This is a genomic window from Chryseobacterium taklimakanense (assembly GCF_900187185.1).
Lineage (GTDB): Bacteria > Bacteroidota > Bacteroidia > Flavobacteriales > Weeksellaceae > Planobacterium > Planobacterium taklimakanense.
In genome coordinates this window covers 173015-230685 of the sequence record NZ_LT906465.1, presented here as the reverse complement: position 1 = coordinate 230685, position 57671 = coordinate 173015, and the positions used below count along the sequence as shown (strand labels likewise).

Below are 57671 nucleotides of genomic sequence, written 5' to 3'. Positions count from 1 at the left end.
CTGGAGGCAAATATGTAGCGCCACAGATGATTGAAAATATGGCTAAAGCTTCAAAATTTATTGAGCAGATTATGGTCGTTGGTGAAGGCGAGAAGATGCCGACAGCCCTTGTACAACCGGACTTTAATTTTGCTAAATCCTGGGCAGAGCGCAAAAATATAAAAATCGGTGACACCCCTGCTGAAATAGCAAAAAATCCTGAACTGAAAGCGAGAATTGAAAAAGATATCGATTATCTGAACACCAAACTTGGCGGCTGGGAACAGATCAAAAAAATTGAACTTACTCCGGAAGTCTGGAGCATCGAAGACGGTTTGCTTACGCCAACATTAAAGCTGAAGCGTAAAGCTATAAAAGAAAAATATATCGCCCTTTACAATAAGATGTACGGGGCATAATGCTTAAAAATCGCCGCAGTGAACTGCGGCTTTTTTTATAATTTAAAATGACACGTAACTTTAAGATGCATCCATCAGTAAAACAAAAGGAACGATAAAGCAGATTTCACGCAGAAAGTTAAGCGGCCTGATACAAGCAGATAAAAATCTAAATTACGAGGACATATTAACAGGAGAATTATTAAAAAATAGGGTATATAAAACTGTATGCAGATTCTGATGTATTGACAGGAAATAATTACCATAAAAAAAATTATACAAAAAAAAACCGCAGATCGCTCTGCGGTTTTTGTATGATTTGTGATTGATTAGAATTTAATCACATCTTTCATTTTTTCAGTTTCCTCGTTTACTAAATCGTCGTCAACAAGGATTTTACCGGAGTGCTCATCGATAATAATTTTCTTTCTCTGGGCAATTTCCATCTGCTTTTGCGGCGGAACCATGAAGAATGAACCTTTTGGCGCTCCTCTTTCCAAACCTACAACTGCAAGTCCGTTTGCAGAGTTTTCACGGATTCTTTGGTAAGATTTCAGAAGTCTTTCATCAATCTTTGCAGCAAATTCTTCTGATTTTGATACCAGATATTCTTCTTCTTTCTGGGTTTCTGCGATCAAACCATCCAATTCTTCCTTCTTGAATTTCAGGTGGCTTTGCAGGTCTTCGATTTTAGATTTCAGCTCCTCTAAAGTTTCGTTTTTCTGTCCGATCTTAGCGTTATGCTCCTTAATTCTCTTCTCGGCCAGCTGAATTTCAAGTTCCTGATACTCAATCTCTTTAGCCAAAGATTCAAATTCCTTATTGTTTCTTACGTTGTCTTGCTGTGCTTTATATTTTTCAATCAGCGAATTAGCGTGGTTGATCACCTCGTTTTTTATTCCGATCTCGGTATTTTGCTCTTTAACTTCAGTCTCGTATTTTTCGGCTCTTGTTTGCAGGCCTTCGATTTCTATTTCCAAATCTTCCACTTCAATCGGCAATTCACCTCTGGTGTTACGGATTTCATCTAATCTGGAGTCGATAATTTGAAGGTCGTAAAGCGCTCTTAATTTTTCTTCAACTGAAATTTCGGTGGTCTTTTTAGCCATATTTTTATAAAAAATAATTTACAGGGTTAGTATTTTCCTCTGTTTTTGAGATTGCAAATTTAGGAAATTTTTCCGACAAAATCTCAAATAATTGTTGAACCACAAACTGTTCGGATTCGTAATGCCCGATATCGCAAATGAGCATATTGCTTTCTGAGAGGAAAAAATCGTGGTACTTGATATCACCGGTAAGATAAGCATCACATTTTTTGGAAATGGCTGCCTTAATTCCGCCCGCGCCACTTCCGCCAAGTACGCCTACCCTTTTTACAGGTTTTCCGTTGAGTGGTGAATGCCTGATGACTTTCAAATTGAATTTTTCTTTAACCAGGGCCAAAAATTCAGGCTCATCCATTTCTTTTTCAAAATCACCGAACCTTCCAAGTCCTGAATACTGATTTTCATTGTTCAAACTGTAAATCTGGTAAGCCACTTCTTCGTACGGATGTGCAGCTTTCATCGCGTTGATGATGTTTCGCTGCTTGTATTTTTCAAAGATGAAGTAAAGCATTTCCTCTTCGGCATATTCCCGAATACATTCCTCACCCTGGAACAGATCCGACCCAGGCAACGGCCGAAAGGTTCCGCTTCCGGAAACTGTAAAACTGCATTCATCGTAAAAGCCCACATTTCCTGCACCAACTGCAAAGAGGGCTGTTTCTACTTTCTCGGAAAAGTCTTTTGGAACGTAGACTACCAACTGTTTCAGGTTGTCTTTTTTCGGCATCAGTATTTGCTGATTTTTCAGGCCAAGTTCTTCACATATTCTGTAATTCACACCAAAATAATCATTGTCAAAACTGGTGTGAACGGCATAAATCGCGATTTTGTTTTCAATAGCTTTCAGAACCGCCCTCTCCACATAATTTTTACCCGTCAAAGATTTTAACCCGGAAAAAATAATGGGATGGAAGCACACGATGAGATTATGATTTTTAGCAACAGCCTCATCAACGACGCTTTCCAGAGCATCATGACACACCAGAATTCCGGTGATGTCCCGATCCGGATTTCCGCAGAGTAACCCCACATTGTCAAAATCTTCTGCCTGGGGAATTTCAAACCGTTGTTCGAGTTCAAGAATTACCTCGTTTAACTTCATTTTATTATGTTTGTAGCGAAATTAGGAATAAATTTCTAAAATTCTGCCGAATGCAAGAACACCAAACTATAGAAAAGGAACACGACTATATTCCGGAGCGCAAAAAATGGAAACGCCAGCTCTTCCGAATCATTTACAGAGCGGATACGCCGCTGGGAAAACTCTTCGACATCTGCCTCCTGATCCTTATTTTCATCAGCACTTTTATTGTAATGCTGGAGAGCATACCTTCGCTGGACTTAAGGTTTCATAAATTTTTCATCGCACTTGAAATTCTGATTTCAGTTGTTTTCACTATTGAATATGCGCTGAGAATTATCACGATCCGCAATAAAAAAGACTATATTTTCAGTTTTTTTGGGATTATAGACCTGTTAGCGATCATTCCGTTTTACCTTAGTTTATTTTTTCCTTTTACCAAGTTTTTCCTCATCATCAGAATGCTGAGGATGCTGAGGATTTTCAGAATCCTGAATCTGATGGATTTTATGAATGACGGCTACCTGATCGTTCGGGCCTTGAAAAACTCTTCGCGGAAGATATATATATTCCTGCTGTTTTTGATCATTTTTTCTGTGATCGTAGGTTCAATAATGTACATGGTTGAAGGTCATAAGGAAGGTTTTGAAAGCATTCCGCAAAGTATTTACTGGGCTGTGGTTACGGTAACTACGGTCGGTTATGGCGACGTATCACCGTCTACGCCACTGGGAAAATTCTTTTCTATTATATTAATGCTTGCCGGTTACTCCATCATCGCTGTACCAACAGGAATTGTGACCGCAGAAATGAGAAACAAGCGACAAAATCTTGAAAAGGTCTGCAACAGGTGCGGTAACGATGATATTGATGATGATGCCAATTACTGCAAAATATGCGGCGAAAAAGTGGTTAATTTTAAAAAATAACCTCATCGAAAGATTGCTTCGCGGCCTGATAACCGATTGCAAAAATCTCCTCGAGCCGCTCGGCTTTTCTCTCAAAAGTTCCGTAGTGCGAAAGTTTCTTTGAGGTAATAAACCAGTCGCAATATGAAAATTTATGAAGTTCATTACGGAACGAGAGCAAATCATAAGAACGTGAAACAACGGCTTTAATCGAATTAAGGTTAGAAAGTTCGATATCCTGTGGTGGTGACACGAAAACGCCAATCATCTTATCACACTCCTGCTGAATGATGTCTGCCGGGAAATTATTCAGCACGCCGCCGTCGCTGTAAAGTTCTTTTCCAACAATATAAGGTGTGGTAACGCCTGGAATGGAGCAGGATGCGATGATGGCATCAATGACATTAAAATCTTTGTCGAAAATTTTCTGCGTGCCTGAAACCAGTTCAGTGGCTACGATGCGCACATCTTTTTTCAGATCGCCAATCGTCATATCTTCAAAAACAGGCTTCAGATAATTCCGGAAGATCTTCGACGAGACCAAACCCGGCTGATTGAAAGTAAAATGCCGCCAGTTGAAAAAATAAACCGATTTGAAAAAGCTCAGGATCTCCCCGGGAGATTTGCCGGCAGCGTAAAGACAGCCAACAATAGAACCGGCGCTGCAGCAGGCCAAAACATCGGCTTCAATACTTTTTTCTGCCAAAAATTTCAGAACTCCGGCGTGTGCAACACCTTTCGTTCCACCTCCTGAAAGTACCAGTCCTACTTTGCTTTTCTTCATTATTCAAATTTAATGCAAAGATTTTTATCTTAACAATTAAAAGGTATTTGCATCATAGGACATAAAAAAACCACAGCAAAATTCTGTGGTTTGGTTTGGCAACTTCAGTTTATTTCAATAAATATTCCTGAATAAAACGAATCGTTGCGGCTCTCTGAAAATCAATATTCTCTTTTTTACGGAAACCATGACCTTCATTTTTCGCTTCCAGATACCAGATCACATTGCCCTGTGCTTTCAGTTTCTCTTTCATCTGAACGGCTTCTGTAACCGGAACTCTGGGATCATTGGTACCCTGGATGATAAACATTGGTTTTTTAATTTTGTCCGTATTGTTCATTGGGGCAATTTTTGTGAAGAATTCACTCATCTTCGGATCACGTTCATCACCGTATTCGGCTCTTCTCAGATCGCGCCGGTATTCTTCGGTGTTTTTCAGGAACGTATTAAAATCAGAAATCCCTACAATATCCACTGATGCACGAATTTTATCAGCATACTCATAGGCGGTGGCAAGCGTCATAAATCCGCCGTAGCTTCCGCCGGTAATGAGAATTCTGTCTTTGTCGAGTTCCTGTTGTTTGGCAATCCAGTCCAGAAGTGCACCTATATCCTTCACAGAATTCATACGGTTAAATCCGTTGTCACTGGCAAGAAAGGATTTACCAAATCCTGAAGACCCTCTGACATTTGGGAAGATCAACGCTATTCCCATTTCATTCGTATAATAATTGTTTGCTCCTAAAAACGATGCCATAGACTGACCTTCTGGCCCACCGTGAATATTGATGATTACAGGACGTTTACCTGTAAATTTTTTAGAAGCCGGATAGTAGAATCCGGTGATTTTCTGATTATCAAAACTCGTCCACGAAATGAGGTTTGGTGAAGACATATCCTCTTTCTGCATTTCGCCAAGCTCACTTTCAGTCCACCTCGTAATTTTTTTTGAATTAAGGTTAAAATCGTAAACATCAAGTGAAGAATCGTCTGAACTTTTAGAGAAGAAAAGTCTTTTATTATTATTTGCGAATTCAGCAGAACTGATCAAACCATTTTCAAGTCCGGGAACTTTGCTGTAATTATTATTGTCCGTATCCAGAATATAAAGCTGGTTGATGCCCTCTTCATTGGTCACAAACGCAATTTTGCTTTTATCTTTAGAAAGGGTAAAGTTTTCAACATTCCATTTAATCGCAGAAGTGATATAATCTATCTTTTTAGACTTCAAATCCATGGTTGCCAAACGGATAAACTCGTTGTCACGGTCTGTAAGGAAATAGATCACATCTTTATTCTTACTGAATTTTGCTGCGGACTGAACTACAGATTTCTGATTTCTGTCGGTAATATTTGAAAGCTTTTGACTTTCGAGATCATATAAGTAAAGATGCGATTCATTAGCTGAAATATACTCCTGCACTATCAGATTTTTGTTATCATCCGAAACGTCAGTCAGCCCCCAACCGCCGCCTTTTACCTGAAGAATCATTTTTGAATTCTGAGGCTTATCAGGATTCATGAAATAAATATCACGGTCGCCGCCGTTTCTCTTTGTGGAAGAATAATAAAATCCTGAACCATCTACCAACCACCGCACACCACCGTTTTGTGAGCGCCCGCCATCAGTGAGCATCGTGGAAGTCATGGTTTTCAGATCCAGTTTAAAAAGTTGCCCAAATTCGTTTCCACCAATATCTTTGGAATAGATGAGGTAATGACCTTTTGTAGGTTCAAAACTGGCGCTGGAAACCGGTTCGTCGAAGAAAGTAATCTGTTTACGCGCTCCCAATGGATGGGCTACTTTATGAAGCTGATTTACCGAAGCAAACCTGGTCGAAATAATGATTGAATTATCTACGGGGTGTACTGCTGATAGAACCGCCGAGCGGCTTTCAGAATATTTTTTAAACCCTTCCGAAATGCTTTTGGGAATTGGTAAAATATTTTCTGTAATCAGGTTTTCATTAGGCACCATCAGGACCTCTTTTGTCTGTGCAGAGACAGTAATACCCAGCAAAAAGACTGATGCCAAAATAAAATTATTCTTCATATCAATTTTTTTTTGAAAGTTATGAATTAAATAACAAAAAACCACAGAAAATCTGTGGTCTTAAGATTGTATTTAGGTTTTTATTAAATATGAATCACCTCGCCGTAAGCCGCGGCAACAGCTTCCATAATCGCTTCAGAAACCGTTGGGTGCGGGTGTATTGATTTGATGATTTCGTGACCGGTTGTTTCCAGTTTTCTCGCCACTACAGCTTCCGCCACCATGTCGGTTACGCCTTCACCAATCATGTGGCAGCCTAACCATTCGCCATATTTGGCATCGAAAATTACTTTGATAAAACCATCGGTATTACCGTTTGCAGTTGCCTTTCCTGATGCTGAAAGCGGGAATTTACCAACTTTGATGTCGTAACCTTTTTCTTTTGCCTGCTTTTCTGTAAGGCCAACAGATGCGATCTCCGGATGACAGTAAGTACAGCCCGGGATATTTCCGTAATCGATTTTCTCTGTGTGGATTCCCTTGATCTTTTCTACGCAGGTAATTCCTTCAGCAGACGCAACGTGTGCCAATGCCTGTGTGGGAATGATATCGCCGATCGCATAATATCCGGGAACAGAAGTTTCATACCATTCATTTACCAAAACCCTTCCTTTATCTGTCTGGATACCCACTTCCTCAAGTCCGATGTTTTCAATATTTGCAGCGATTCCTACGGCTGAAAGAAGAATATCAGCTTCAAGAGTAACTTCACCTCCTGCAGTTTTCACTTTTGCCTTTACGCCTTCGCCACTGGTATCTACGCTTTCTACAGAAGAATTCGTCATGATTTCGATTCCTGATTTTTTCAGGGATTTTTCAAGGTGTTTTGATATTTCCTCGTCTTCAACAGGAACGATATTTGGCATAAATTCTACAATGGTTACCTTAGTTCCCATCGTATTGTAAAAATCTGCGAACTCTACACCGATCGCACCTGAACCCACTACAATCATCGATTTCGGCTGTTCAGGAAGTGAAAGCGCCTGTCTGTAACCGATCACTTTTTTCCCGTCCTGCGGAAGGTTTGGAAGTTCTCTTGAACGTGCTCCTGTTGCGATAATAATGTGATTTGCAGAGTATTCTGTAGATTTTCCTTCAGCATCCTTCACATCTATTTTCTTTCCCGGTTTTACCTTTGCAGTTCCCATGATCACATCAATCTTGTTTTTCTTCATCAGAAACTGGATTCCGCCACTCATTTTGGAAGCGACTCCTCTACTTCTCTGGATCACTTTTGAAAAATCAAAACCCGGGTTTTCCACTTTGTTCAAACCGTAATCTTCCGCGTGGTTCAGATAATTGAAAACATGAGCAGATTTAAGCAATGCTTTTGTAGGAATACAACCCCAGTTCAAACAGATTCCGCCAAGATTTTCTTTCTCGACAACAGCCGTTTTAAAACCCAGCTGTGCAGCTCTGATTGCGGTAACGTAACCTCCGGGACCACTCCCGACAACAATGATATCGTAGTTCATTTTCTATTTTATTTAAAGACAAAAATACGGAAAATATCTTATTGCCCTCCTTATAATTTTTCTTTTCATCAGGAATTCAAACTGTTGAAGCCGAAATCATAATTCAAGAATTGTTTCATATTTAAAAAAACTAAACTTGTAAAATGCTGAACTTAATAAATTTCTCAAATAAGTATTTTTTCACTGGTGCGTCATCATAAACCTGTACATTTTCATGAAATTTAAAAACCTGTTAACAAAACTTTCGAAAACTATTTTTAGTTTTGTTATAAAATTAAATAAGCCAGGATGAAATACACACTCGTAAACCGGAAAAAAAGCACTCTTGCAAAAAGCAATGAGGAGTTTGTAACATGGATGCGAAAAAGTGATCTTCAGAGCTTTGAAAACAACCATGATTTCATGGAAGCCTATTCCCACAGGAAATCAACATTTGAAAAAATAGAACTGAGATTCGCTACAGAAGATGAGTTTGTAGAAGATCTTCAGAAAAACGACATGCTTAAAATCGAAACACCCGAGCGAAAATGGGGCATCTTCTAAAAAAAATAAAAGCAGAAAATTTTTCTGCTTTATTTTTTTTAATATACCTCCTGAACCCTGATGGATGGGCAGTTTTTCTTCAGCCATTCCTGGTCGAAATCTGTGATTTCCTTACGTTCCCCTTTGTAGATGTAATATTCTGAAGGTAAACCCTGCCCGCCTACCTGCGGCATTTTGTTAATGATTTTTTCATCCGGGCAATCCTGTATTTTTACTGTTGCGCATGATGTTAGTAATACAGCCGTGGCCGACAACAAAAGTGTTTTCATATGTTTTAATTTGGTTTGAAAAAACTAAAAACAAAGAATAAGCCAAAAGGTAATTTCAAAAAAATGCCATAAACCCATATAGCAGAAGTTCAATTCATCCGTTGTGATGTTCAATGATCACAAAAACATGATCCTCAGTAAGGATTTATCCTACAGATTTAAGGAAAAAAAATAAAAGCAGATTTTCATCTGCTTTTGGAATTTATAATTTTGGAAATTTATTGGGATTGTTTTCGTGGAACATACCATAAACCCTCTCTAAAATATCGTCTGCGGATGGCTTGCTGAAGTAGTCGCCATCGCTCGCGTAAGCCGGTCGGTGATCTTCCGCAGCAATCGTTACGGGATCGGAATCGAGGTACCGGAAGCCTTTCTGTTTCTCCAAAATCTGCTGAAGAATAAATGCCGAGGTTCCGCCTTCCACATCCTCGTCGATCACGACAAGGCGGCTGGTTTTCTTTAAACTCCCGGCAATTTCTGAAGTTAAATCGAATGGAATCAATGACTGCACATCGATTACTTCTGCAGAAATTCCAAATTTTTCAAGTTCGTTTGCTGCTTCCATCACAATTCTCCAGGTTGAACCATAAGTTACCAGCGTTACATCAGAACCTTCTTTTGTCACTTCAATCTTACCAACCGGAACAGTGAATTCACCCAAATTATCAGGTTGTTTTTCTTTCAATCTGTAACCGTTAAGGCATTCCACGATCAGTGCAGGCTCGTCGCTCTGCAACATGGTGTTGTAGAATCCTGCTGCCTTCGTAAGGTTTCTTGGCACCAAAATATTGATACCTTTGGAAAGGTTGATGATACCAGCCATCGGGGATCCTGAATGCCAGATTCCCTCGAGCCTGTGGCCACGCGTTCTGATGATAAGAGGTGCTTTCTGGCCGCCTTTTGTACGATACTGCACCGTTGCCAAATCGTCGCTCATGCCTTGCAGACAGTAAAGAATATAGTCAAGATACTGGATCTCAGCAATTGGTCTTAGTCCTCGCATTGCCATACCAAGGCCCTGGCCAAGAATCGTCGCTTCACGGATTCCCGTATCGGCAACCCTCAGTTCTCCATATTTTTCCTGCATACCTTCAAGACCCTGGTTTACGTCACCGATATTTCCGGCATCTTCACCAAAAACTAAAGTTTCAGGATATTTTTCGAAGATTTTATCAAAGTTATTCCTTACAACTACCCTTCCGTCAACCTCCTGCGAGTTTTCAGAATATACAGGCTTTACCTCCTGCACATTAGTCGCTTTCCATTGAGACTGTGAATAAAGATGCGATGAATAATTGTCTTTTTCGGTTTTTAATAATTCGTTGTATTTATTGTGAAGTGCCGCTCTTTCCGCAGAATCAGTCCCTCGGGTTACCAACAGAACTTTTCTTGCCAAATGAAAAACATCGCGCTTCGCTACTGAAATCAGTTTATTGAATTTGGAAACTTCTTCGGCGACACCCGCATTCTGCTGCAGTTTTTCAACTAAGCTCAACACTTCGCTTTTCATCGCAAGAATTGGCGCCTGATAATTGTCCCACGCTTTTTTCTGACCCTCTTTCACAGTTTTTTTTGCTTCAGCCTCAATGGCATCCAGGTCTTCTGCGGTTGCTAAAATTTCCTCACGGCCTTCCAGTTCAACAGAATAATTTAAAATCCATTCCCTGAATTTTACCAAGCCGTCATGTTCTCCTTCCCAAGCCAGTCTTTGCTCGTCTTTATATCTTTCGTGCGACCCGGAAGTGGAGTGTCCCTGCGGCTGCGTCACTTCAATCACGTGAATAACCACAGGAATACTTTCTGTTCGGGCAAAATGTTCAGCCCGGGCATAAGCATCTAAAAGTGCCGGATAATCCCACGCTTTTACCTGGATGATTTCGCAACCCTGGTTTTCGCCCTCTTTACGTTGAAATCCGGAAAGCATTTCTGCGATATCTGCTTTTGCTCTCTGATTGTGCGTGGGTACAGAAATTCCGTAGCCGTCATCCCAAATTGAAACAATCATCGGAACCTGCAGGGCACAGGCTGCATTCAGAGTTTCCCAGAAATGGCCTTCAGCAGTGGAAGCATCGCCAATCGTTCCAAAAGCTATTTCATTTCCGTTATTTGAAAATTTTTCGGAACCTTCAAATTTTACAGTTTTGAAAACTTTGGAAGCCAGTGCCAAACCTAGTAATCTAGGCATTTGTCCGGCTGTAGGTGAAATATCGGAAGAAATATTTTTTATTTTGGTTAAATCTTTCCAGCTCCCGTCCTCGTTCAGGCTGCGTGTAGCGTAGTGCCCGTTCATTTGTCGTCCTGCAGATGCCGGCTCGCGCTCAATGCTCGTATCGGCGTAAAGCTGTGCAAAGAAACTTTCTACAGTAAGCGCGTCTGCAGCCATCGCAAAAGTCTGGTCGCGGTAATAGCCCGAACGCCAGTCCCCTTCCCTGAAAACCTTTGCCATAGCCAGTTGAGGAAGTTCCTTACCATCCCCGAATATCCCGAATTTGGCTTTCCCGGTGAGAACTTCCCTTCTTCCGAGGTATGACATTTCGCGGGAAATCCTTCCAAGCCTGTAATCTTCAAGCACTGAATTCTTAAAATCCTGAAAAGAAACCTGCTGCGTTTCGATATAAGTTGTCTGCATTATTTCATTAGATTTTCACAAAGATAACAATTTTGCTGAATTAATATTTTAAACCTAAATCATTGAAAATTCCGCAATAAACATTTTACAACCCGCATTTCCAGTTTATGCATTAATGATAAGATTTACAATCGGTTATGCGTTAAAGATCATGAAATTTTGAGAGTTACCATACAAAAAATTCTATAAGATTAAAAAAGAGAACCAAATCTAACCTGCTAATTAAAGCCTGGTGTTTAAGTTAATTTCGCCGACAGTTATTCTCTGGCGGTGAAAAAAGATATACCAGCCATCGCAGGCGGCATAAAAAATCTATGGTAATATAAATGAGGAATCTGCTAGAATTTCCGTTCAATCACGTAGTCCAGCATCAGATTAAGTGAAGTTTTTGCCTCCGATTCAGGGAATTCTGAAAGAATATCTTTGGCTTTTTGCTGAAAATCTTTCATAACTCCAACCGCATAGTCCAAACCGCCGGATTTTTTCACAAATTCGATCAGTTCCTTTACACGCTTCGGGTTATTATTATAGCGTTTTATGGTATTGAAGAAATATTTACGGTCGATTTCTTTTGCCGTTTTTAATGTATAAATTAAAGGCAAAGTCATTTTCTGTTCCTTGATGTCGATGCCGACAGGTTTTCCGATAAAATTGGAACTCAAATAATCGAACAAATCGTCTTTGATCTGAAATGCCATACCGGTGTATGTGCCAAAATCCTGCATTTTTTTTGCTAAATTCTCATCGGCGCCGTTTGAAAGCACTCCAATTTCACAACAGGCAGCAATCAGTGTCGCGGTCTTCTGGCGGATAATTTCATAGTAAACCTCTTCAGTAATGTCGAGTTTTCTGGCTTTCTCGAGCTGGAGCAGTTCGCCTTCGGACATTTCGCGTATCGTTCTGGAAATCACAGCCAATAAATCATAATCCTTATTATCTGTGGAAAGCAAAACTGATTTTGACAAAAGGTAATCACCAACCAAAACTGCTATTTTATTCTTCCAAAGCGCATTTATGGAAAAAAAATTCCTTCGTTTAAAACTTTCATCCACCACATCATCATGCACCAGTGTGGCCGTGTGAATGAGCTCGATCATTGACGCGCCGCGAAACGTTTTCTCATTCACCCCGCCAATCAGTTTCGCGCAGAGGAAGACAAACATCGGACGCATCTGTTTCCCCTTGGTGGTGACGATAAAACGGGTTACCTTATCCAATAGCGGCACATTACTCTGCATCGATTCATAAAACTTCTGCTCAAAAAGTTTCATTTCTGCTGCAATCGGCATTTTAATGTCTTCTACAATATTCGGCACAGAGTGATAATTGGTGTTGAATTAAACAGGATATGATTCTACAAATATAATCGATTTAAAGTAAAAGTAAAACCGTTTAAGGCGAGACCCAAGGCAGTTTATCCGTTGGTATAAAGTAGAATGATGGCTTTGCATTGAAAATCTTAAACTTAAATGCTTCACCGGAAATGTACATTCCGTCATCATTCACTGCAATTCCCTCGATTTGTCCAAGTTTTGAAGTTTGTCCAAGGTAATATTTCTGTGGTTTCTGCGTGAAAAATTTGCCGTCCTGGTCTTCTTTAAAAACCGTAAGAAAAACCTCCATTTTCCTGGTATAACCGATGATATACAGCTTATTTTTAAAATAAGAAGCATCGGTGGCAAGGTAACCAAGATTATAAGCCTCCAGTTTTTCAGCGTTCTGGATTTCCTCAGACGACGTTGAGCTCAAACGGTAATGCGCAGTTTGATACGACTGCCATTCTTTTGTAAAAATATGAAGTTTGCCGTCTTTATAGATAAGGCTTTCTGCATCCCAATTGTTGTTGTGCGGCTTCCCTATAAATTCTTTCTGTTCCGGGTACTGAAAGCTTATGATTTCAGCAGTTGCGGGATAAGTTGGAGAAGAATGCGGAATTTTATAAATTTTCAAATCTTTCCTGATGCCCCAGTTGTTTCCGAAATCACCAATGTAGAAATGGGTTTCATCAGAAGTAAGCGCTTCCCAGTCCGTATTCGTTAAACCTGTGTTGATTTTATTAATGATGCTTCCAGTGGATTTATCGAGTTCAAAAATTTCAGAAGTGTTGCCGCCGTCATTAAAGGAGTAGAGTTTTTCACCGGCGAATTTCAGGCCTGATGTTTCTTTCAGCCCGTCAGAAAGGGTGGCAACTTTATATTTTTTGATTTTCAGCCATTCATAATTCTGTTGGGCCGAAATATTTAAGACATATAAAAAAGACAGAAGGAAAAAGGTTTTCTTGGTCATAATTTTCTCTTTAAAAGCAACAGGCGGATTTTTATAAAATCAAAAAGCAAACCCGCCAATAAAAGTAAAGCTCCGCCCAGTAAACTTTTGATCCCAAAATTTTCAAACAGCGATCCGCCCACGATACCACCGGCAAAAAACATCCAAATAATTGTAAGACGCAGCTTTATGGATTTAAGGAGTTCTTGTTTCTGTTTGCGGCTTTTGTAAAAAAAGAGTTGCGAAAAATCAATACCCATGTCGGTAAAAAGTCCGGTAAGATGGGTAGTCCTTACGACAGAATTAGAAATTGTTGTAACCAGCGAATTTTGCAGACCCATTGCAAACAAAAGGCTGAAAGCTATAATATCCGGATTGGATTCTATAAAGACCTGTCCGCCCAAAGCGATGACGGCCAGGATCGCAGCTTCGAGTAAAACGGGAAAAATGTAGGTATAATTTTCACTGATCCGGGAAAAGGTTTCCACCATGATATTGGAGATAAAGGCACCCAGAAAAAAGAAAAAAACGTACAGCGCTACATGGAAAGCCGTTATATAATTCATCCGGAAAGCTTCGTCCACAAAAAAAGCAAAATGGCCCGTGACATTGGTGGTAAGTTTTGCCACCGAAAAAAATCCCACCACGTTTACCAAGCCTGCCACAAAGGAAAGCAGGGATGCGATTCCCAAATTGTGGTTGCTGGTCCTGGTTTTTCCTGTGTGCGCAAACATTTTAATCCGAAGTTTTATTGGCCAACTGTCCGCACGCTGCGTCGATATCTGCGCCCCTACTCCGGCGCACCATTACGGTGATTCCGGCTTTCGTGAGTTCCCGGACATACTTTTCTTCAGATTTAATACTTCGGTGGTCGAATTTGCCCTCCCCAATTGGATTGTACTGGATGAGATTAACTTTGCTGGGAACTTGCCGGCAATATTTAATTAACGCTTTAATGTGTTCATCATTGTCATTGATGCCGCCCCAGACACAATATTCGAATGTGATGACATTCCCGGTTTTCTGGTACCAATATTTCAGAGAATCCATAATTTCGTCCAAAGGAAACTTTTCCGAAAACGGCATAATCTCATTTCGGGTTTCTTCTATCGCGGAATGTAGTGATAAAGCCAGTTTCACCTTCAAATCCTCGTCCGCGAGCATTTTAATCATTTTCGGGATTCCCGATGTGGAAACGGTGATTCTTCGTGGCGACATTCCCAAACCTTCCGGCTTGGTGATTTTTCTGATTGCCTCTACCACGTTTTTATAGTTCATCATCGGCTCGCCCATTCCCATAAAAACAATATTGGAGAGCGGCCTGTCGAAATACATTTTGCTTTGCCGGTCGATCAGCGCCACCTGATCTACAATTTCTGCCACTTCCAGATTCCGCATCCTTTTCAGCTTGGCGGTGGCGCAGAATTCGCAGTTTAGCGAACATCCTACCTGTGAGGAAACACACGCTGTAGTTCTGGTTTCTGTCGGAATTAAAACGGATTCTACCATAAGACCGTCGTGGAGTTTCACGCCGTTTTTTATGGTTCCGTCGGTGGATTTCTGAAGTTGGTCAACCGAAACCGGATTGATGCAGAATTCCTGTGAGATTTTATCTCTCAAATCTTTTGAAAGATTCGTCATTTCATCAATGGAATGCAGGTTCTTGCTCCACAACCAGTCGTAAACCTGTTTCGCGCGGAATGGTTTTTCACCCAAGGTTACAAAATAATCCTTAAGCTGATCCAGTGATAAAGTTCTGATGTCTTTCATAATCGATTTCACATCTCAGATAGCAGACATCAGAAAAATCTGATGTCTGGTATCTGAAATCTTGTATCTTACAGTATCAGCATCGCATCGCCGTAAGAGTAAAACTTGTATTTTTCTTTGATGGCTTCTTCGTAGGCACGCATCACGAAATCTTTGCCGGCAAATGCGGCGATCATCATGATCAGTGTTGATTTTGGCGTATGGAAATTGGTAATCATCGCATTGGCAACCCCGAAATCGTGTGGTGGATAGATGAATTTGTTCGTCCAGCCGTGATACGGGCCGATTTTCCTGTTTGAAGAGACTGATGTTTCCAGCGCTCTCATGGTGGTGGTACCAACTGCGCAGATTCTGCGGTTTTCTTCCACAGCTTTGTTGATGATGTCGGCATTTTTCTGGTCGATGATGGCTTCCTCAGATTCCATTTTATGTTTTGAAAGGTCTTCAACCTCTATCGGATTGAAAGTTCCCAAACCAACGTGGAGCGTCACCTCAGCGAAATCAATTCCTTTGATTTCAAGACGCTTCATCAGGTGTTTGGAGAAGTGTAAACCGGCAGTTGGCGCAGCTACAGCACCTTCGTGTTTTGCATAAATCGTTTGGTAACGTTCAGCATCTTCCGGTTCTACAGCCCTTTTGATATATTTTGGAAGCGGTGTTTCCCCCAATTCTTTCAGTTTTGCGCGGAATTCTTCATACGTTCCGTCGTATAAAAATCTCAAAGTTCTCCCTCTGGAAGTGGTGTTGTCAATAACCTCAGCCACTAAAGACTCATCTTCAGTAAAGAACAGTTTGTTGCCAATTCTGATCTTTCTTGCCGGATCTACCAGTACGTCCCAAACTCTGGTTTCGCGGTCAAGTTCGCGCAGCAGGAAAACCTCAATTTTTGCTCCGGTTTTTTCTTTATTTCCATAAAGTCTTGCAGGGAAAACCTTGGTATTGTTCATGATAAAAAGATCACCTTCATCGAAATAATCTACCACATCTTTGAACAGTTTATGCTCAATGGTTTCTGTTTTCCTGTCCAGCACCATCAATCTTGCTTCGTCTCTGTGCTCTGAAGGGTGTTCTGCCAGCAGTTCTTCGGGCAGGTCAAAATTGAAATCAGATGTTTTCATAAAATTTACGGATTTTATTAAAATTTTAAAGTCTGCAAAGATACGGCTATAAAAAGCGAAAGTCAAGGAAATAGGAGTATATTTCAAAATCATATCAGAAATAAAGCCCTGTACTCCATTAAGCACAATAAATCCAGAAACAGCAGTTATGCTGTAACATATGAAACCTTACAAAACCAAACTTAATTCGCTGATATTGCTGAAATATGATTACCGCGTCCTTTACCTATAAAAAAACCGTCTGAAATGCCTTCAGACGGTTATGATAAATACAATAAATACAAATCGTATTTTCACTCAAATTCTACTTCTTCAGCAGTAAATCACTGAAAATCCGGGGTTGATAAAAAATCTTGTCGCTTACAATGTTTCTTTCAGCCATTCAAAAAACTCCCTTTGCCAGACCAAACCATTGTGAGGGTGCAGCACCCAGTGGTTTTCATTCGGGAAATAAAGGAATTTAGATTTTAGGCCTTTCAGCTGTGCTGCCTGAAACGCTTCCTGCCCCTGTTCATACGGCACGCGGAAATCCAGACCGCCCTGGATGATCATGATCGGCTTATTCCAGTTATCAATATAAGTCATCGGATTAAATTCTGTGTAAGCCTTTGGTTTTGGTTGTTCGAAAGGACTTCCCAAATCCCAGTTTGCAAACCACAGTTCCTCTGTGGTCAGGGCCCAAGAGTTCATATCAAAAAGCCCGTCGTGTGCAATGAAAGTCTTGAAGCGGTTCTGGTGAATCCCGGCAAGCATAAACACGCTGTACCCGCCGTAGCTTGCGCCCACAGCACCCATTCTGTCACCATCCACATAATTCAAAGTTTTCGCGTAATCTGCAGCAGCAAGGTAATCCTGCATTACCTGCCCACCCCAGTCCTTCGAGATCTGTTCGTTCCATTTTGTTCCCCAGCCCGGCATACCGCGACGGTTTGGAGCCACTACGATATAGCCGTTTGCGGCCATGAGCCCAGGATTCCATCTTGTAGAGAAATATTGCGTCAACGCAGATTGCGGCCCGCCCTGGCAGTACAGCAAGGTAGGATATTTTTTATTGGAATCGAAGTTCGGCGGATATACGAACCACACGCCCATTTCTTTGCCGTCCGTGGTTTTCACCATTTTAAGTTCCGTTTTTGCGGGCTTAAGTTTCGCGTATGTTTCCCTGTTCACATCAGAAACCTGAGTCATTTGTCCGTCTTTCAGGTTTACAGAAAACAGGTCTGCATTGCGGTTCATATCGGTTCTGGTCACCAAAAGCGAATTTTTATTCTGCGCCACGATTTCATTCACATCAAAATTCCCTTTTGTTATCTGTGAAATTTTTGAGGTTTTTGGATCTAATGAGAAAAGCTGCTTAGTCCCTCTGAATGCTGTTGTAAAATAAATTTTCTTTGAATCCTGAGTCCAGAAGACATCGCCGGTCAGGCTTTCGTCCCAGTTTTTGGTCAGGTTGGTTTTGGCACCGGTTTTCCAGTTCATGATTATGATGTCGTTCTTATCTGCTTCATAACCGTCTCTGGCCATGCTTTGCCAGGAGAGGAAATTTCCGTCCGGTGAGAATTTCGGAGCAACATCATAACCCATCATCCCTTCGCTAAGGTTTTTTACCGTTCCTGATTTCAGATCATAAGCGAAAATATCGGTATTGGTAGATTTTGCATATTCCTTTCCACTTAAAGCTTTAGTTACATAAAGCAGTTTGGAAGAATCAGGGCTCCAGACGAAATCTTCTGCACCTCCAAAGGGGCGCTGCGGGGAATCCCAGGCTTTTCCTTCCAGCAAATCCTTGGCTTTGTCAACACTTTCCGATTTATTCACCACAAAAACGTGGTTGTATTTACCTTCATTGAAATAATCCCAATGCCTGTGATTAAGATCTGTATAAATTTGAGCGGTAGAATTCGGTGTGTCCTTATACTTTTCCCTGCCATAAACCGTTTCCACCTGAACCTGCTTGCTGAAGGCAACCTTCTGCCCATCTGGTGAAATGACGATATTATCCGCTTCACCAATTGTATAAAATTCAGACCAGGTTTTGCCGGCATCTTTAGAAAGGTAAATTATATCACCCTCCTGAGCATACAGCCCATTTTTATCCCACTGTATCAGGCTTTTTTTACCCAAATCCATTTTTGAAGCCTGCCCGTTTCCGATATTCAGAAAATAATTTTCAGATTTGCTCTTCTCGGTTTTCAGGTCGGTCTGGCTTACCTTGTAGATCAGCGACGACTGCTCTGGGGACACCACTGAAACACCGATTTTCTTCAGCGTCCACATTATTTCCGGCGTCATATATTCTTGTGCATTCATCAGGAAAGGTGCTGTGAGAGCAATTATGGTATGTTTAAGTTTCATTATGTTTTTAAATATTTTTTTTAAGTTTTTCTATTTCATTAATAAATTTCTGCGGTTCTTCCGGGGAAATCAAATAGGTCTTTCTCTCTGTCTGGATTTTCACTTTTTTTCTGATGTTGGTGACATACCACACGTCATTCCCGTTGAAATATCCAAAATGACCGAAAAGTCCGCCAATGCCAAAAGTCCTGTAATTGAAGGCTGTCTTTGTGATCAATTCCACATTTTTGATACTTTTTACAGGAACTTGAATATTTACAAAGGAGTTTTTTATCTTAAGGCTGCCCTGTTCCAAATCAATTTCAGGAACCATGAGATAAGCTGAGACAATGGCCCCGATCATTATGCAGACTGGCCAGAACACAAATTTTTCCCCACTCGTCACCAATGCAAAAATCACCACAGAAAAGAAAATGATGAAAACGATAGTCATCACTTTGGTGTAGGTATCCATTGATGCAGTTCTGAAATTCATCGGCGCACTTTTGTTTTTGAAGTTGTCGGTTTGTTTTTAATTTCTTTAAGATTAGTGTAAATCCATTCATCAATCTCGATGATGAAGCGGTTACGATTGAGGACCATCCTGCAAAGGAATATCACGCCTAAAAATACGGCACTTAAAAATAAAGACATCAATCCGAAGCTGGTTGCGATCTTCCAGCGCTGCTCTTCATTCAAAGCAAAATTCAACTGCTCGGAAACCCATCCCAAAAAGATTTTGTAATGCAGTAAACTTTCCAAAAAAAGCCCAGCCCCCAAAATCAAAAAAGCGACGAAAAGTATCCACGCCACCACATAGAGCGCCCCGACCAAAAAAGTATTGGCCGAGACGGAAGGCTGGCTGTCGATAATCGCCTGAAGCTCCCGCTTCTGCATTTAATTGTCCTTGCTGATGAAAACAGATTCAAAAACCGAAGTAACCAGCGAAAGCACGATGCTGAAAATAAGGGCCCACCAGAAACCGTCCACCGTCATTCCGTCCACAAAATAATCTGCAATCATAATCACAATGGCATTAATCACCAATGAAAAAAGCCCTAAAGTAATGATGGTTAAAGGCAAACCCAGCAACTTAAGAATTGGCTTCACAATCAGGTTCAGAAGCCCCAAAACCAATGCAAAGACGATGGTTGAGGAAAAACCGTCAAAGCTCACTCCGGACAATACGTAGGTCAGAAGGTAAGCAGCTACTGCTGTAATCAGCAATCTGATAATTAAATTCATAGTATAAATTTTACTCAAAAATAATGTATTATTTAAATTCCTGCAATGACTTAGTTCTGAATTGAACCCTGCACAGAAAATGATATCAAAAAAATGGAGCTGGTGAAACACCCGGCTCCATTCAACTGAACTAATCTCTTTTGTTGGACTGCTTACTTTACTGCCAGCAGATCTACCATTTCAAGTACAGGTTCCTTAGCCAGTAATTCAGAAGCATTGGCCATTAAAGCTTTTGCAATCTCGCCACTAAGGTGAGCCTGTCTTGCATCTTCGGTTTCAAAGGTATCGAATATGCCAAAAGTAGAAGGGCCGATTTGTAAGGCATACCATCTTACTGTTCCTGGCTCATCCTGGGCAAGCGGTAAGGCTGACTTTAGGAATTCCAGTACATCCTTTTCTTTGCCCGGTTTAGCTTCCACTCTTGCTAATACTGCAAACTTTTCCATAATTTTTAAATTTAAATGTTATTAAGAGTGATCTTCAACTCTTTATAACAAAAGTAAGTTTTCCGTAACAAAGGAAACTATAAAAACTGTTAAATAAAGTTAATGTTGGTCACCGCGAACATCAGCACAAATAAATATATATTTTTTACAATTCACCAACTATCTAAATTCAATAAAAGTCCATTGACCACCTATGATATCTTGGATTTTCTGTAGATTTGGATTATATTTGAAATGTCTTTTCAGGCAAGATGGCATGTATCGAAAGAACGTCTAAAAAATTTAAACGTCAGAGCAAATGTTAAAGACGACACCGCAGTAGACCTGCAAATAACAATTAATCAAAAAGATATTAAAGATAAACCGCCACCTGTTTTACTAAGGGGACAAGCATACTAAACAGGGTATTGCGGAGCTTCGTCCCAAGGGGTTCGACTCCCCGTGTGCATTGGTTGCATTTTGCGTTGGAAAACGCTTCATCCTATCACACTGAAAAAAGAGAAGGTGAAGAACAGAGCAGTATTGCTCAAACTGAAATTGAGTTTGCAAGACAAGGGATACCGTTTGGACAACTGGTTCAAACTCAACTTGGCTTCCCTCAACTTTTGGTGTTCTTCTCCTTTTTAATTCAACAAAACTGTAACAAAATAACAAATGGGAATATTCAAAAAAAGATATCAGGTAAAACCAAACACTGTTGGATTTCTTTACCGTGACAATAAGTTTGAGCAAAAACTGGCAGCCGGCTACTACGAAGTTTGGGATTTGAAAAACAGGACCGAACTGTTTCTTCTGCCTCAAACTTCAAAACTGCTCACCGTCGTGAACCAGGAAGTTTTAACAAAGGACAATGTCGCTCTGCGGTTTTCCTTCAATGTGATTTACAGAATCGTGGATGGACAGAAATTTCTTGACAAGTTTGCGCTTGACAGAGAGATGTATGCCATTATTCAGGAAGCTGAGCAGCGAATTTACAGTATCGTCCAAATCTATCTGAGAAACAGGATTGCAGAAATGGACAGTGAAACCGCGAACGAAAAAAGAAATGAACTTACGGACTTCAAGACCGGGGAAATGGAAAAAGAAGTGGCCGAATTCGGCATAACCATAGAACAGGCACAACTGCGCGACTTAACCTTTCCAAAATCAATCCAGGACTTGTTCGCTAAACATTTGGAAGCAAAAATAAGAGCAAAATCAGAACTTGAAAACGCCAGGACAGCAGTAGCAACAGCACGGACTTTGAAAAATGCTTCAGAACTCATGAAAGATGACGAAAACCTGAAATTCTTCCAAATTATGGAAACCATAACCAAAATTGCCGAGAAAGGAAAACATACTTTTATGATTGGGGACATTAACCAGCTGACAGGAAAATAGGCCGATAAAAAGAAGCCCAGCCATGATAACCAGCGCTTCTGTATATGAAAGCAGACCGTGAAACTATTTTTTTCTGAAGATATTGAAGAGACTTGTGGAAAGGTCTTTTTTTTGTAATACGATAGGCTCACGGTCCAATTTTTATTAACCTACATCAATTATTTACATTAAATTCTTATTTACCTTTGTTAGAAATTATCCCGTATATGACTTTCACGGAACAACTTCATTTGGGCTATCAGAACAGGAAATTCGATATCGACAAGAGGAAAACCGAAGATTTTATCGACCGCCTGTTTCGTTTTATCTTTTTTTTAGAATATCAGCGGTGCTCAGAAATTGAACTGATCGAGAAGCGGCTAAGTGACTTCAAAGCTGAATTCACCGAAATTTTAGCTACAGTGAAGACAGAAAATGAAAAAGTGGAAAGTGATGTCTTTTTTGAAAAATTCCCCGAGATTTACCGTGCACTGCAAAACGATGCGCAATATATCTTTGAAAACGATCCCGCTGCACAAAGTGTAGAAGAAGTGGTGTTTTCCTATCCGGGATTTTTTGCAATCGCCGTCTACCGGCTTTCCCACGAACTTTTTAAAAACAAAATTCCGCTCATTCCAAGAATCTGGACCGAATATGCCCACAGCAAAACCGGAATCGACATTCATCCCGGCGCAGTAATCGGCGAAAATTTCTTTATCGACCACGGTACCGGAATCGTCATTGGCGAAACCACCGTCATTGGCAGGAAAGTTAAAATTTATCAAGGCGTAACTTTAGGCGCACTTTCGGTTACGAAAGATTTGCAGGATCAGAAACGCCATCCCACCATCGAAGATCGTGTGGTGATTTACGCCAACGCGACCATTCTCGGCGGCGAAACCATCATTGGGGAAAATTCGCTCATCGGTGGAAATGTTTGGATCACCGAAAGTGTGGCACCAAATTCGGTGGTATTTCACAAAGGACAAGTCACGGTGAAGAACAAATTCCCGGGAAACGAACCCATTAATTTCATCATTTAACTCAAATATAATTTAAAATAAATACCTCATTTTATGAAAATTAATAATGTTTTAGAAGCCATTGGAAACACTCCACTCGTTAAGATCAATACTATTTTTGACAGCAATGTGGAAGTGTGGATGAAGCTTGAACGCCAAAATCCCGGCGGCAGCATCAAAGACAGAATAGCCCTCGCAATGATCGAAAAAGCTGAAAGAGAAGGCAAAATCGATAAAAACACCCTTATTGTAGAGCCCACTTCCGGAAACACCGGTGTTGGATTGGCAATGGTCTGCGCGGTGAAAGGCTATCAACTGGTTTTGGTAATGCCCGAAAGTATGAGTGTGGAACGCAGAAAACTCATGTCATCTTATGGTGCTAAATTTGTGCTGACGCCAAGAGAACTCGGAACTTCCGGAGCCGTGAAAAAAGCTTTGGAAATGGCAGAAACTCTCGATAACGTTTGGATTCCCCAACAGTTCGAAAACCCGTCAAACCCTGAAATTCACCAGAAAACTACTGCTCAGGAAATCCTCAACGATTTCCCGGAAGGTTTCGACTATCTGATCACGGGAGTGGGAACCGGTGGCCATATCACCGGTGTTACCCAAGTTTTGAAACAACAGTTCCCAAACCTGAAAAGCTTCGCAGTGGAACCAAAAGATTCACCGGTAATTTCCGGAGGCAGTCCCGGTCCGCACCCATTACAGGGAATTGGAGCGGGTTTTGTTCCGAAAGTTTTGAATACTGAAATTCTCGACGGAACCATTCAGGTGGAAAAAGAAGAAGCGTACGAATTCACCAAAAAACTGGCAAAACAGGAAGGAATTCTGGCGGGAATCTCGACCGGAGCTTCTTTGGCAGCGATCAACAAAAAACTTTCAGAAATTCCGGAAGGATCAAAAATTCTTACTTTCAATTACGATACGGGCGAAAGATACTGGTCTGTTGACGGACTTTTCGAGGAAAACGTTTTCGAATATTAAAGCAAAAAAATCCTGTTTCGGCAGGATTTTTTTTTAAATGATATCTAACCTTTCGGGCAAGTGTAAATCTTCGAGTTATCATCCGCATAAACAGCGATCTGAATTTCCGTCTTAAAGCATTGCTTTTTTACTGTTCTTTCTCGAAATAGAGCCTGTAATATTTCCCTTTCTCATCCTGTCCGGTTTCGATGAGTTTCCGGTCGCCGTGAACGTAGATATGGAAGTTTTTATCCAGTTTGATGACACTTTTGAAACCCCGGCTTTGCTTCTTCACCGCTGCCTCATTGATGGCAAAATCTTCGGCAATTGAAACCTGCATTTCCTGTTCATAATCGGATTTGAAGTTACTGAAACTCTCGATAACATTAGGATCTTCCAAAACTTCCCTGGTAAATTCATCATAATCAAAGGTTTCTTTTTCTTTGAAAAAACTGATGGATTTGTTCAGAAAATCGGCCTGGTCGGCTTTGGTGGTTTCAAATTCCTGGGGAAGTTGCTTGGTGATATATTCTTTGTACACCGTGAGCGTTTCCTGGGTTTGAAAATATTCGTCGTCGCGCTGTTTTACTTTCAAGAAATCCTCGAACCAGTAGTACATATCGCCGTTTTTGTTGTTATCCACCACCGAAACGGCATAACCCGTCTCTTTGCTGCTGTTGTAGATCAATGCGCCTTTATCCAGCTTTGAAAGCCCGATGCCGTAATCTTTTTCAATTTCAAAAGTTTCATTCTGAGGGAAAATTTTCAGGAAAGGATTTTTATTTTCGGTTTTGAAAATCCCTATAGAATCGATCCTGTTTCCGTCGGCATTTTCTTCCCCTTCGAAATAAACGATGAAGAGTTCGCCGCTTTGCACGCGCGGATTTTCGGTGATATCATACAGATGTTGCGCAATATTTTCCGCTTCGTAAACGAATTTGTTTTGGTCTTCAAAAATCTCGGAAACTGAGCTGTACACCGGATTATTAACCAAATAAGTGTCGCTGTAAAAACAAAACTGTTCCTCTGATTTGAAGGCTTTCAGGAAGAAATCTTCGAGCAGTTCTTTCATGTCTTCCTCCAGTTGCAATTCTTCCTGGGAAAGGATTAAAGATTCCTGATTGATTCTGTTTCCTACTTTATGAACGATAATTTTTGAGAGCATTTTTAAATTTTAAATAAAGTTGCAAAGATATTCTAAAAGGCAGCAGCGCGAAAGTTTCCATGGAAATTTCCACAGCAAACATTTCATTCAAAAAAATGGCAGATTTTAATGATAAAAACTTTGAAAATGCTGGTTACAAAAACTGATGAGCATCCATAAATTTACGGAAATGATCGGGGTACGCTTCGGAAATATTGATTCTTTGATTATTGATAATCAACTGATTACGTTCGATCTGTTCAATCTTATCCAAAGCGACGATGTAGGAACGATGTACCCGCATGAAATTGTTTTTGGGCAATTCTTCTTCGAGTTTTTTGAGCGTCATCAAAGTGAGAACCGGCTATTGTTCTTTGGTAAGATAAATCTTCACATAACCCTTCTGAAAATGGGAACTACTTTTAAATATTGGGACAATGCCTGATATGCCCACGATTATTATATAACCGTACATGATGGTACTGCCGACGCTTACGAACTGAGACCAGGAAATAAATCTCCCAAAATTCTGAATCTACTTTCAAAGATTTTTCTCACTTTGTTTTTCACAAAAAATCCTGCAACCAAATCGCCAACAAATCCCATCGGCAATTTGAAATTTACAATGTCCGTCATGAGAACTTTTCCATCTTGCAGTTCTTCAAAATGGTGTTCGTGGTGCCACATCGCATAAGGCCCGAAACGTTGTTCGTCGACAAAAAACTCGCCTTCTTTCAGGTGCGTAATTTCCGTTACCCAATTATTTTTAACCAAAGGAAAAACTCCTATTTTATAGGCAATGATTTGTCCCTGATAGGTATAATTTGGTGGATTATTGGTGATGGAAAACGCCATATCATCTGGGGTAATTTTGTCTAAATTTTGCGGCAAAGAGAAAAATGCCCATGCTTTTTCCAGGGGCATTGGCAAAACCTGTCTAGAAGTTAAGGTATAAATGCCGGATTGTTTAGTTATTTTTATGTCCATGACTGATTCTAATCGGTTGATCTAAATTCATTTTTTTCTTCAAAAATTCAAAAAGCAATACGCTGCTATAAAGCATCGAAAAACAATAGAAAGAATCTTCCAGTGGCATGGTTCCCACACGAATTCCCAGATTTTCCGCATTATCGTAATAAACTACGGGATTTGCCGAATAACTTCCCGTCAAAGCGCCATTTACAAAATAAAATGGCATGTAAATCAGGATAAAACTTAGATAAAAACGTCGGGCATATTTCCACTGACAGATGATTTGAGCCAACATGAGCAAGGCAAATAAACCGAAACTGCACAATGTGTACAATCGATCATAATTACCCAGCACAACTCCCAATGAAATAATTAGTAGCGCGATGCTGATGATCTGAGTAGTTATTTTACTTAACTGTAATCTTGGAAAGAAATATTCCAGTGAGTAATGGATAAAATTACTGGAATAAGGAATTAGAAGAAAGAACAGCCATTCCTCTACAGGCAATTTCAAAATTCTAAATCCTAATAAGTACTGATCGTTGAATCCCCAAATATCGGAATATGCAAAGAAGACGTCCCAAATAATAAAGAATAACCCAACGCTGATAATTGCCAGAAAATAGGGTTTCCAAAATCGCGCAAAATGCATCCACTTCTTTTCAAAACTAAAAAAAAACGGCACTGAAAATGTCGCGATATTCAAAAGAATGTAGTAATATTTCTCCATAATAATGGTTAGTTCACCGTTAATCATTAAGGTAAAAAGTCCAACAAAAAATTATTAATCAACTATTTACGCATTTTTCTGGCTTCAATAAAATATTTTTTGGGAACGTACAGCATTCCAAAACACTCGCCATCCTCTTTTCCTAAATGTTTGTGGTGAATTTTATGTCCTTTTCTCAACGCTCTGAAGTACCAATGGTCCACTTTATCAAACCATTTAAATCTTCGGTGTATCAGTACATCATGCACCAAAAAATAGCAAATTCCGTAGAGTAAAACTCCCGCTGCTAAAAACGCTAACCATGTAATCCCTTCCACAGTGCCGAGATAAAACAAAATCATACAAGGGATAGCAAAAACCACAAAGAAAAAATCGTTCTTCTCGAAAACGTGTGGATAGCCAGGTTGGTGATGATCTTCGTGAAAATACCAGCCGAGAAATCCATGCATGATGTATTTGTGCGTCAGCCATGTAATGCCTTCCATTGCTACAAAAGTAGCCACTGTTATTGCCAAATATAGTAGAATCATTTTTTTAAATATTTTTTAATGAAAATCTTCAAATCTTCGTCCGTTTCATTTTCATACTTTTTCAGGATAAATGACCGATCTTCTTTAATATTATCGGTATAATTCAGAAAAGCTGGTGCCTGTTCTTGGATCATCAGTCTGAACAATCTCAATTCCAAATTTTTCGAATCGCTATTAATTGCATGATTTAGGCTTTTTCTTCCTTCATTAAAATAGGATAATTTTTTAAAAGGATTGGCAGCGTGCTTGGCCATGAAAAATTGTCCGACACTGTAAAAACCCTGATAGATAGGCAATTTATTTTGTTTAAAAAGCGCCTCAGACTTTTCCATCAATTGTATTGCTGCAACTGAAGTTTTTTCACCTTTAATTAAATAACTTCTCAGCTCTTTAAGGTTTTGAGCAAAAATAATATGGCACATCAGCGTAAATATTATGACCAAAAATTTCATCGAATAAAATATAAATTCTTAGTTAAAAGCATCTCTCCCATCAGATAAATTTTCCTTGCGTTAGAAACACGGATTCTACTTTTCATAAGGTGTTCTGCCCGCTGTTTTTTGATCTTTTTGAATAGACTGAGGTAATACTTATACGCCATAAAAACTGCACTTCTGCTTGATAAAGGAAGCATCTTGATCCCGATTAGCGCCTTTTCAAAATCGCTCTTAATATTTAACTCTATTTCTGTTTTTTCTCTTTCTGAAAATTCCAGAAAATTCACATTGGGGAAATAGGTGCGATTCAAATCGTTGTAATCAGCGGAAATATCCCGAAGAAAATTGATTTTTTGAAAAGCTGCACCAAGATTTTGTGCATAAGGTCTCAATTTTTCGTAGTCCTCTTTCGTTTTCACAAAGACTTTTAAACACATTAATCCCACCACTTCTGCACTTCCATAAATGTAGAGATTATACAATTCATCATTTAAATCTTTAATCTCGCCTAAATCCATTTTCATGGAATATAGAAATGCATCTACCAAATCCTGTGGAATATTATTTTCTTTTTGAGTTCTGCAGAATGACTGAATCACAGGATTAAGTGAAATTCCGTTTTCTAAAGTTTCTCTGTAATTTCGTTCGAACTCATTAAGCAATTTCTGCTTATTATAGTCATGAAAGGTATCCACTATTTCATCAGCAAACCGTACGAAGCCATAAATATTATAAATATGCTGACGAATGTCCCGACTGAATAACGAAGAGGCCCAGTAAAAAGAAGTGCTGTACTGTTTGGTTACCAACTGAGAAGTACAATCTGAAATTTTATTGAATTTTTGAAAATTATTCATAATGATCTTCTTTATTAATTAAATTTTCCTTTGCTTAAAATGTATTCACTTACCACCTTTCCGGAAATTAATGCGGGCGGCACCCCAGGACCAGGAACGGTTAATTGGCCTGTATAAAAGAAATTATCTAATTTTTTATTTCTTATGGAGGGTCTAAGAACAGATGTTTGCATTAATGTATTTGCTAAACCATAAGCGTTTCCCCGACAAGAATTATAGCGATTTTTGAAATCTTGGGTTCCAAAACTTTTTTTGAATAAAATCTTCGGCCTCAGATCTTCCCCGGTTGAATCCTTAATCCTATCTAAGATTAAATTAAAGTAATACTCATGGATCTCTTCCGAATCTTCTAAATCCACTGCAGTCGGAATAAGGAAAAATCCAATTTCTTTACCTTCCGGACAAAGGGAGCTGTCGGTTTTGCTGGAAAAATTAGCGTAGAACAACGGAGCTTTCGGGAATGTCATCGTGTCGTAAATTTCCTCAGCGTGCTGTTCAAAATCGGTGTCAAAAAATAGATTATGATGTTCCAAACTTTCAACCTTCTTATCAAAAGCAGCATAATAAAGCAGCGAACTGGGCGCAAAAGTTTTCTTTTTCCAATATTCTTCGCTGTAGTTTCTGTTATTCTGCAGTAAATTTTCAGTGTGGGCATAATCCGCTCCCGATACAAAAACATCGGCAGCGAAGGTTTCATTTTCCGTAGAAACACTCACTACCTTACCATTTTCTGTCTGTATAGACTGCACCGCAGCATTGGTCTTGAAATCCACACCTAATTCCTTGGCCAGCTTCACCATCCCTAAAGCAACGGCATTAAAACCGCCTTTCGGATACCAGGTTCCCAAACCAAAGTCTGCATAATTCATAAAATTATAAAAGGCTGGTGTATCTTTGGGTTTAGCACCCAAAAACAGGGCGGGAAATTCCAAAATGCTTCTCAGCTTTGGATTTTTTATATTTTTTCGGATTTGCTGACTGATATTTTTTACGAAGAGACCTAGTCGCTTTGCTGTTTCCCACGATACCAATTCCGTTACTGAAAGCCCCGGCTGATAAACCAAATCCTTCATAGCGATATCATAATTCTCTTGCGATTCACTCATGAATTTTTTCAGATGCTTTCCAGAACCTTTTTCAATACTTTCAAAAGTTTGGATAATTTTTTCTGGTGTATCCTCTATATCAATGAAATCATTTTTACCAAAAACCACTCGGTATGCCGGAGAAAGTTTTTCAAGCGTATAATATTCCGCTACGCTTTTTCCAAAATCAGCAAAAAAACGTTCGAAAACATCAGGCATCCAATACCAACTCGGTCCCATATCGAACTTGAATCCATCAATCTCCATCATGGAAGCCCTTCCTCCCAGCTGTTCATTTTTTTCCAAAACGGTTACATGAAGTCCCGCTTTTCCGAGGTAGCACGCCGCAGATAATGATGAAAAACCGGACCCAATAATTATAGCTTTTTTCATGAGTAAAATAATTGTCCAAATATATACTTTTATTTTTATATTTGTAAAATATTTTACAAATATATAAATCACATATAAAATGAAAACACAAACAATCACAAAAGACAGCATTATCGAAGCTTATTCCGACTATATTTTGATTCATGGCGAGCGTCCAAAAAATATTTACCTATTTACTAAAGATTTAAACACCACAGAGCAAGAGTTTTATAAATAACATGGATAAGTCATCGGCGAAATCCAACATCTGGTTGTTAAGCCTTCCCGTTTAGAGAAAGACGGATTTGTAAACCTAGAAAACACACTGATGAATTACGGATTAGTTACGTATTTTGTACCGGAAAAAATTGCGAAATTGTCTTATGCAAAACCAAATTCAGAACCTCTATTTTTAATCTCTTAATCATGAATACCAATTTTTTTATCAATTTACTTTTAGAAGTTCAAGAATTTGAAAATTCCGGAAGCTCTAAAAACGATTCCACCATTGAGGATTTTCGTAATTTTTTAAATGACAAATTTTACAAAAGTCAAAGTCCACGCTTTATCTCGGAGAGTGAGCAAAAGAAGGTCAACGATTTAGAAAATGAAATTGCCAAGCAAGTGATCCTGTTGTCTCGTTTTACAAAACAGATGATTCGCAGAGGTCTGCAAGATTTTCCGGAATTATACAATGAAGAGTTCACCTACCTCTACAGAATTATGGACGAACCCTTGCTAACCAAAATGCAACTGGTAGAAAAGAACGCGCATGAAAAACAGACAGGAATTGAAATCATCAGAAGATTAGTAAAAAACAACCTTCTGGTGGAAATTTCGGACAGCAAAGATAAGCGGGTAACCCGATTGAAAATTTCCGAACTTGGCAAACAGTATTTTCATCAATCCGTTGAATCTGTAAGCATCACTTCCAGAGTTTTATCTGCAAAATTAGATAGTGATGAAAAGAATAATTTACTTAAAACATTAAGAAAATTAAACGAATTTCATTTTAATGTCTATCACCAATACAAAGATTCTGACATTACGGAAATTAATAATTTAATCTAAATCCCATCAACATTAAAAAAATTAAAATGAAAAAAATTTTAATCACGGGAGCTAGCGGAATGGTCGGGAAAAAATTGTATTCTGCGCTTAAGGAAAGAGGTTATATTGCACATTGCCTGGTGAGGAAAAAACAAAATATTTTCGAGCATGAATTCGTCTGGGATTATGAAAATCACTATTTGGAAGAAGGTGCTATGGAAGGTATTCACAGCATCATCCACTTGGCGGGCGCAACAATTGCGAAACGGTGGACTACGGCATACAAGAAGGAAATCATCAATTCTCGCGTGGATTCTGCCCTGTTTTTAGAGAAAAAGGTAAAAGAAAAAAATATTATACTACAGTCATTTATTTCGGCTTCAGGAATTAATTATTACGGTGACTGGAACGATGAAAAAGCTGCTACGGAAAATGATGAACCGCAAAAAAAAGATTTTCTTACGGAAGTTTGTGGCTTGTTGGAAGAATCCGCAAACCGGTTCGAAGCAATTTCGGAAAGAATTGTAAAACTTAGAATTTCTCCTGTAATTTCCGCCCATGGTGGATTTCTGGAACCTTTAAAAAAATTAACCAATCTTCATCTTGCTTCACCTGTTGGCAGCGGTAAGCAATATTTTCCGTGGATCCATGTGGACGATTTTACATTTCAGGGACTGATTTGGAGGGAAGAATTGAAAGGAGTGTCTACAATAAAAGGAAAAGAAAACTTTTTCCCTACATTGAAAAAATCAGAGAAACCTTGAGCAGCAGGTTTTCGGATTTCACCGATGTCTTTATTGTGGATTCCACGCCAATTGAAATCTGTAAAATAAGTCGGGCAAATCGTTCTGCAATCTGTTCCACGGATGAGATCAAACCTGCATATGGATATTGTGCCGCACAAAAATCCAGGTATTTTGGCTATAAACTTCATGTGGTTTGTGACAAAAATGGAATCTTCCACTCGTTTGATTTTTCCCCTGCAAACGTTCACGACGTGAACTATCTGCACGACATTAAGGAGAATTTTGAAAACTGTTTATTAATCGGTGACAGAGGGTACATCAGCAAAGAACTCCAACTGGATTTATTCAACTATTCCAAGATAAATCTTTCGGTTCCAATGCGTAAAAACCAGCATGATTTTGTGGAATTTTCCAAGACAAAATCAAAAATCAGAAAGAGGATTGAACTGCGAAGCAATCGTGAATACCATTGAAAAAAAATAAATCATGAACAAACCAATATTTCGCAACTGTGCGGACAGTTCTTAATAAATATTAACCTCGCAAAAACCTTTTAAGGTTTGGCAACAAGAATAGTATCAAAAATAACTTCTTTTACCATGATTCAATATCTAAATTTTTTCGTCTTCAAGAGAAGTTTGAATAAGTTAAAAATTAATTTGTGCTAAATGCACAACAGGTTTTTTATATAAAATGATATAAAAACCAGCCGAATTGGCTGGTTTTTATGTTAAACCCTGCAATGCTTGACCTAATGCCTTCGACGCTTTTTTCACTTCCTGAGTCCAATCATCAGCAGCATTGCCATCGGCACCGTCAGAGATATATTTGAGGCAGATAAAATCGATCTGTTCCTGCTCGGCGACTTTCGCAAGTGCAAAAGCTTCCATATCAATAACGTTGTATTCGGGGTTATTATGTTCCATTTCGAATTGGTCGCCGGAACCGCAGATCCCGTTCGGGAGATGGCTTGTTTTAATTCCATATTCCAAAAGAATTGGTTCATCAGAAAATGGCGTCTCAAATTTCTTAAAACCCAATGCTCTTACATCCATATCCCGCTGGATAAAACGGTTGCAGTTAACAATACTTCCTCTGTCAAAAACTGTACTTCCTGCGGTTCCCAAATTGATTATGAGATCTGGCTTAGATTTTTGAATGGCTTTTGATAGATGATAAGTCTCTTTAATTTTTCCTACACCAACAAACAATTTATTAAAACTATCAAATTCTTTTCCGGCTTCTGATTCCAGAGCAAAAACCAAAAGGATGTTGCTGTAAAGCTTTCCGTTAATTGTCATTTTAGGGCACAGGTTTTTTCAGAAAGAACAAAGTCAATGTCCGTGCGCCCTGTGCACCGTGTACCAAAACGGCGCTGATGTCCGCTGTTGCAGATGGCCCCATCACAAAACAGCCATAATGTGAGTGTGGAAAATCTACTCTTTTGTAGGCGGTATGCATATTTTCGGTCAAATCTTCAGGATCCAGCAAAACAGCGAGGTGTTGAGATAAATAACCTAATGAATTGGTAACCAGAGATTTTTCGGTGACCCAGACCATTCCCATCTCCGCCACACCAAACTCTGCACGGAAAATACCCAAATCCACATCATTCAGATCCGCGGGCTTTTGCACGTGTATATCTTTATTCCCTCTCCATTCAGGCGTTGCAGAGCAAGTGACCTTAGCATCAGGAAGCTTTTTTCGCATAATTTCCTGCGCTTCTTCTACCGATGCGACATCATAAAAATCGACGGCAGCAATTTTGGCGTTAATTTCAAAAACAGCTTTAAGATCTGTCCCTGGCTTTTTATAATCCGGGATGGCGGGATAATCCACTTTTTCGCGGTTAGCAAGATTGGTTCTTACCGAACTCAGTAATTCTTCTTTAGTCATTGTTTTTTCGGTTTTTTTTGTACCAGTCTCTGAAGGTTTCTTTTTTCACGTCAGGCAATTCACGGTCTTCTACCCAAGGATCCAACGTGCTGTTTTCCAATAGAGATTTTGGGAGAATATTCAGCATATTGTAAGTGGTCTTTTCCATCATTTTAAAAGCAGTTGCACTGCCCAGAAATCTGTCGGCAGCAGCAAATGCCAGCCTTCTGCCAAAAGGTGTTTTCTTTTTCTCCATCATCACTTTTCGCCACTCGATAATCTGGTCCAAAATATTAATATGAACGGGGCAGATCTCTGTACAGGAGCCGCAAAGCGATGAATGGAAAGGTAATTCTGAATAGGTGTCTTCATCAAAAGTAGGATCCAGAATAATCCCAATCGGGCCGGAATAAGTAGCACCATAAGACAATCCGCCACTCCTTCTGTACACCGGGCAGGTATTCATACAGGCGCCACAACGGATACATTTGAGAGAATACCAGAATTTGTCCATAGACAATCGTTTGCTCCTGCCATTATCTGTGAGTACAATGTGCATCTCAGATCCTTCTCTTGGGCCTGAAAAATGAGACGTATATTGTGTCGCCGGCGTTCCTAAAGCACTGCGGGAAAGTAGTCTGATAAAAACACCCAGATCTTCTACCTTCGGCAGGATCTTTTCTATACCAATACTTGCAATATGAAGTGGCGGAATGCTTGCGGTAAGATCGGCATTACCTTCATTAGTACAGACTACAAAAGTACCGGTTTCGGCAATGGCAAAATTGGCGCCTGTCATCCCGGCATCTGCCACCAAAAATTTGGGCCGGGCATTGTTCCTCATTGCTTCTGCGAGAGAATGCGGATCATCATCGTTGGGATCCGTACCAATTTTATCTGCAAATAGTTTGGCAATATCTTCTGTCGTTTTTTGGATGGCAGGCATTACAATATGACTTGGGCGCTCACCCGATAGTTGCTGGATTCGCTCACCCAGATCGGTCTCCAGGACATCAATTCCTCTTTCTTCAAGAAAAGGCGTCATCCCGCATTCTTCCTGCAGCATCGATTTGCTTTTGATGATGCGCTTTGCGCCGTGAGAATTCAGAATATTAAAAACAATAGCGTTGTGTTCATCGGCATCTTTTGCAAAATGAACTGTGATACCGTTTTCCTCTGCTTTTGTTGCAAACTGGTCTATGTAGTGATCCAAATGCGTCAGCGCATGTTCCTTAATTTGCGAAGCCAGATTTCTAAGCTCTTCCCATTCCGGGATCTCAGAGGATACTTTACCACGCTTGATAATTGTATTGTAAAGATTCTTGTCGTGTTGCGCCTCGTGAACATCATCCTGCTTGATGAACTTGCGGGCGTTATCTTCTACGTTTACTTTTCCCATTGTTTGTGATTTTTAGAATGGTCCGTTATTCAAAACCTGAGCAATATGTACAAATTTGAGGTCTGATTTTTCTCTTTTGGCAATGCCTTCCTGATGCATCAGGCAAGACATATCCGGCGAAACTACATATTCTACTTTATGCCTTGTGTAATCAGCAACTTTGTCCTGTCCCATCTTGGCACTCACCGCTTCATCGGTAACGCAGAACGTTCCGCCAAAGCCACAGCATTCTTGTGGCCTGTCAATCGTTTCTACTTTAACTCCTGACACCTTCTTTAACAGATCTTCGGTTTTATTAAAGTAAGGTTCCTGCCACTCAAAACGGGATGCAATGTGTAAGCCGCGGATAGAACTGCAGGAATTATGGATAGCCACCGTATGCTGGAAATCTGCCCAAGGGAATTCTTCTATCTTGAGAACATCGTGTAAAAACTCTACTAATTCTATAGTTTTGTGACGGATTTCTGTAACAGTTTCGGTTTGCGGAATTGCATCCATATGGAGCTTGACGTGCTTGACACAACTCCCTGCCGGCCCAACGATATAATCAAAATTCAAATCCTTAAAATTTTCACAAAACTGAGTTTCTGTCCTTATAGAATGTTTCTGATCGCCTTCGTTGGCCATAGGCTGCCCACAACAGGTCTGCTGCAGAGGTACTGTAACCTCTACTCCCAATCGCTCCAAAAGCTCAAGTGTTGCGATCCCAACTTTTGGGTAAATCAGATCTATATAACAGGGGATAAACAGTGCTACTTTCATTACAAAATTTTCTAGGAACTCTAAATTAGCACTATTTCTTCTTTTCCTGATCAGGCTTAGGATGAAAAAAGCCTATACGAGAGGTTATTTATATTGAGTAAAAATAATTTACCTGGCATGATTTGGAAACCAATCACCCATGAAGAAGAAACTGTGCATGACTTCTGAAAAAAATATAAATATGCCTATGAAAAAGTTTTATTTATTAAGTTCATTATGATATTCATTTTTAAGTGATTCAATTTTGTCTTTCAACTCTTTGCTGATTTTGTTCGGATAGTTTTTCAGTTTTTTGAGATTGAATGCAAGAACTATTGCAGAGATACCAGCAAAAATAAATGCCACAGCTGTTATAACAACCAGAGAAATACCGGCTAAGACAGGATTAAGGATTAGAATAACAGACCCGATAAGGCCAAGAAAACTGATCAGCGCCAGATTCCCCCACTGCAAAACGCCATAGCTTTTGAGATCAAAGGCAAAACCAATCCCCTGTACAGAACGGAACATTAATGAAAATCCAACAAAATAGGGCAAAGCAACAAATGCCACCTGCGGCTGAAAAAATAATATAATCCCTACAAAAAGATCTAGCAAAGCACCTACCAGATACCAGCCCCAATTGTCCAGATTATCCTTGTTTTGTATTGCAAACACAAGTTCCATAATCCCGAAAACCAAAAATGACGCACTGAAAAACAGTACCAGAGACAGGTAAGTGGCTTGTGGAATGCTAAACATATACAATCCCATAATCACCAGTAAAATACCTACAATTAAAGGTAAATACCAATGCTTAACTGTGTTTTTGATAGTTTTAAAAAATGTTGTTCCCATAATAATATGTTTTTGAAATTAGATTAAGTATTACCTGTTGTGCATTTAGGAATTAAAAAAGAAAAAAGATTGTCCATTTGATTAAAAAATCGTATATTAATTGATTACCAAGTTATTAAATACATGAATAATCTTATTCAAAACTACAAAATTATTTTAAAAGAATTGACAAACACCTGTAAATATATTACTACAAGTAAGTAAATTAGGCTTCCAAAAATGTCTGATTTGGAACTTGTGGCACTCAACCTCACCGCAGAATATATGTCTATTAACTCTGAACTACAGTTATTTAGATACATTTCAGGGACTGATTTGGAGGGAAGAATTGAAAGGAGTGTCTACAATAGAAGGAAAAGAAAACTTTTTCCCTACATTGAAAAAATCAGAGAAACCTTGAGCAGCAAGTTTTCGGATTTCACCGATGTCTTTATTGTGGATTCCACGCCAATTGAAATCTGTAAAATAAGTCGGGCAAATCGTTCTGCAATCTGTTCCACGGATGAGATCAAACCCGCATATGGATATTGTGCCGCACAAAAATCTAGGTATTTTGGCTATAAACTTCATGCGGTTTGTGACAAAAATGGAATCTTCCACTCGTTTGATTTTTCCCCTGCAAACGTTCACGACGTGAACTATCTGCACGACATTAAGGAGAATTTTGAAAACTGCTTATTAATCGGCGACAGAGGGTACATCAGCAAAGAACTCCAACTGGATTTATTCAACTATTCCAAGATAAATCTTTCGGTTCCAATGCGTAAAAACCAGCATAATTTTGTGGAATTTTCCAAGACAAAATCAAAAATCAGAAAGAGGATTGAACTGCGAAGCAATCGTGAATACCATTGAAAAAAAATTAAATCATGAACAAACCAATATTTCGCAACTGTGCGGACAGTTCTTAATAAATATTAACCTCGCAAAAACCTTTCAAGGTTTGGCAACAAGAATAGTATCAAAAATAACTTCTTTTACCATGATTCAATATCTAAATTTTTTCGTCTTCAAGAGAAGTTTGAATAAGTTAAAAATTAATTTGTGCTAAATGCACAACAGGTAAATTTAAACTGATTAAAAAGGATAACCAATCGCAATATTCAAAATTAAATTTTGTCGACGCCAATCTTTATTCCCAAAATCGATTTTATCGAACATCCAACGATCATTTTTCTCGTAGTAAGGTACCCGCAACGGCATTGCCAAATCTAGTCGAAGAAGCAGAATAGAAAAATCCAAACGCAGTCCAACGCCCGCTCCTACCGCCATTTCGCTCAGCCAATCTTTGGAAAATTTCGCTCCTGGGCGCGTTGCATCTTCATTGACCAGCCAAACATTTCCTGCATCTGCAAAAACACCTACATTCAAGAATTTATAAATATTCGCGCGATATTCCAGATTGGTTTCCAACTTAATGTCGCCGGCTTGATCGAAAAACAATTGGCCGGTTTGCGTCCGCGGATCATAACTACCAGGACCTAAAGTTCTCGCCCGAAATGCGCGAATACTATTGCTACCTCCGGAAAAAAATTGTCGGGAAAATGGAACCGTGAGCGAATTTCCGTACGGATACGCAATTCCAGCAATTACTCGCGCGGCAACACTTTGTTTAGTGGAAAGTTGATGGTAAAATCTAAAATCGTTTTCCATTTTGGCATACTGACTGAAAGGCACCCCAAAAATCTGCTTTTCTTTGCCTTCTTTAGCATTAGCTCCTGAGATTAAGCCTGTGAGATTTCCCGCCAAATCAACGTAACCGCGATAGTACATCGTGTTGGTTTTAGGCAACATCGTATTGGTATAGGTGTAAGAATAAGTAGGCCCGTAAATTAATTGCTTCTGAATTGCCTGCTGCAAATATGGTTTGTCCTGAATATAATTTTGGTAAACTTCCGTCACATTTTCAGGTGTTACCAAGGTAACATCTAGCAATTTCAATTCATGTTCCTTTCGGATATTTTCTTTCCACATATATCCAAACGACGCATTGAAATTGTGCAAAGTGTACCATTTGCTACGGCTTACATATTCATAACCTATTTCGGCATTGGTACGCGGCACAAATGCGCTTGAGGATTGAAAATTAAAAGGTGTTAACAATCTTGGAACAGACAATTGAACATTTGCGCCCGCTCGATAGATATTGCCTTCCCCCCGTTCGTAAGCGGAAGATCTCCCACCCATCTGCATATCAAAAGAACCGAAAACAGATGCCTTCAATTGCTCCGCACCTCGGAAAATATTTCGATGGGTCCAATTGAGATTGATCTCTGAACCTGCATAATTTGCCGAATTGGTTTTACCCAAAGCTTCCACTCTTAAAGACTGAAATTCCTTAGGAGTCAGCAAGTAATAGGCATCAAATTTATTTTTTAAACTATCAGAAATTACGAATTCATTTTTTACGAATTTGAAAACTCCAAGACTGATCAATCGGTTCAAAGTCAAATTATGGTCCGCACGATTGTAGATGTCGCCTTTTCTGAAATATAGCGCCCTTTCAAACATGACCGGACGAAATTTTTTCTTGGGATCAACATAATAAAAATCCTTGTAAGCTTCTATGGAATCTATATTTGCAGGGATTTTATATACATTTTCTTTCACATCGCGTAAGTTGTAATCGGCATAGACAATTACATTATTGATGCTGAATTGCTTTTTGGCCAATTCTGGCGTTTCTTCTTTCAATTTTACAGCAAGTTCGACCTCCGGCTTGTTGGTAACGGTACTGTCGGCTTGAACAATGATATTATCCGGATGAAAGTAATAAAAACCATTTTCCTTCATCCGATTATCAATTCTCTCACGCTCAGCTTTGATGACATCGAGGTCGAAAGGTTTCCCCTTTTTCAGTAATGTTTGATCTTTTACCAATTGAATTTCACGGTTAATCTTGGTGCTATCTTCCGGGAATTTCACATCGCTGATGAGATATCTTGCGCCGGTTTTCACATCATAAACTACTTTTGCAGTTTTCCCATTGATAATAGTATCGTACTGTGCTTTCGCATTGAAATACCCTTTATTTTCAGAGTAGTTTTCAATTATATCTCTGTTAAATTCCCGGTCTACATCGCCCAAAAGAACAGGTTTCTGCCCCACTTTATTTTTCAGCCAATTGGTAATTCCTTTGTCTTTTTTGGGCTCCGGGGTAATATTGTAAATCCAAACACGCGGTCGCAAACCCAAAATTGAAGAATTGGGTTTTGGGGTAAGATTATCCTCCAAACCGTCTTTTAATGAAGATTTTTCTTTCTTGGAAATCGTGTCATTAATGATATTAATTTTCGCTCCAGTGTAAAGTTTTTCGTTGGGTTGTAATCTTTCGGTACCGCATGAAAAAAGAAGTGCTGCGACAGAAAAACCTGTAGCTATTTTAATATTTTTAAACTGAATTGTATTTCCCATAAATTTCATCATCAATTATTTGAATTCAACTGCGCTATTTTTCTGCAATGCTTTTTTGGTTCGTCTGATCTCACGGTTTTGTTTCGCTCTTTGGAAAATATCTTTGAAATCAGTATAATCTAAAGTGATAACAAACCCAACTCCAGTTTCGATAATTTGGCCTTGCAAAGCTACTTGATACTGATTTTTCTGATATGCGCGGAGGGTATATCTGCCATCTTTCGATAAAGCGTAATCTGCAGTAATATTACCCGCAATATTGGTCATTTCTTCGTTTTGTCGCGCTTCTCCTTCGATGCCGAAATTGCTTCCAACGGTGATCTTCAAGCGATCATTTAATAGTTTCTTACTTAAATTAACATTCAAATCAGTTCTTGTATTTTTATTTCCCGAAGAATATTCTTCATAACTATCAAAATCGAAGGTCAAATCTACACCAGCTATTAAATCCTGTGCAATATTATTGAGTTGCTGGGACAAGATTTGGCTCACACTCTGTCTCGCCATCGTACCGGCAGAAATTCCGCTTTGGCTTTGGAACGGATTATCGCCAATGAAACGATTCAAAATCAACAGTGCAAAAACCTGTTTGTTGAGCTCCGATTCATCGCGACGGAGCTGGGTCAGCTTAGTTTCAACATTATCGATAACTTCCTGATTAACCGCGTTGTTATTTTCGTCCGTTTTAATATCAAAAGAAATCACCGGTTTCAGCAATTCTCCTTTTAAAACCAATAAAGTATTGAAAGGAATTCTCTGTTTATAATAATTCAGCTGATCTTCGGAAAGTTGCTGCTGCACCAAATCAATTGGCGCTGCATTTGTTTTGTAAATCGCAGTAAGATCCAGGTTTGCGGTGGTTGGTTCGCCGGTCCAGGTGATGGTACTACCCTTTTGGATATCGAATTTTCTTTTAATCATGTTAAAAGACATTTCATACGCCCCACTTTCTACCTGATAAACGCCTACCAGTGTAGTTTTTCCCGATGGATCCACACCTCCCGTCAATTCTGCTTCCCCTTGAAGTTTCACGAAATCTCCGCTGGCTTTATCGATCAATAATGAAATTTTAGCTTCTTTGGTTAAAGAAATATTCACATTAACATCCATTCCTTTGATGCCGGTTTTCGCATCGATGCTGTCGGCTTTTATGGTTTTATTGAGGACAATTTGGTCCTGATCGATAAATTCCACAATACCTTCTCGATCTTTTAAAGTAGGTGATGTTTGAGGAATCACAAAGGTAAAATCGGTTTTGTCGGTGACTGCTAATTTACCATCAACCTGTGGCAAATCCAAATTTCCGGTAATACCAAGATCGGCATCCACTGCCAAGATTCCGAACATCATTTTATCATTATCCGGCTGAGAATCTACCGCCATGAAATCTCTTGCCCGCAGTTTTAAATCGAAAGCGAAATCCTGATAATTTTGGGTTAAAATGTCGCCATCAAAAGTCAATGCATTTCCTTGTGAATCCTTCACTTTAAAATCATCAAACACAATTCCTCTCGGTGCGAATCTTATCTCATCATCAAGATGTCTGAAATTGCTTCCCGTTTTCACAATTTCTAAACCAACATCATTGAATTTCAACTTCCCTAATATTTTCGGACTTTCGGTTTTCCCCGTGATGTCGAAATTTCCGGAAAGGTAACCTTCAGTATTTTCAATGGCATTTAGGGTAAACCCTTGAACCGATTTCATTTGCAGACGATTAATTTCCGCTTCTAAATCAAGAAGTTGCGATTCTATATTATAATCTCCGGTAATTTTCACATCATTTTCAAAACCAGAAAGTGCAACATCGGCATACAAAAGTTTTGCAGTTTTAGTATTCACCTTTGCTGCGATATTTCCGATTGGATTTCCGTACATCACCAAATCTGTAACATTTAAATCCGAAGTGAAATTGAGGTTTTTATAATCCTTTAACCTCACGTTTCCATCGATGGTTCCTTTCGCCAAAAGAGAATCTTTTTTCAGCATTTCGGTGATGGTTTCTATTTTAAAATTTTTCAAATCAACATTCAGCGGGCTATTCGCGTTTTCATTTTCAGAATTAATTGCAAGACTGCTTTCCCCGTTGCTGAGCAAAAAATTGCGAGCGAAAATTCCATTATTTCCGAAACGCAGCACATTATCTGGCGCGACATTCCAGTTAGTGTAATTTAATTTTAAACCATCCGGATACAAAGAAATTTGTGTTGCATTTTTAAGCGATTGGGCACTTCCGGCAATCAAAAATTGTTCAACATTTTTCTCGTCTTTTGTTGAAACTCGATATGTGATGAGATTGTTTGCAACGTTTCCGGTTGCAGCAAATTGATTTAGAGCCAATTTTTCACTTGAAATCTTCTGCGCCTGAAGCTGATATTGCAATGCGTCATTATCATTAGAAACTTTAAACGAAGCATTTTCAATTAAATTTTCTCCATATTTTAAATTCGGAATTTGCGCATCAACATTGATGTTTTGGGAATCTGCATTGTAATTTCCGTTCATGGTAATGGTCTCAAAACTTTTGAGTTCCGGAACGAATTTTCTAATTAAATCATCATCTTTCAAAGTCGCCGTAAAATCGAAATATTGATGCGGATCGATTCGCTGCTTTTTCTTGCCCAAATCATAGTAATTGCTCACTGTATTTTGCAGCGCACCGAAAATTTGCGATAGTTTGTATTTTCCGGTCATGGTAAAATCCGCAACTTGAGAATTGAAATATAAAGCGTTTGAATTCGCAGTAGTTTCAGCTTTCAGACGCATTTCCTGAATCGGGAAAACTTCTTTGGTGTCTGAAATTGCAAACTGATCCAAATTCAAATAACCATTCAAGAAATCAGGATTCAAATTGGTGAATTCGCCATCAATGTTTCCTGCCAAAATTAGCGGATCTTGGTAGAAACCTAATTTGTAAAGATCAAGTTTGGTGATCGTTCCGCCCAATTTTACGCTAGAATTTTTATCAGACAATTTTCCGGAGGCCAATAAATTGAGATTTGCATTGGGATCATGTGAGAGAAGATGAATATTATATTTACCAGAATTCAATTTGCCGGAAAGACCAACGTTTTGATAGCGGTAATTTTGATAATCAAATGCTGCCAAATTTCCTTTAAAATCCAAGTTTCCATTCTTAAAATTAAAGCTTCTTCCTTTTGCACTCAACGTTCCTCGAACAATCCCCAGGTCTTTATTTTGGATGATTTTTCCGATTTGCAAATTCGCCAAATTGGCATTAACAGCATACGTTTCTGCATTTTTTCTGCGCATATCGACCAGTGCGTTCAGCACAACATTTCCCAAAGTTGAAACCATTTTCAGTTTCGTATCGACCACTTTTGTTGTTCCGCGGGCGACTCCCGAAATAGCAAAATATGAAGGCAAAGAAATATTGGAAGGAAGGGTATTTTTCGGCAAAATCTTCAAAATAGTTTTTGCGGAGGAACCTAAATTTCGAATTTTCAAGTCATAAAATAACTTATTGGGATCGGTTGCATTTCTTACCACTCCAGAAAGCGCCAACTTCAAGTCACCCAATCCGGATGCTTGTAAATTGGCAATCTGCATCTCATTCATCGTTCCTTTTATCCTTGCGTCCAGATTGATAGTACCATTAGGATAAGTATTGAAAGGTGGTGTGTTTCGTAAATCCGGAGCGAAATTCAACAAATCTGCCAAACCAATTTTTGAACTGTAGATATTTGCTGAAATACTTACTGCACCAGGATTTGCGGATAATTGTTCGATGGAATTGTAATTTAAAACGATTTCGTCACGCAAGACCGTTCTGGAAGTTTCTAAATAAAGGTTTTTTAGGTATGCTTGCTTTTCGCCATACACAAAATCGGTATTGAATTTTCGTACTTCAAGGTTGTTCTTCTCCTTAATTTCGGCTTTTTTCACTGTTCCTGTGAACGTTCCGTTCTGCATTTTAAAATCTCTCAGATCAAAATTAATTTGAGAAAAATCAAGATGATTGAAATCCATTCCCCGAGATTTTTTGGGCATCGCGGTATTGTTGTATGAAACCTTTACATCATCTAAAATAGCTTTACCTAGAAGCAGATCTATCGATTTTTCGGCAGGTGATGGAAGATCAGAGTTTGTCACTTCTTTTTGAGGTGCCGAGAACATTTTCGCATCAATATTAGCACCTTTCAAAAGAAATTGATCGACCTCATAACTCTGGTTTTCAATATCGAGTTTATTAATTTTTGTATTAAGTTCATTAAAAAGAATTTTGGCATACGTTTTTGAATTATCGTCGCCATAATCTACATTAAAATTGGTGAATTTTATACCATTTAATGCTAATTTCATTGGTTTTTTTGCTCGAAGCGAATCCGCCTTTTCATCAACCGTTTCTGCAACTTCTTCCAATAAATCTTGCTTCAATTTTAACTTCAATCCATCCAAAACAATATTTCCCACGGCATACGAATTGCGATCAAGATCGAAGGTTTTCACCCGGGTATCGAAATACTTGAATTTAAGATTAATATCATTCCTGGCTTGGTTATCTATAAATGAAACATTGATATTCTGCAACTTAATTTTGTCTAAAGAAATGACGAATGGCTTACTTTCACTTTCCTGCGAATCTTTTCGGGCAAAAGCATCGATAAAATAATCGAAATTAAAAGAACCATTTTTGTTTCTTACAACATTAGCTTTCACTCCATCTAAATCAATTGAAGTAAGATCGACGGTGTTTTTTAAAAGCTTGGGAATGTTTAATCCGACATCAAACTTTTTGGCATACAGCAACGTATCCACGGTTTGGCCTTGCAGATACAGATTTTCCATCACCAAACTATTCGGAAACGTAACATAGAACCGATCGAGAGAAACTTTGGTTTTTACCTTTTTCTCTAAATATATTACCAACCGGTCCTTTAAAAAATTTTGAATTACCGGTAATTGTAAGCTCAAAACACCTGCGCATAAAATTGCTACAAATATTCCGACACCAATTAGAAATTTTTTGAAGTATTTTTTTGCGTTTCCCAAACCTTTGTTTTTACAAAAATATTTAATCTTAAATGAAATATGTTCAAAATTTGCTAAAATAATTACACCACCTGTTGTGCATTTAGCACAAATTAATTTTTAACTTATTCAAACTTCTCTTGAAGACGAAAAAATTTAGATATTGAATCATGGTAAAAGAAGTTATTTTTGATACTATTCTTGTGGCCAAACCTTGAAAGGTTTTTGCGAGGTTAATATTTATTAAGAACTGTCCGCACAGTTGCGAAATATTGGTTTGTTCATGATTTAATTTTTTTTCAATGGTATTCACGATTGCTTCGCAGTTCAATCCTCTTCCTGATTTTTGATTTTGTCTTGGAAAATTCCACAAAATATGCTGGTTTTTACGCATTGGAACCGAAAGATTTATCTTGGAATAGTTGAATAAATCCAGTTGGAGTTCTTTGCTGATGTACCCTCTGTCGCCGATTAATAAGCAGTTTTCAAAATTCTCCTTAATGTCGTGCAGATAGTTCACGTCGTGAACATTTGCAGGGGAAAAATCAAACGAGTGGAAGATTCCATTTTTGTCACAAACCGCATGAAGTTTATAGCCAAAATACCTAGATTTTTGTGCGGCACAATATCCATATGCAGGTTTGATCTCATCCGTGGAACTGATTGCAGAACGATTTGCCCAACTTATTTTACAGATTTCAATTGGCGTGGAATCCATAATAAAGACATCGGTGAAATCCGAAAACTTGCTGCTCAAGGTTTCTCTGATTTTTTCAATGTAGGGAAAAAGTTTTCTTTTCCTTCGTGTTGTAAGCTCCCCATTTTCAGTACACTTCAAAAGTAGAATTTTTTCTTGATATTTTACAGCTGTTGTTGTCGGATGTGGAAAAGCGGGCAGGAAAAGTGCTGGCATTAGCATGGGGTTGCTGTCCATTTTTCCACATCACAGGTGAGAGGCCACCCAACGAATCATGGGGTCTTTCATAGTTGTAATCCCTCACAAATTCCGCTGTTACGCTCCTTACTTCATCCAAATTTTCAAAAATATACGCATCCAGGATTTGATCTCTGTAGGTCTTGCTGAAACGTTCGATGTAGGCATTCTGTGTGGGCTTGCCCGGCTGAATGTGAGCAAAGCTGATCTCGTTTACCATGCTCCAGACTTCAGCGATATTCGCTATAAACTCCGGTCTATTATCCATGCGGATCTTCTTGTGCTTTCCGTAGCGGTTCACCAGATGGTTCAGTATCCGGATTACCCGCGAACTTTTCAAGCTGTAATCAGCCTCAATGTGCAGAATTTCCCGGTTAAAATCATCAATCACATTAAAACTGCGGAACTTTCTTCCGTTTGAGAGCACATCACTCATAAAATCAATACTCCACGTGTGAGTGAATGTTTCCGGCACCTCCAAGGGCGATTTTACTCTGGCTGGGAGCCGTTTCTTTACGCTGTGTAGAAAAGGAAGCTTCATTTCTGTGAAGCCGATTATGATTGATTTTTTCACCCCGGTTGCGCAGCCGGTGATAGTACTTCCAGAAACCTTCTCTCGGATGGCTCTGCGTAAGCTGTTCAAGCTCCATCACCACCGTAGAATCATCTTTCAGCGAACGGTAATGAAAACTGCTTCTGCTTAATTTAAGTACGCATAAAGCCTTGCCGGAATCCTTCGGACGGAGCTTATGGATCTCCATGACAATCTCCCGTTTCCGACAAGGCTTTAGAGGGTTAGTGGTCTACTTTTTTGACCGTTTGTAAATATAGTTTTTTCGTTTGAAATTTGCACCCGGCAACTGAAACGGAATCAGGCTCTGCTGAGGAGGAACCTGCCAGGGATAGGTTGGCCGACGAAATATAGTTTTCAAGGGCATCGCTTTTGGGTGCTTTTACTGGTCGGAAGGAGCACTGAATAAAGCTTTTCAGGATAAGGCAAAATCTTTTTTTGAGGAGAACAGATACGAAGTTTTAGAAACAATGGTAGAAAACAGCTACGATCCGGCAGAAGAACTGGAAAAGCATCTGCAGTCAGATATCGTAATCTTGAAACGCGCGATTGAAGACTTTTTCCACGAAGAAGCCGAAGGTTTGGATGTACGATTTTTCTCGAACGAAATCGACGTTTCGGAATTGCCGAGTTGCCAAGAAAAGTGCCGCTTCCGCACGCTGCCAAATAGAAGAATACGGTCTTGGTGAAATCCTTGATGAAGTAATCTCTTTTGGCTGCATTATAGCGGGAGACTGGAAGAAAAATGCGCCATGGAAAAGGAAGAAGTAAAACAGGAAGTAAGAGAGCAGCGAGGCTGCTCTTTTTGTATGAACTAATTTGGGAGATTAGGTTTTATAATTGGCAAAATAAAATCCTGAAATACCGTCTCGCTAAGTTTTATCAGTAATATTCCTCTAATGGTTGAATAGGAAATGGCAGAGATTGCAAAACCTAACTGTGAATTCACCTTAAGCTCCTCCCCATCAGCGTGCGCAAGTTCCTCCAGATTTGAACAACTGTAGATAAGAACAAATTTGTAATTGGCTTTGGCTTCTTCTGAAGATTCAGAGTTGGTTAATATCTCAAAATCAAATTCCGCCCTGATCAACTTCTGCTCCAGATTGAAAGAAATACTGAGCTGGTTTGTAGAACCAAATTCTTTAATTAGACTTTCATCAAAAAATTCGGGTACAAAAATATTTTCGCTGATAATTTTAAACGACTCTAAAGCCAATTTTTCAGCATCAAAAAGGTTAGGCATATCTTACTTTTTCCTCATTTAACCATTGTGTATCTTTAGAATAAGTTTCTTTACGTCGTTCAACGGTGAAACTTACTTCAAGTTTTTCCCATTCGTCTTTAAAGCATGCAGAAAAACGCTTCACCGGAATTTCGATAATAGGCTCTCCCAATTCTGCTTCCAGTTTGGCAATGCTTTTTAGGGTAATGTTTTGATTTCCGCTAAGCCATCGGCTGATTTCCGCAGGTTTTTTATCCATTCCTTCAGCAAGTTCTTTTTGAGAAATTCCCTTATCTCTAAGAATCTGATTGATCCGGATAATTAGATCGGAATATTTTTCCACAAAGATTTTAGTTTCCAATGGTGTTTCGTCTAAAATCTTTTTAAAAATTTTACTTTTCATTTAGAATAATTCGGTGTAAGGTTTTTCTGTAGTTGTATCAAGAATTTCTCTCTTTTTTGCGCAGAGTTTAATATCTCCGTTATTCAACGCCATCTGTATTTTATCAGCGTAGTGATTTGCCTCTCTGAAAGCTACTTTCGTTTCTCCATCCTGAGCCGTCCAACTTGTTTTTTCGCCGCCGTTAAACAATATAACACAGGAAGATGATAGGCGCATACAATACAAACGTAGCGGGAAGTCTTCTCCAAAATCTACTTCCTCAATTTCAATTTTTGCAGGTGGTGGCAACGCCTGAGCTTTTCGTTCTTCCCTAAAAAATCATTGATCGCTCCTCTTTTTGTTCCAATGGTATCTGAAATAAATACCGATAATTGCTGAACGTATGTTTTTAACCTATCTGTTTCATAATGTTTCTCAAAAAATTTATCGGTTTCTGAGAGTTCTTCACCATCCAGTTTTACAGTGTAAAACTGACATTTTGGACTTTCGTCATCAAAAATTTCTAGTGCAAAGTTACTCATATAAATTTAAAAAACAAAAAAAATTAACATATATGTTAATTAAGGCAAATGTAGAAATAAAATTTAGAAATCAAAAAAAACACTCTTCGTTCAAATTGTTTTTTGATAATTGGGCATATCTTCCGCCACCAAAGCCAAAGCTTCCGTTTTCTCCTCCTTCCCTTCCAGCGCTTCTCTCAACACCTGCTGCAGCAGTTGGGCATTGTAGTTTTGGCTTTCTTTTACCGAGGCTTCCAGCGCATCGCAATACTGCATCAGTTCATCCAGTTTGGCGACCATGCGGTTTTGGATTTCGAGGGGTGGAAGTGGAATATCGATATCTCTTATGGTTTCCATAGAAAGACTTGGCTGCGCCGTAGCTTTCATATGTTTACTTATTTCTGATTTACCATAACTTGAAATCAAAAAATAATTGAAATACTTTATATTATACATAAACTCAACACCGGCAAAAGGTTCTGCTTTTGCAACATTTGGTGCTAAATGCCATCTTTCTTTTTCTTTAAATGTTGCAACATCACCAATTCCAGCGCCTATAAAAGTAATCAATAAACATTCTTTTTTCAAAGAGCACCGATCAAGTAAAATGGATGTTTCAAGATCAATAAAAAGTAAATTATTTTTGTTCAATTCTAGATTTCGTACATTTTGAGCTCTAATTACCGGAACTTCACCTGAATTTTTCAATTGCATATGGTCACTGTATTCAAATCCCGCAAGTTTTGTTACAAAAAACAAGTCATCCAATTTTGAAATCTGCCAATTGTTAGGAAAAGAAAACTCCATAATTTGTTTAGAATTTTTGGTTAGTTTCCCTTTTTTTATTTTTTTGTCCTTGATGAGTTGTTCTTTCTCTTTCTTAATTTCTTCCAGCAAATCTGCGCCGGTTTTTCCGTCGGAAGTTTCGTTGCTGACCAAAGCTCCCTGCATCGCCTCACGCAGAAATGCCTGCCGAAGCTGGGAAATCAGGTAAAGTTGGTGGATGAGTTCGGAATTTGAAGAATTTAATTGCTCATTTAATTCATCAAGCCTTTCAACAATAATTATTTGGTCTGAAATATTTTTGGGAATTGATATTTCCAACGGCAAGACATGTTTAGGCTTAATCTCTGTCTTTATTCCTCCAGGAACCTGCTCTTTTAAAGCACTAACAAAATTTGGACTTTTCAGAAAATATTTAAAAAAATTTAAATCAATTTTTTTGTCGTTGTAAGTATAGGATGAATAATGAATTGTTGCCGTAATGTCTTCTTCGCCTTCATACACACACATTGCTCCTTTCTCAACATTAATTCCAGAAATTACCAAATCTCCTTTTTTAACCAGAATCATATCAGTATTTGATGGCTTTTCAGACAAATAAATTTGACCTGAAAAATCAATTTTTTCAATTCGCTTTAATCCTTGAATTGACTGATCTTTAGGCTTATATCGTCCTTTTCTTTCTTGAAGAAAATCAGATATTTTCACTTTCATAAACTCCATTATCCTACTGCCATTTTAAGTTTCGCCAGCAAATTTTCCGATTTACGAAAAGAATCTGACAGTTGCTGCATCAGTTCCGCAGAAGTATGCTCTATAGTTTCCTCGGTTTTGTTCGGGTTTTTGAGGTCCAGATCAAAATTGCGGGCTTCTAAGGTTTCTATGTCCACTTTCCAGCAGATGTCGCTTTCGGTGCGGTTGTTCCACCACTGTTTTATTGGCTCAAATTCTTCTTCGCGGATCGGCTTGGTTTTGCTGTAAGATTTCTGTCCTTCCGGCAAACGGTGTTCGTAATACCAGACATCCTGCGTGGCAAAACCTGCGGTTTCGTTGTTGTGGTGCAGTTTTTCAAAAAACAAAAGATTCGTTGCCACCGTCGCATACGGCTGAAACACTGAGTTCGGCAAGCGGATAATGGTATGAAGGCGGCAGTCTTTCAGGAGTTTTTCGCGCACCCGCATTTTCACGCCGTCGCCGGTAAGCGAACCGTCGGGCAAAACAATTCCGGCTCTTCCACCCACTTTCAGCAAATGAATCATCAGAATCAGAAATAAATCAGCAGATTCTTTGGTGCGGTAACTCTGCGGAAAATTATTTTCGTTGCTGTTCGCCACAATGCCTCCAAATGGCGGATTAGCTTCAATAATATCCACACGGTCGATTTCGCGGTATTGTGATAAAGGCTGATCGAGAGAATCGCGGAACGTAATGTCCGGAACTTCAATATCGTGCAGAATTAAGTTGGTGGTTGCCAAAAGATAAGGAAGCGGTTTGTATTCCCACCCTTTGATGCTTTCCTGCAGAATTTTATGGTCTTCCACGCTTTTTACCTGTGCCGAAAGATGTTCGATAACGCCGGTAAGATAACCGCCGGTTCCGCACGCCGGATCCAGCACTTTTTCGCCCAGTTTGGGATCGATCATTTTGGTGATGAACTGTGTGATGGCTCTCGGTGTGTAAAATTCTCCCGATTTTCCGGCGCTCTGCAAATCCTTGAGCAAAGTTTCGTACACATCGCCAAAATCGTGGCGGTCTTTGGACGAGTTGAAATCGATCTCGTTGAGTTTGTTCAGCACTTTGCGAATGTTGATGCCGCTTTTCATATAGTTGTTGTTGCCGGCAAAAACCTCATGCACAATCACGGCACGCTTATTTCCGGTGCTTAAGTCGATGTCGCGCAGTGCAGGAAAGAGTTTTCGGTCGATAAATTCAAGCAGTTCATCTCCTGTTAAACCTTCATCATCTGCTGCCCAGTTTTCCCAGCGGAATTCTGCGGGAATGGGCGATTCATAATTTTCTTGCATCAGTTCCAGTTCCTGATCTTTGTCGCAGAATACTTTCAGGAAAAGCATCCAGCCCAATTGTTCCAGCCGCTGTGCGTCGCCGTTCAGTCCGCTGTCCTGCCACATGATTTTTCTGATGGATTCTAAAACTCCGGATATGCTCATATTGTTTTATTTTCTTTTTTATCTTTCTTTCTGTAATTCCATAAGATTAATTGGTTCTGCAAGAACTTTAACACCTTGTGGAGAATTTCCGGTTACAAAAATGCTATTCCAATATGGTGCGTTTTGCTTTCCGCCAAAAACTGTTGCCGAAAGTGAATTATTTTTCCATAGCGGTAATTCTGCAAGATTTTTTACAAAATTTCTGATGTTATTCCATAGAGAATCCGGAAACTCAAACTGAAATATTTTATTTTCATCTATTGGTTTTCCCAAGGTTATAAAATGATTTTTGACGATTTGCGATATAAACTTCAACCACGTGTAAAGCACTTCTTCTTTTGCCATACGAAACGCTCTTACATGATCAGCGGCTAAGTCTTCGCCCTTTTGTATTTTGCTTTCTATTTGATTAGTTCCAATTTCAAAATCAAATCTATCGATGAAGATTTCTTCTGCTATAATATTCATGAGCTTAACCAGTTGCTCTGATTCTAATGTTCTTGGATTTTTTCCTTCCTCCAAATGAAGAGATAATGGAGTTTCCAAAGTGTCTTGGTGAATAAAAAATGAATAAAAAGTTTTATCAATGGAGCTGTAGGATAAAGGCTTTTCTTTTGCTCTGCCACCCATATCAACAAACTCCATCAATTTATTTTCAGGATGCTTTGTAACTTTATCTCTTACTGCATCAAGAATATATCTTTTAAGCTCACGTGATTCACCTTTGAAATAATTAAGTAGCTCTTTTTCAGAAAAATTTAAATTGTCTTCAGTTAGGTTCAGATCCTCCTGATATCTTCTTACTCTATCATAATACAATGTGCTTCCCAAATGTCTTTGGACTGACTTATCAAAAGCAACCTGTCTAAGAACTGTTCCTGCTCTAAAATTGGTTTGAATTAATTTCTCCGCATCAGGATTAATAAAAATCCTAACCGGTATAGTTTTAACACCTAAGATAATTTGAGCAGCTGCCTTATGCTGCCCGTCGAATATCTTTATCTCAGACTGATTTTGTTCATCTTCCTTAATCCACCCAAGGGAAACATGTAGTTGTGGATTTCCGGAATAAAACTCTGAAATTAACTTAGTAATATTTGCACCGATAGCTCTAGGATTAATTATGTTGTCATGAAAAATATATTCAATAGGGATATTGGTGAAAAAATATTTTTGTTTGCTTAATTTATCTTCATAAACAGGCAATTTAATTATTTCTGTATTTCCAATTTCGGATAAGGAATATTCAATAAAATCATTTTTGATCTTAAAGTTTAAAGGATATTTCGATCCTTTGTTTAAGATTAAAAGGTCGCTTAAATTTGGTGACCTATCTTCCTTTTTCTTGATATTATCCTGAATTTTTAGGTAACTGTGAATTAATCTTGCCAAGTTTAAATCGCTTGCTTGCTTTGAGCGGTTTGCGCTTGAAAAAGTGAGTGCAAAATTTGATTTTTCATCTTTACCTCCCAATTTTGTTGGAACAACATGGTCGATATCCAGCGAATTCTTATGCAGACTTAAATCTATTAATTCATCTGTTATAAAACATTTTCCATTTTGAATTGTATGCAGTTCTTCAATAAGTTTTTTTCTTTCTTCTGCTGTTAGCTTATTTAAGTACACTGATGCCATCTATGCTAAATTGTATATTTCGTTTTCTAGTTCTTTTATTGCTTCTAAATACTGATTTTTACCACCAAAAGATTTTACAATTTCGAGTGGCGAACCAAAATCTGAAAGCGGATTCAGTTTCAACACTTCCATACTTTCAATATTTTCGATACCTTCATCGGCGTATTTTTCAATAAGTGCTTCAATCACCGCTCTTGCTTTTTCGCCGTATTTTGTAAAATAGTTGCGCTTTTTCACATTGTTGGCTCTTTCTTTCCTTGTTAAAGGTTTTTGGTCGAAAGCAACGTGGCAGATAATATCGAACAGATCACATTCACGGTTTACGGCTTTCAAAAGTTCTTCAACGGGAATTCCCTGCTCATTCAGTTCCTCAATGAGAGCTTCCTTACGGTCGGCTGATTTCCAAAGGTTCAGAAAGTGATCCAGCGATTCATACTTTTCACTTAACAGCGACTTGGTATAGTCTTTCATGCTCATCGTGACAGGTTTTCCATCCTTGTCGAAATACATTTCACGGGAATTTAAGATGGTGACGTCCACACCGTTGATATAGATTTTCTGAAGTTTTGTTTTTTTCTTTGTGAATGGATCATCATTACCGTAATTTTCGGGTGGATCTTTTACAACGGGTTTTTCGACATCATTAGGTTCATCATCTTCAGCAGGATCGTTATCGCCTGTAATTGGTTCATCACCTTTAATTTCCTTAATCCTCACCGGATCGCCATCAAAATCTTTATCTGCGAATTTGTCCGTCGCATTGCGGAAATCCATAATGGTAAAATACAGTTTTCCGAACTCTTCGTTCACTCTTGTTCCACGCCCCACAATCTGTTTAAACTTCGTCATTGAACCGATTTCCGTATCCAAAACAATCAGTTTACACGTTTGGGCATCAACTCCGGTCGTCATCAGTTCGGAAGTGGTGGCAATAACGGGATAAGTCTGTTCGGGATCAATAAAATTATCGAGTTCGCGTTTACCTTCATCATTGTCACCTGTAATCCGCATCACATATTTATGATTTTGCCCTACCAAATCCGAATTCAGATTGGCCAAAGCGGAGCGCATTCTTTCCGCATGATCCACATCGCGGCAAAAGACAATAGTTTTTTGGAAACGCCCGGAATTTTTAAGAAACTCTGTCACTTTTTGAGCAACAATTTGTGTTCTTTCGTCTATAACCAAATTGCGGTCATAATCTTTACGGTTGTAAATACGGTCTTCAACCAAGTTTCCTGCTTTATCGGTTTTATCTTTTTCCGGTCTCCATCCTTCTGCATCAACATCTATCGTAACCCGAATCACTTGATAAGGCGCAAGGAAGCCGTCTTCAATTCCCTGTTTCAGTGAATACGTGTAAACGGGATCCCCAAAATATTCAGAATTGCTTACTTCTTCAGTTTCTTTAGGAGTTGCGGTTAAACCGATTTGCGTTGCTGATTTAAAGTAGGTCAACACTTCACGCCAAGCAGAATCTTCCTTGGCACTTCCACGGTGACACTCATCAATCACAATTAAATCAAAAAAATCAGGACTGAACTGTTTGAAAATATTCTTTTCTTCTTCGGAACCTGTCAAACCCTGATAAATAGCCAAATAAACTTCATAGGATTTATCGACCTGGCGTTTTTGCACGATAGTCATTTTATCTTTAAAATGTTTAAAATCGCCTCTTTTAGTCTGATCGATTAAAGCATTTCTGTCGGCGAGAAAAAGAATTCTTTTTTTAGTTCTAGATTTCCAAAGCCGATGAACAATTTGAAAAGCGGTGTAGGTTTTACCGGTACCTGTAGCCATTACCAACAAAATTCTGTCCTGACCTTTTGCAATCGCTTCTAAGGTCAAATTAACAGCATTTTGCTGATAATATCTCGGAGCTTTTCCTGAACCGTCAAAATAATAATCTTGTTCAACCACATTCTTAGCATCAGGAGAAGAAATACCTTTATAGTTCAGATATTTTTCCCAAAGGACTTCAGGTGACGGAAAATCATCCAGTTCAATTTCTTGTTCTAAACTTTCAGTATTTGTTTTGTCGTGAAATAAGAAACGGTTTCCGTTGGTGGAAAAAACAAAAGGTAACTGTAAGATGTCTGCGTATTCTAAAGCCTGCTGCATTCCGGCTCCTACGGAATGATTGTTTTCCTTTACTTCAATAATCCCGATAGGAATATTCGGTTTGTAATAAAGAATATAATCTGCTCTTTTACGCTTCCCACGAGTCGAAAGTTTTCCACGAACGATAATGCGGCCGTCCGTAAAATTCACTTCTTCCCGATATTGTTTAAATTTATCCCACCCAGCATTTTCGATCGCAGGAGAAATATATTTGGTACAGATATCGCGTTCGGACAGGCTAGATTTGTCGGGCATACCGAAAAGTTAATGGTTATTTTTCAAAAATAATGATTTTTTCACGATTATTCATGAGATTTGCAGTTTTAGGATTTCCAAACAAATACATCTTCAGGTATTCGAAATCACGAAGATGAGTTCTTTTACCATTGTTATCTGTAGTAGAACCTTTATAGAATTCAAGATACAGGCTACCTCTACCGTCTGCTAATAATTTTTGTTTCAGTGTAATTTTCATAAGTTTGCTTTGAGGTGTACAAGTGCACACTATTGTACAACTTTCTGTCCCAAGGTGTACATAAGGTGTAACACATGTACAAACAAACTCTTACATAAGAAAACAAAAATAAACTAAATGTTTGAAAATCAACTAAAAGAATACAAAAGAAACTAAAGGAAAACAAATTTATTTCCCGATGCAAAACTTCGAAAAAATATTCCCCAAAACCTCATCATTCGTAAACTCTCCGGAAATTTCACCAAGATGCTCCAAAGCATAGCGCAGTTCGTACGCCAGCAGTTCGGTGTGGAAACTCTGGGAAATGGCGGATTTTACCCGTGTTACGGATTCCAGTGATTTTTGAAGGGCCTCGTAATGACGCTGATTGGTAATGATCACGTTACTTTCATCCTGTTTCAAGTTCTCAACATAATGGATGAGTTCGGTTTTCAGAGCTTCGATACCGGTCTGGTCTTTGGCGGAAATGGGTAGTAAGGTGGTGGTGTACACCGGAACTAAGGTTTCAGCAAGCTGTTGGTCGAATTCGTTTTCAAGCGAACCATTGATATCAATTTTATTGTGAAGGAGGATGATTTTCAGATCTTCCCGGTAAAATTCTTTTACAAAATCAATTACCTCCTGCGGTCTGCTGTCGAATTCATCATACAGATACAGCAGAATTTTCGCCGTGGCAATTTTCTCTTTGGCTTTCTGAACGCCGATGGCTTCAATTTCATCGGTGGTTTCTCGGATGCCCGCGGTATCGATAAAGCGGAACGCCGTTCCTTTAATGTGCAGAATTTCTTCAATCGTGTCGCGGGTGGTGCCGGCAATATCGGAAACAATGGCTCTTTCCTCTTTTAACAGAGCATTCAGAAGCGTGGATTTTCCGGCGTTGGGTTTACCGATGATCGCCACATCTACCCCATTTTTGATGGCATTTCCGTATTGAAAAGAATCGATGAGCGCGGATAATTTGGTTTCCAAACTGTCCAACAGCATCTTCATCGCGGTGCGGTCGGCAAACTCTACATCTTCCTCCGCAAAATCGAGTTCAAGTTCTACCAATGATGTAAAGTTGAGCAAATCTCCCCTTAACTCAGAAATTTCATTTGAGATTCCGCCCTTCAGTTGGTTTAATGCTACTTTCCGGGAGGCTTCATTTTCACTGGCAATCACATCGGCAATGGCTTCGGCCTGGGAAAGATCAATCCTGCCGTTCATAAAGGCACGCATCGTGAATTCGCCGGCTTTCGCCATTCTCGCGCCGTTTTTGATGAGAACTTCAAGAATCTTTTTCGCAATATGCGGCGAACCGTGAAAAGAAATCTCCACAGAATTTTCTGTAGTAAAAGTTCTCGGTGCCTTGAATACGGAGACCATCACCTCATCAATCTGCTCGTCGCCATCTTTGATAAAACCATAATGTACGGTATGCGATTCTGCTTTTGAAAGGTTTTTCCCCTCAAAACAGCGGTTAACAATTTCAAAAGCTTTATTTCCGGAAACCCTGATGATTCCCAGAGCTCCAACGCCGTTAGCAGTTGCCAAAGCACAGATGGTGTCGTGATTCATAACACAAAAATAAGGAAAAAGAACGTTAGCCCAGATTTCTGTTTTTATTGCCTACAAAATCTGTCTTTAAATAAATTTAAAAAAAATAACCAAAGCCTGAACTTTGGTTACCTCTGTATTTTATAAGATTTCGCTTAGAAAATCTCTCTTCCTGAAAAATGAAAGTTTGCCTCGATTTGTGCATTTTCATCAGAATCGGATCCGTGCACAGCATTTTCACCAACACTTCTTGCAAACATTTTTCTGATGGTTCCCTCCGCGGCATCGGCAGGGTTTGTTGCACCAATCAATGTTCTGAAATCTTCAACAGCATTTTCCTTTTCCAAAACTGCAGCTACGATTGGTCC

The 57671-nt window shown here is 39.1% G+C and carries 56 protein-coding genes and 2 pseudogenes (2 of these 58 running past the window's edge); 12 read left to right on the top strand and 46 right to left on the bottom strand.

What is annotated here, in order from left to right; all coding sequences use genetic code 11:
• Positions 1–398, top strand: the end of a protein-coding gene (locus CKV81_RS01080) for an AMP-dependent synthetase/ligase (protein WP_095069566.1). It extends 1375 nt beyond the left edge of the window; the window shows 398 of its 1773 coding nt (coding positions 1376–1773); its start codon lies beyond the left edge, outside the window; it ends in the stop codon at positions 396–398.
• Positions 399–706: 308 nt separating this feature from the next.
• Here the strand turns inward: CKV81_RS01080 and CKV81_RS01075 are convergent, their stop codons facing one another.
• Together CKV81_RS01075 and CKV81_RS01070 are read right to left on the bottom strand one after the other, a co-directional pair.
• On the bottom strand, positions 707–1486 hold the full coding sequence (locus CKV81_RS01075; RefSeq protein WP_095069564.1) for a zinc ribbon domain-containing protein: 780 nt from the start codon (positions 1484–1486) through the stop codon (positions 707–709).
• A gap of 4 nt (positions 1487–1490) precedes the next feature.
• Entirely contained in the window at positions 1491–2588 is a 1098-nt protein-coding gene (locus tag CKV81_RS01070; RefSeq protein WP_095069562.1) for a Nif3-like dinuclear metal center hexameric protein, read from the bottom strand.
• Between the two features lie 50 nt (positions 2589–2638).
• Between CKV81_RS01070 and CKV81_RS01065 the strand changes: the two genes are divergently transcribed.
• Positions 2639–3496, top strand: a complete 858-nt coding sequence (locus CKV81_RS01065; RefSeq protein ID WP_095069561.1) for an ion transporter — start codon at positions 2639–2641, stop codon at positions 3494–3496.
• Here the strand turns inward: CKV81_RS01065 and CKV81_RS01060 are convergent.
• The 3 genes from CKV81_RS01060 to lpdA all read right to left on the bottom strand — a co-directional run bounded on the left by CKV81_RS01060 (position 3486) and on the right by lpdA (position 7787).
• A complete protein-coding gene (locus CKV81_RS01060) occupies positions 3486–4259 on the bottom strand; it encodes a patatin-like phospholipase family protein (RefSeq protein ID WP_095069558.1) in 774 nt (257 codons plus the stop codon). The genes CKV81_RS01065 and CKV81_RS01060 overlap by 11 nt on opposite strands.
• 109 nt (positions 4260–4368) lie before the next feature.
• Complete coding sequence (locus CKV81_RS01055) at positions 4369–6312, bottom strand: S9 family peptidase (RefSeq protein ID WP_095069555.1); 1944 nt, start codon at positions 6310–6312, stop codon at positions 4369–4371.
• An 83-nt stretch (positions 6313–6395) separates the two neighbouring features.
• On the bottom strand, positions 6396–7787 hold the full coding sequence (gene lpdA / locus CKV81_RS01050) for a dihydrolipoyl dehydrogenase (protein WP_095069551.1): 1392 nt from the start codon (positions 7785–7787) through the stop codon (positions 6396–6398).
• A 288-nt stretch (positions 7788–8075) separates the two neighbouring features.
• Here lpdA and CKV81_RS01045 point away from each other — a divergent pair, with 288 nt between their 5' ends.
• The gene (locus tag CKV81_RS01045) at positions 8076–8330 is read left to right on the top strand and encodes a hypothetical protein (protein WP_095069549.1); all 255 of its coding nucleotides are present in this window, start codon (positions 8076–8078) and stop codon (positions 8328–8330) included.
• A 38-nt stretch (positions 8331–8368) separates the two neighbouring features.
• Here CKV81_RS01045 and CKV81_RS01040 read toward each other — a convergent pair whose 3' ends face one another.
• The 12 genes from CKV81_RS01040 to CKV81_RS00985 form a co-directional block, all read right to left on the bottom strand.
• Positions 8369–8599, bottom strand: a complete 231-nt coding sequence (locus CKV81_RS01040) for a hypothetical protein (protein WP_095069546.1) — start codon at positions 8597–8599, stop codon at positions 8369–8371.
• A gap of 202 nt (positions 8600–8801) precedes the next feature.
• On the bottom strand, positions 8802–11228 hold the full coding sequence (locus CKV81_RS01035; RefSeq protein ID WP_095069541.1) for an alpha-ketoacid dehydrogenase subunit alpha/beta: 2427 nt from the start codon (positions 11226–11228) through the stop codon (positions 8802–8804).
• A gap of 338 nt (positions 11229–11566) precedes the next feature.
• Positions 11567–12544 carry a polyprenyl synthetase family protein gene (locus tag CKV81_RS01030; protein ID WP_095069539.1) on the bottom strand — a complete coding sequence of 326 codons (978 nt, stop codon included), beginning with the start codon at positions 12542–12544 and terminating at the stop codon, positions 11567–11569.
• A gap of 76 nt (positions 12545–12620) precedes the next feature.
• Positions 12621–13514 (bottom strand): hypothetical protein, encoded by an 894-nt coding sequence (locus CKV81_RS01025; protein ID WP_095069537.1) that lies wholly within the window; start codon positions 13512–13514, stop codon positions 12621–12623.
• Positions 13511–14227, bottom strand: coding sequence for a YoaK family protein (locus CKV81_RS01020; RefSeq protein ID WP_095069535.1), 717 nt, complete (start codon positions 14225–14227; stop codon positions 13511–13513). The genes CKV81_RS01025 and CKV81_RS01020 overlap by 4 nt, the downstream gene beginning before the upstream one ends.
• Position 14228: 1 nt before the next feature.
• The gene (gene rlmN / locus CKV81_RS01015) at positions 14229–15263 is read right to left on the bottom strand and encodes a 23S rRNA (adenine(2503)-C(2))-methyltransferase RlmN (RefSeq protein WP_095069533.1); all 1035 of its coding nucleotides are present in this window, start codon (positions 15261–15263) and stop codon (positions 14229–14231) included.
• Between the two features lie 68 nt (positions 15264–15331).
• The gene (gene queA / locus CKV81_RS01010; protein WP_095074116.1) at positions 15332–16381 is read right to left on the bottom strand and encodes a tRNA preQ1(34) S-adenosylmethionine ribosyltransferase-isomerase QueA; all 1050 of its coding nucleotides are present in this window, start codon (positions 16379–16381) and stop codon (positions 15332–15334) included.
• A 360-nt stretch (positions 16382–16741) separates the two neighbouring features.
• Complete coding sequence (locus CKV81_RS01005; protein WP_095069531.1) at positions 16742–18736, bottom strand: S9 family peptidase; 1995 nt, start codon at positions 18734–18736, stop codon at positions 16742–16744.
• A gap of 7 nt (positions 18737–18743) precedes the next feature.
• A complete protein-coding gene (locus CKV81_RS01000; protein ID WP_095069529.1) occupies positions 18744–19211 on the bottom strand; it encodes a PH domain-containing protein in 468 nt (155 codons plus the stop codon).
• Entirely contained in the window at positions 19208–19612 is a 405-nt protein-coding gene (locus CKV81_RS00995) for a hypothetical protein (RefSeq protein WP_095069527.1), read from the bottom strand. The genes CKV81_RS01000 and CKV81_RS00995 overlap by 4 nt, the downstream gene beginning before the upstream one ends.
• The gene (locus CKV81_RS00990) at positions 19613–19960 is read right to left on the bottom strand and encodes a phage holin family protein (RefSeq protein ID WP_095069525.1); all 348 of its coding nucleotides are present in this window, start codon (positions 19958–19960) and stop codon (positions 19613–19615) included.
• A 152-nt stretch (positions 19961–20112) separates the two neighbouring features.
• Entirely contained in the window at positions 20113–20406 is a 294-nt protein-coding gene (locus CKV81_RS00985) for a putative quinol monooxygenase (protein WP_095069523.1), read from the bottom strand.
• Positions 20407–21060: 654 nt separating this feature from the next.
• Here CKV81_RS00985 and CKV81_RS00980 point away from each other — a divergent pair.
• From CKV81_RS00980 to cysK, 3 genes are all read left to right on the top strand, one after another.
• Positions 21061–21786, top strand: coding sequence for a slipin family protein (locus CKV81_RS00980; protein WP_095069521.1), 726 nt, complete (start codon positions 21061–21063; stop codon positions 21784–21786).
• A gap of 206 nt (positions 21787–21992) precedes the next feature.
• Positions 21993–22808 (top strand): serine O-acetyltransferase EpsC, encoded by an 816-nt coding sequence (epsC, locus tag CKV81_RS00975; RefSeq protein ID WP_095069519.1) that lies wholly within the window; start codon positions 21993–21995, stop codon positions 22806–22808.
• Positions 22809–22841: 33 nt separating this feature from the next.
• Complete coding sequence (cysK, locus tag CKV81_RS00970) at positions 22842–23774, top strand: cysteine synthase A (protein ID WP_095069517.1); 933 nt, start codon at positions 22842–22844, stop codon at positions 23772–23774.
• Between the two features lie 127 nt (positions 23775–23901).
• Here the strand turns inward: cysK and CKV81_RS00965 are convergent, their stop codons facing one another.
• The 8 genes from CKV81_RS00965 to CKV81_RS00930 all read right to left on the bottom strand — a co-directional run bounded on the left by CKV81_RS00965 (position 23902) and on the right by CKV81_RS00930 (position 29901).
• Positions 23902–24918, bottom strand: a complete 1017-nt coding sequence (locus CKV81_RS00965; RefSeq protein WP_095069515.1) for a nucleoid-associated protein — start codon at positions 24916–24918, stop codon at positions 23902–23904.
• A gap of 133 nt (positions 24919–25051) precedes the next feature.
• Positions 25052–25201, bottom strand: coding sequence for a LytTR family transcriptional regulator DNA-binding domain-containing protein (locus tag CKV81_RS13525; protein ID WP_258454610.1), 150 nt, complete (start codon positions 25199–25201; stop codon positions 25052–25054).
• A gap of 188 nt (positions 25202–25389) precedes the next feature.
• Positions 25390–25884 carry an SRPBCC family protein gene (locus CKV81_RS00955; protein WP_095069513.1) on the bottom strand — a complete coding sequence of 165 codons (495 nt, stop codon included), beginning with the start codon at positions 25882–25884 and terminating at the stop codon, positions 25390–25392.
• Positions 25865–26599, bottom strand: coding sequence for a lycopene cyclase domain-containing protein (locus CKV81_RS00950; protein WP_095074114.1), 735 nt, complete (start codon positions 26597–26599; stop codon positions 25865–25867). The genes CKV81_RS00955 and CKV81_RS00950 overlap by 20 nt, the downstream gene beginning before the upstream one ends.
• Before the next feature lie 62 nt (positions 26600–26661).
• Positions 26662–27129 (bottom strand): sterol desaturase family protein, encoded by a 468-nt coding sequence (locus CKV81_RS00945; protein ID WP_095069511.1) that lies wholly within the window; start codon positions 27127–27129, stop codon positions 26662–26664.
• The gene (locus CKV81_RS00940; RefSeq protein ID WP_095069510.1) at positions 27126–27581 is read right to left on the bottom strand and encodes a hypothetical protein; all 456 of its coding nucleotides are present in this window, start codon (positions 27579–27581) and stop codon (positions 27126–27128) included. The genes CKV81_RS00945 and CKV81_RS00940 overlap by 4 nt, the downstream gene beginning before the upstream one ends.
• Positions 27578–28423, bottom strand: coding sequence for a phytoene/squalene synthase family protein (locus CKV81_RS00935; RefSeq protein ID WP_095069509.1), 846 nt, complete (start codon positions 28421–28423; stop codon positions 27578–27580). The genes CKV81_RS00940 and CKV81_RS00935 overlap by 4 nt, the downstream gene beginning before the upstream one ends.
• A 14-nt stretch (positions 28424–28437) precedes the next feature.
• Positions 28438–29901, bottom strand: coding sequence for a phytoene desaturase family protein (locus CKV81_RS00930; RefSeq protein WP_095069507.1), 1464 nt, complete (start codon positions 29899–29901; stop codon positions 28438–28440).
• A 79-nt stretch (positions 29902–29980) separates the two neighbouring features.
• On the opposite strand from CKV81_RS00930, the gene CKV81_RS13255 reads away from it, so the two are divergent.
• From CKV81_RS13255 to CKV81_RS00915, 4 genes and pseudogenes are all read left to right on the top strand, one after another.
• Positions 29981–30118, top strand: a complete 138-nt coding sequence (locus CKV81_RS13255) for a hypothetical protein (RefSeq protein WP_157727335.1) — start codon at positions 29981–29983, stop codon at positions 30116–30118.
• A gap of 188 nt (positions 30119–30306) precedes the next feature.
• Positions 30307–30951, top strand: a complete 645-nt coding sequence (locus CKV81_RS00925; protein WP_095069505.1) for a MarR family winged helix-turn-helix transcriptional regulator — start codon at positions 30307–30309, stop codon at positions 30949–30951.
• A 26-nt stretch (positions 30952–30977) separates the two neighbouring features.
• A complete protein-coding gene (locus CKV81_RS00920; protein ID WP_095069503.1) occupies positions 30978–31694 on the top strand; it encodes an NAD-dependent epimerase/dehydratase family protein in 717 nt (238 codons plus the stop codon).
• A pseudogene (locus CKV81_RS00915) lies at positions 31595–32344 on the top strand (IS982 family transposase); the annotation flags it as partial. The gene CKV81_RS00920 and the pseudogene CKV81_RS00915, both read left to right, overlap by 100 nt.
• Before the next feature lie 57 nt (positions 32345–32401).
• Here the strand turns inward: CKV81_RS00915 and CKV81_RS00910 are convergent.
• The 5 genes from CKV81_RS00910 to CKV81_RS00890 all read right to left on the bottom strand — a co-directional run bounded on the left by CKV81_RS00910 (position 32402) and on the right by CKV81_RS00890 (position 36549).
• Positions 32402–32977, bottom strand: a complete 576-nt coding sequence (locus CKV81_RS00910) for a 5'-methylthioadenosine/S-adenosylhomocysteine nucleosidase family protein (RefSeq protein WP_095069499.1) — start codon at positions 32975–32977, stop codon at positions 32402–32404.
• Position 32978: 1 nt separating this feature from the next.
• Entirely contained in the window at positions 32979–33572 is a 594-nt protein-coding gene (locus CKV81_RS00905) for a LutC/YkgG family protein (protein ID WP_063969749.1), read from the bottom strand.
• A complete protein-coding gene (locus tag CKV81_RS00900) occupies positions 33565–34950 on the bottom strand; it encodes a lactate utilization protein B (protein WP_095069496.1) in 1386 nt (461 codons plus the stop codon). The genes CKV81_RS00905 and CKV81_RS00900 overlap by 8 nt, the downstream gene beginning before the upstream one ends.
• A 12-nt stretch (positions 34951–34962) precedes the next feature.
• Entirely contained in the window at positions 34963–35712 is a 750-nt protein-coding gene (locus tag CKV81_RS00895) for a (Fe-S)-binding protein (RefSeq protein WP_076782926.1), read from the bottom strand.
• 198 nt (positions 35713–35910) lie between these two features.
• Positions 35911–36549 (bottom strand): HdeD family acid-resistance protein, encoded by a 639-nt coding sequence (locus CKV81_RS00890; RefSeq protein WP_095069494.1) that lies wholly within the window; start codon positions 36547–36549, stop codon positions 35911–35913.
• Positions 36550–36672: 123 nt separating this feature from the next.
• On the opposite strand from CKV81_RS00890, the pseudogene CKV81_RS00885 reads away from it, so the two are divergent.
• Positions 36673–37600: pseudogene (locus CKV81_RS00885) on the top strand (IS982 family transposase).
• Between the two features lie 26 nt (positions 37601–37626).
• On the opposite strand, the gene tamL reads toward CKV81_RS00885, so the two are convergent.
• The 5 genes from tamL to CKV81_RS13250 all read right to left on the bottom strand — a co-directional run bounded on the left by tamL (position 37627) and on the right by CKV81_RS13250 (position 46650).
• Positions 37627–39963: a translocation and assembly module lipoprotein TamL gene (gene tamL, locus CKV81_RS00880; RefSeq protein WP_095074112.1), complete on the bottom strand. Its 2337-nt coding sequence runs from the start codon at positions 39961–39963 to the stop codon at positions 37627–37629.
• A gap of 15 nt (positions 39964–39978) precedes the next feature.
• On the bottom strand, positions 39979–44976 hold the full coding sequence (locus CKV81_RS00875; protein ID WP_095069492.1) for a translocation/assembly module TamB: 4998 nt from the start codon (positions 44974–44976) through the stop codon (positions 39979–39981).
• Between the two features lie 82 nt (positions 44977–45058).
• The gene (locus CKV81_RS00870; protein WP_258454418.1) at positions 45059–45793 is read right to left on the bottom strand and encodes an IS982 family transposase; all 735 of its coding nucleotides are present in this window, start codon (positions 45791–45793) and stop codon (positions 45059–45061) included.
• Positions 45780–46325, bottom strand: a complete 546-nt coding sequence (locus tag CKV81_RS00865) for an integrase core domain-containing protein (RefSeq protein ID WP_157727333.1) — start codon at positions 46323–46325, stop codon at positions 45780–45782. The genes CKV81_RS00870 and CKV81_RS00865 overlap by 14 nt, the downstream gene beginning before the upstream one ends.
• A 4-nt stretch (positions 46326–46329) precedes the next feature.
• Complete coding sequence (locus CKV81_RS13250; RefSeq protein WP_157727332.1) at positions 46330–46650, bottom strand: hypothetical protein; 321 nt, start codon at positions 46648–46650, stop codon at positions 46330–46332.
• A gap of 280 nt (positions 46651–46930) precedes the next feature.
• Between CKV81_RS13250 and CKV81_RS13435 the strand changes: the two genes are divergently transcribed.
• Positions 46931–47149, top strand: a complete 219-nt coding sequence (locus CKV81_RS13435) for a hypothetical protein (RefSeq protein WP_185116904.1) — start codon at positions 46931–46933, stop codon at positions 47147–47149.
• A gap of 125 nt (positions 47150–47274) precedes the next feature.
• Here the strand turns inward: CKV81_RS13435 and CKV81_RS00855 are convergent, their stop codons facing one another.
• The 11 genes from CKV81_RS00855 to CKV81_RS00805 form a co-directional block, all read right to left on the bottom strand.
• Positions 47275–47703, bottom strand: a complete 429-nt coding sequence (locus CKV81_RS00855; protein WP_095069487.1) for a hypothetical protein — start codon at positions 47701–47703, stop codon at positions 47275–47277.
• Entirely contained in the window at positions 47696–48085 is a 390-nt protein-coding gene (locus tag CKV81_RS00850) for a helix-turn-helix domain-containing protein (protein ID WP_095069485.1), read from the bottom strand. The genes CKV81_RS00855 and CKV81_RS00850 overlap by 8 nt, the downstream gene beginning before the upstream one ends.
• Positions 48086–48373 carry a hypothetical protein gene (locus tag CKV81_RS00845; RefSeq protein ID WP_157727331.1) on the bottom strand — a complete coding sequence of 96 codons (288 nt, stop codon included), beginning with the start codon at positions 48371–48373 and terminating at the stop codon, positions 48086–48088.
• Entirely contained in the window at positions 48337–48606 is a 270-nt protein-coding gene (locus CKV81_RS00840; protein ID WP_095069481.1) for a hypothetical protein, read from the bottom strand. The genes CKV81_RS00845 and CKV81_RS00840 overlap by 37 nt, the downstream gene beginning before the upstream one ends.
• 90 nt (positions 48607–48696) lie before the next feature.
• Entirely contained in the window at positions 48697–50082 is a 1386-nt protein-coding gene (locus tag CKV81_RS00835) for a restriction endonuclease subunit S (protein WP_157727330.1), read from the bottom strand.
• Between the two features lie 8 nt (positions 50083–50090).
• The gene (locus tag CKV81_RS00830) at positions 50091–51536 is read right to left on the bottom strand and encodes an N-6 DNA methylase (RefSeq protein WP_095069477.1); all 1446 of its coding nucleotides are present in this window, start codon (positions 51534–51536) and stop codon (positions 50091–50093) included.
• Between the two features lie 18 nt (positions 51537–51554).
• Positions 51555–53171, bottom strand: a complete 1617-nt coding sequence (locus tag CKV81_RS00825; protein WP_095069475.1) for an HNH endonuclease domain-containing protein — start codon at positions 53169–53171, stop codon at positions 51555–51557.
• Positions 53172–55547, bottom strand: a complete 2376-nt coding sequence (gene hsdR, locus CKV81_RS00820; RefSeq protein ID WP_095069473.1) for an EcoAI/FtnUII family type I restriction enzme subunit R — start codon at positions 55545–55547, stop codon at positions 53172–53174.
• Between the two features lie 16 nt (positions 55548–55563).
• Positions 55564–55767, bottom strand: coding sequence for a hypothetical protein (locus CKV81_RS00815; RefSeq protein ID WP_095069471.1), 204 nt, complete (start codon positions 55765–55767; stop codon positions 55564–55566).
• A gap of 168 nt (positions 55768–55935) precedes the next feature.
• On the bottom strand, positions 55936–57324 hold the full coding sequence (gene mnmE, locus CKV81_RS00810) for a tRNA uridine-5-carboxymethylaminomethyl(34) synthesis GTPase MnmE (RefSeq protein WP_095069469.1): 1389 nt from the start codon (positions 57322–57324) through the stop codon (positions 55936–55938).
• A gap of 134 nt (positions 57325–57458) precedes the next feature.
• Positions 57459–57671 carry the 3' portion of a nucleoside-diphosphate kinase gene (locus CKV81_RS00805; RefSeq protein WP_095069467.1) on the bottom strand. The gene runs 204 nt beyond the window's last position, so only the last 213 of its 417 coding nucleotides appear in the window; the start codon falls outside the window, past its right edge; its stop codon occupies positions 57459–57461.

Coding starts and splice junctions, on each gene's coding strand:
- CKV81_RS13435 (WP_185116904.1), top strand. CDS start 46,931: ATGGTAGAAAACAGCTACGATCCGGCAGAAGAACTGGAAAAGCATCTG.
- CKV81_RS13255 (WP_157727335.1), top strand. CDS start 29,981: ATGAAAACACAAACAATCACAAAAGACAGCATTATCGAAGCTTATTCC.
- CKV81_RS00905 (WP_063969749.1), bottom strand. CDS start 33,572: ATGACTAAAGAAGAATTACTGAGTTCGGTAAGAACCAATCTTGCTAAC.
- CKV81_RS00830 (WP_095069477.1), bottom strand. CDS start 51,536: ATGAGCATATCCGGAGTTTTAGAATCCATCAGAAAAATCATGTGGCAG.
- CKV81_RS00990 (WP_095069525.1), bottom strand. CDS start 19,960: ATGAATTTAATTATCAGATTGCTGATTACAGCAGTAGCTGCTTACCTT.
- CKV81_RS00985 (WP_095069523.1), bottom strand. CDS start 20,406: ATGGAAAAGTTTGCAGTATTAGCAAGAGTGGAAGCTAAACCGGGCAAA.
- CKV81_RS00965 (WP_095069515.1), bottom strand. CDS start 24,918: ATGCTCTCAAAAATTATCGTTCATAAAGTAGGAAACAGAATCAATCAG.
- CKV81_RS00930 (WP_095069507.1), bottom strand. CDS start 29,901: ATGAAAAAAGCTATAATTATTGGGTCCGGTTTTTCATCATTATCTGCG.
- CKV81_RS01035 (WP_095069541.1), bottom strand. CDS start 11,228: ATGCAGACAACTTATATCGAAACGCAGCAGGTTTCTTTTCAGGATTTT.
- CKV81_RS00935 (WP_095069509.1), bottom strand. CDS start 28,423: ATGAATAATTTTCAAAAATTCAATAAAATTTCAGATTGTACTTCTCAG.
- CKV81_RS13525 (WP_258454610.1), bottom strand. CDS start 25,201: ATGCGGGTACATCGTTCCTACATCGTCGCTTTGGATAAGATTGAACAG.
- CKV81_RS01060 (WP_095069558.1), bottom strand. CDS start 4,259: ATGAAGAAAAGCAAAGTAGGACTGGTACTTTCAGGAGGTGGAACGAAA.
- CKV81_RS00895 (WP_076782926.1), bottom strand. CDS start 35,712: ATGAAAGTAGCACTGTTTATCCCCTGTTATATAGATCTGATTTACCCA.
- CKV81_RS01040 (WP_095069546.1), bottom strand. CDS start 8,599: ATGAAAACACTTTTGTTGTCGGCCACGGCTGTATTACTAACATCATGC.
- CKV81_RS00890 (WP_095069494.1), bottom strand. CDS start 36,549: ATGGGAACAACATTTTTTAAAACTATCAAAAACACAGTTAAGCATTGG.
- CKV81_RS00865 (WP_157727333.1), bottom strand. CDS start 46,325: ATGAGTGATGTGCTCTCAAACGGAAGAAAGTTCCGCAGTTTTAATGTG.
- tamL (WP_095074112.1), bottom strand. CDS start 39,963: ATGGGAAATACAATTCAGTTTAAAAATATTAAAATAGCTACAGGTTTT.
- CKV81_RS00940 (WP_095069510.1), bottom strand. CDS start 27,581: ATGAAATTTTTGGTCATAATATTTACGCTGATGTGCCATATTATTTTT.
- CKV81_RS00910 (WP_095069499.1), bottom strand. CDS start 32,977: ATGACAATTAACGGAAAGCTTTACAGCAACATCCTTTTGGTTTTTGCT.
- CKV81_RS00925 (WP_095069505.1), top strand. CDS start 30,307: ATGAATACCAATTTTTTTATCAATTTACTTTTAGAAGTTCAAGAATTT.
- CKV81_RS00955 (WP_095069513.1), bottom strand. CDS start 25,884: ATGGACATAAAAATAACTAAACAATCCGGCATTTATACCTTAACTTCT.
- hsdR (WP_095069473.1), bottom strand. CDS start 55,547: ATGCCCGACAAATCTAGCCTGTCCGAACGCGATATCTGTACCAAATAT.
- CKV81_RS00825 (WP_095069475.1), bottom strand. CDS start 53,171: ATGGCATCAGTGTACTTAAATAAGCTAACAGCAGAAGAAAGAAAAAAA.
- CKV81_RS00850 (WP_095069485.1), bottom strand. CDS start 48,085: ATGAAAAGTAAAATTTTTAAAAAGATTTTAGACGAAACACCATTGGAA.
- CKV81_RS01025 (WP_095069537.1), bottom strand. CDS start 13,514: ATGACCAAGAAAACCTTTTTCCTTCTGTCTTTTTTATATGTCTTAAAT.
- CKV81_RS00835 (WP_157727330.1), bottom strand. CDS start 50,082: ATGAAAGTGAAAATATCTGATTTTCTTCAAGAAAGAAAAGGACGATAT.
- mnmE (WP_095069469.1), bottom strand. CDS start 57,324: ATGAATCACGACACCATCTGTGCTTTGGCAACTGCTAACGGCGTTGGA.
- CKV81_RS00855 (WP_095069487.1), bottom strand. CDS start 47,703: ATGCCTAACCTTTTTGATGCTGAAAAATTGGCTTTAGAGTCGTTTAAA.
- CKV81_RS00980 (WP_095069521.1), top strand. CDS start 21,061: ATGGGAATATTCAAAAAAAGATATCAGGTAAAACCAAACACTGTTGGA.
- CKV81_RS00950 (WP_095074114.1), bottom strand. CDS start 26,599: ATGGAGAAATATTACTACATTCTTTTGAATATCGCGACATTTTCAGTG.
- CKV81_RS00900 (WP_095069496.1), bottom strand. CDS start 34,950: ATGGGAAAAGTAAACGTAGAAGATAACGCCCGCAAGTTCATCAAGCAG.
- CKV81_RS01065 (WP_095069561.1), top strand. CDS start 2,639: ATGCAAGAACACCAAACTATAGAAAAGGAACACGACTATATTCCGGAG.
- CKV81_RS01005 (WP_095069531.1), bottom strand. CDS start 18,736: ATGAAACTTAAACATACCATAATTGCTCTCACAGCACCTTTCCTGATG.
- epsC (WP_095069519.1), top strand. CDS start 21,993: ATGACTTTCACGGAACAACTTCATTTGGGCTATCAGAACAGGAAATTC.
- queA (WP_095074116.1), bottom strand. CDS start 16,381: ATGAAAACATCTGATTTCAATTTTGACCTGCCCGAAGAACTGCTGGCA.
- cysK (WP_095069517.1), top strand. CDS start 22,842: ATGAAAATTAATAATGTTTTAGAAGCCATTGGAAACACTCCACTCGTT.
- CKV81_RS00840 (WP_095069481.1), bottom strand. CDS start 48,606: ATGAGTAACTTTGCACTAGAAATTTTTGATGACGAAAGTCCAAAATGT.
- CKV81_RS00995 (WP_095069527.1), bottom strand. CDS start 19,612: ATGCAGAAGCGGGAGCTTCAGGCGATTATCGACAGCCAGCCTTCCGTC.
- CKV81_RS13250 (WP_157727332.1), bottom strand. CDS start 46,650: ATGGAGATCCATAAGCTCCGTCCGAAGGATTCCGGCAAGGCTTTATGC.
- CKV81_RS00945 (WP_095069511.1), bottom strand. CDS start 27,129: ATGATTCTACTATATTTGGCAATAACAGTGGCTACTTTTGTAGCAATG.
- rlmN (WP_095069533.1), bottom strand. CDS start 15,263: ATGAAAGACATCAGAACTTTATCACTGGATCAGCTTAAGGATTATTTT.
- CKV81_RS01020 (WP_095069535.1), bottom strand. CDS start 14,227: ATGTTTGCGCACACAGGAAAAACCAGGACCAGCAACCACAATTTGGGA.
- lpdA (WP_095069551.1), bottom strand. CDS start 7,787: ATGAACTACGATATCATTGTTGTCGGGAGTGGTCCCGGAGGTTACGTT.
- CKV81_RS01000 (WP_095069529.1), bottom strand. CDS start 19,211: ATGAATTTCAGAACTGCATCAATGGATACCTACACCAAAGTGATGACT.
- CKV81_RS00920 (WP_095069503.1), top strand. CDS start 30,978: ATGAAAAAAATTTTAATCACGGGAGCTAGCGGAATGGTCGGGAAAAAA.
- CKV81_RS00815 (WP_095069471.1), bottom strand. CDS start 55,767: ATGAAAATTACACTGAAACAAAAATTATTAGCAGACGGTAGAGGTAGC.
- CKV81_RS01075 (WP_095069564.1), bottom strand. CDS start 1,486: ATGGCTAAAAAGACCACCGAAATTTCAGTTGAAGAAAAATTAAGAGCG.
- CKV81_RS01045 (WP_095069549.1), top strand. CDS start 8,076: ATGAAATACACACTCGTAAACCGGAAAAAAAGCACTCTTGCAAAAAGC.
- CKV81_RS01055 (WP_095069555.1), bottom strand. CDS start 6,312: ATGAAGAATAATTTTATTTTGGCATCAGTCTTTTTGCTGGGTATTACT.
- CKV81_RS01070 (WP_095069562.1), bottom strand. CDS start 2,588: ATGAAGTTAAACGAGGTAATTCTTGAACTCGAACAACGGTTTGAAATT.